This is a genomic window from Corallococcus sp. AB032C, from assembly GCF_003668935.1.
GTDB lineage: Bacteria > Myxococcota > Myxococcia > Myxococcales > Myxococcaceae > Corallococcus > Corallococcus exiguus.
In genome coordinates this window covers 1-57,671 of the sequence record NZ_RAWP01000005.1, presented here as the reverse complement: position 1 = coordinate 57,671, position 57,671 = coordinate 1, and the positions used below count along the sequence as shown (strand labels likewise).

At 69.5% G+C, this 57,671-nt stretch carries 6 protein-coding genes (1 of these 6 running past the window's edge); 1 reads left to right on the top strand and 5 read right to left on the bottom strand.

Annotated features, from left to right (window positions below):
- The 4 genes from D7X99_RS03195 to D7X99_RS03180 form a co-directional block, all read right to left on the bottom strand.
- Nucleotides 1–4,618, bottom strand: partial view of a non-ribosomal peptide synthetase gene (locus D7X99_RS03195; RefSeq protein WP_121776428.1) — the beginning only. Its footprint begins 24,740 nt before the window's first position; 4,618 of the gene's 29,358 nt are visible here — the first part of the coding sequence; it begins with the start codon at nucleotides 4,616–4,618; its stop codon lies beyond the left edge, outside the window.
- 424 nt (nucleotides 4,619–5,042) lie between these two features.
- Nucleotides 5,043–28,058 carry a non-ribosomal peptide synthetase gene (locus D7X99_RS03190; protein ID WP_121776427.1) on the bottom strand — a complete coding sequence of 7,672 codons (23,016 nt, stop codon included), beginning with the start codon at nucleotides 28,056–28,058 and terminating at the stop codon, nucleotides 5,043–5,045.
- Nucleotides 28,059–28,393: 335 nt separating this feature from the next.
- Nucleotides 28,394–54,595 carry a non-ribosomal peptide synthetase gene (locus D7X99_RS03185; protein ID WP_121776426.1) on the bottom strand — a complete coding sequence of 8,734 codons (26,202 nt, stop codon included), beginning with the start codon at nucleotides 54,593–54,595 and terminating at the stop codon, nucleotides 28,394–28,396.
- Nucleotides 54,596–54,958: 363 nt separating this feature from the next.
- Nucleotides 54,959–55,792 carry a mechanosensitive ion channel family protein gene (locus tag D7X99_RS03180; protein WP_121776425.1) on the bottom strand — a complete coding sequence of 278 codons (834 nt, stop codon included), beginning with the start codon at nucleotides 55,790–55,792 and terminating at the stop codon, nucleotides 54,959–54,961.
- Nucleotides 55,793–55,991: 199 nt separating this feature from the next.
- On the opposite strand from D7X99_RS03180, the gene D7X99_RS03175 reads away from it, so the two are divergent.
- The gene (locus D7X99_RS03175; protein WP_121776424.1) at nucleotides 55,992–57,155 is read left to right on the top strand and encodes an alpha/beta fold hydrolase; all 1,164 of its coding nucleotides are present in this window, start codon (nucleotides 55,992–55,994) and stop codon (nucleotides 57,153–57,155) included.
- A gap of 12 nt (nucleotides 57,156–57,167) precedes the next feature.
- Here D7X99_RS03175 and D7X99_RS03170 read toward each other — a convergent pair.
- Nucleotides 57,168–57,671, bottom strand: a 504-nt coding sequence (locus tag D7X99_RS03170; RefSeq protein ID WP_233613064.1) for a hypothetical protein, incomplete at its 5' end; no start/stop codon positions are given.

The window sequence follows — 57,671 nt, the reverse complement described above, 5'->3', positions numbered from 1 at the left end:
ACTCAACGAGGAACTGCTTCCGCTCCTCCGCCGTCATCACCTCCAGCGTGGACACGCGAGCGTCGGGCTGGGCGGCGAGAGAGGAGAGAAGGACGCCGAAGTGGCCCATGAGGCGTTGGGCGGTGGAGGCGTCGAAGAGGTCGGAGCTGTACTCGAGGAAACCGGTGAGGCCCTGAGGCACCTCGAAGAGGGTGAGGGCCAAATCGAAGCGGGAGGAGTTGCCCTCCAGGGGAATGGGCTGGAAGGCCATGCCCGGCACGCGCAGGGCTTCTGCGGGTGCGTTCTGCAAGACGAGCATGACTTGGAAGAGAGGGCTGCGGCTCAAGTCACGCGAGGGCTGGAGGACCTCCACCAGCTTCTCGAAGGGGACGTGCTGGTGCTCGTAGGCCCCGAGCGTTGTGGCCTTCACCTGGGCCAGCAACTGGCGGAAGGAGTCCTCCGGGCGCACGTGGGCGCGCAACACCAGCGTGTTGACGAAGAATCCGATGAGGCCCTCGGCCTCGGAGTGGGTGCGGCCCGCGATGGGGGAGCCGACGCTGATGTCGTCCTGGCCTGAGTAGCGCGACAGCAGCAGTTGGAATGCGGAGAGCAGCAACATGAAGGGCGTGGCGCCCTCCCGCTGAGCCATGCTGCGAAGGGAGTCCGTCAGCTGCGACGGGAAGTGCACGGGCACCGTGGCACCGCGCCGTGACTGCACGGCCGGACGCGGCCGGTCCGTGGGCAGCTCCAGCGCGGCGGGAGCACCGGACAGCTGCTGCTTCCAGTATCCGAGCTGCGACTCCAGCGTCTCGCCCTGGAGCCACTGGCGCTGCCAGAGGGCGAAGTCCGCGTACCGCACGGGCAGCGGTGGCAGGGAGGGAGCCCGGCCGCCACTGAAGGACTCATAGAGGCTCGCCAGTTCACGGACGAGGACGCCCATGGACCAGCCGTCGGAGACGATGTGGTGCATCGTCGCGAGGAGGACGTGGGAATCCTCTGAAAGCTTGAGGAGGGCTGTGCGCAGCAAAGGCCCGTGGACGAGGTGGAAGGGCTGCCGGGCCTCACGGGTGGCAAGCCGCAACGTCTCCGCCTCGCGTGCGGACTCCTCCAGGGAAGAGAGGTCTTCCACCGGGAGCGCCCATGCGGCCGGGGCATGGATGCGCTGGAAGGGCTGGCCCTCCTCTTCGAAGAAGGTGGTGCGCAGCGCTTCATGGCGCGCCACGAGCGCCTCGAAGGCACGGCGAAGGGCCTCCACATCCAGGCGCCCCAGGAGGCGCAGCGCGACGGGCAGATTGTAGGAGGCGTCGTCCGGGGTCAGTTGGTCGAGGAACCAGAGGCGCTGCTGAGCGAAGGAGAGAGGCAGGTGTCCTTCGGTGCGCGTGCGCGTCAGGGAGGGCAGACGCGTGCCGGTCGTGGCGCGCTGGAGGCGTTCAGCCAGGGCGGCGATGGTGGGGGCCTCGAAGAGGGCGCGGAGGGGCAGCTCCACGTCGAGCGCCGCGCGCACGCGGGCCACCAACTGCGTGGCGAGCAGGGAGTGGCCACCCAGCTCGAAGAAATTGTCCGTGCGGCCCACGGTGGGCACACGAAGCACTTCGCTCCACAGGGCCGCGAGCTTCTCCTCCAGCGGCGTCGCTGGGGCCTCGTAGGCGTGCGAAGCCCGAAGCGCGCTCACGTCCGGAGCAGGGAGTGCCTTGCGGTCCACCTTGCCGTTGGAAGTCAGCGGCAGCACGTCCAGAGGGACGAAGGCGGCGGGCACCATGTACTCAGGCAGGTGCTGCTTGAGGTGCGCGCGGAGGGCCGTGACATCAAGGGCGTCGCCGACGACATAGGCCACCAGTCGCCTGTCACCCGGAGAGTCCTCACGGGCGAGCACGACGGCGTCCTTCACGGCAGGGGCTGCGCGCAGGGCGTTCTCGACTTCACCCAACTCGATGCGGAAGCCGCGCACCTTCACCTGCGCGTCGATGCGACCGACGAAGTCCAATTGGCCGTCCGTCCGCCAGCGCACCACGTCGCCCGTGCGGTAGAGACGGGCGCCGGGAGTGGAGGAGAACGCGTCCGGAATGAAGCGCTCGGCGGTGAGGCCGGGCCGTCCCGCATAGCCTCGCGCCACGCCGACGCCACCGATGTGCAACTCACCGCGCACGCCCACGGGCACCGGCTGCCCATGCGGGTCCAGCACATAGACGCGTACGTTCGCCAGCGGCTTGCCGATGGACGGCACGTTCCCATCCGCTACCACCTCACCGAAGGTGGCGATGACGGTGGCTTCGGTAGGACCGTAGGTATTGAGCAGGCGCCGTCCCGGGGCCCAACGCGCGACGACGTCCGCGGGCAGGGCTTCGCCGCCGGAGATGACGGTGCGCACCTTGGGGAGTCCCTCGGAGGACGTTGCTGCCAGTGCCGCGGGGGTGAGGCTGACGACGCTCAACTCCTGCTCACGCAGCAGCACGGGCAGCGGCGCGCCCGGCATCAGCTTCTCCAGCGGCGCGAGCACCAGCGTGGCGCCGTTGCAGAGCGTGGTGAAAATCTCCTCCACGGAGAGGTCGAAGCTGAGGCTGGCGAACTGCAACACTCGGCTGCCGGGCCCAATGCCGTAGGCCACCGCCTCGTGGGTGACGAGGTTGGCGACGCTGCGGTGCTCCACCGCCGTGCCCTTGGGCGTGCCAGTGCTGCCCGAGGTGTAGAGGAGGTACGCCATGTTCGCGGGCGTCACTCCCGTTACGGGCGCATCCGTCGGCTCCGCGGCGAGAGCACCGCGCTCCGTATCCAGGCAGAGCGCGCGCGCATGCAGCGCTTCGGGGAAGCGGTCCACGAGTGGCTGCTGGGTGACGAGCACCTGGGCCGCGCTGTCCTCCAGCATGAAGGCAAGACGCTCACGAGGCAGGAGCGGATCCACGGGCACCCAGGCACCACCGGCCTTCAGGATGCCAAGCAGACCGATGGCGATATCGAGGGAGCGCTCGACACTGAGTGCAACGCGGACCTCGGGTCCCACGCCACGACGGCGAAGGGCATGGGCGAGCTGATTGGCGCGCGCATCCAGTTGCGCGTACGTCAGCTGCGTCCCCTCGAACACAGCAGCCAGTGCCTCTGGAGCGCGCCGCACCTGCGCCTCGAAGAGCGAATGCATGCACGCTTCGGGGAAGGGCGCGCGCGTCGCATTCCACTCCACCAGCATCTGCTGGCGCTCTGCTCCCGCGAGCAGCTGCAGCGACGACACGCGGTGATCCGGATGCGCGACGGCCTCCTGAAGGAGCACACGCAGGTGCTCAGCCATGCGTGCGGCGGTGGAGGCGGTGAAGATGTCGGTGGTGTACTCGAGGTAGCCCTTGAGGCCTGCGTCGGTCTCCAGCACCTGGAGGGTGAGATCAAACTTGGCGGAGAAGGTGTCGAGCTCCAGTGCCTCCAGCTTGACGCCCTCGACGGAGGCGGAGCCGCGGAAGGAGGCCTGGTAGGTGAGCATCACCTGGAAGAAGGGAGTACGGCCCGGGATGCGCTCGGGCTTCAACTCCTCCACGAGGCGCTCGATGGGCAACTCCTGGTGCTCCTGCGCCCCCAGCACCGTCTCCCGCACCTGACGCAGCAGTGTGCGGAAGGACGCCGTGTCCGTCACCCGAGTGCGAAGCACCTGGGCGTTGACGAAGAGGCCGATGAGGCTCTCCACCTCACCGCGAGTGCGGCCGGCCATGGGAGAACCGACGGTGACGTCCTCCTGTCCGGAGTAGCGGGCCATCAGCATCTGCCAGCCCGTCAGCAGCGCCATGTAGAGGGAGGCACCTTCCTGCTGCGCGAGTGCTTTCAGCGCGTCCGTCAACTCGCGCGGCAGCAGCACGTCATGCCGGGCGCCTCGTCCGTCGCGGGTGGCGGGGCGGGGAAAGTCGGTGGGCAACTCCAGCGCGGAGGGCACTCCGGCCAGCTGCCGCTTCCAGTAATCGAGTTGCTTCTCCAGCCGAGGCCCCTGCATCCACTCGCGCTGCCAGACGCCGAAGTCCGCGTACTGGATGCCCAGCGGCGGCAGAGGCGCCGTCTGTCCTCGCGCGAGCGCGCCGTAGAGCAGCGCCACCTCGCGCACCAGCAGCGTCATGGACCAACCGTCGGAGACGATGTGGTGGACCACCACGACGAGCAGGTGCTCTCCCGGTGCCGACGTCAGCAGGAGCGCGCGCAGCAGCGGCCCCTTCGCGAGGTCGAAGGGCTGGGCCGCGGCTTCACGCGCCAGTCGCCACGCCTCTTCCGGCGGCGAGCCCGTGAGGTCCTTGCGCTCCAGGGTGAGCATCGGCTCCGGCGACACCACCTGCACGGGGCCGGAGACGTCCTCGCGGAAGGTGGTGCGCAGCACCTCATGACGGCGCACGACTTCTTGCAGCGCGCGCTCCAGCACGGCCACGTCGAGCGCACCCTCCAGACGCACCGCCATGGGCACGTTGAAGAGGGAGGTGCCGGGTTGCAGCTGATCAATGAACCAGAGGCGCTGCTGCGCGAAGGACAGCGGCAGCGGGTGCGTGCGGTCCTGCACCGGGATGAGACCTTGGACGGAGTTGCCCGCGATGGCCTTCTGCGCGGCCATCTTCTTCAGCAACTCGGCGCGCTTTTCCGGTGAGAGGTTGGCGATCCGCTTCGACAGATCCTGGCTCATCTCGTGTACTCCGCACTGGGGGATGCCATTGCGCACGAGGACCACCCGGGACGGTGGCCCTCGTGAGATCTCAGACTGCTGCTGTTGCTGGATTGCCGTCCTGAACCGCGCTCACGGGGGAAGCGCGGCAGTGGGCAAATTCGCGGTGGTTACATTATTCGGTAACGACATGGCGTGTCATGAGGCCGGCCCTGCGCTCCTGAGGCACAACCCGGGGATGAATAAATCCCTGTGTTTACAGCCCCCACCATAGGAGCCGGCTCTGACGTCGGCGCGACCGCTCGACCGCAAAAGCCGGATCTCAGGTTCGGGGCCCCGCGAATTCGGGACACCAACGAACCCGGCGGAGTGATCCGTGCGGAGCGCCAGGTTTCCTGGAGCTGAAGCCCCGCGCCTGAACAGGCTGGCGCGGGGCGGACGGACTTCAACTTCCCGTGGGTGCGCGCGACTCGCTGCCCGACTCACGGGCGAGGATCAGCCGCAGTCGCTCCACGATGGGCTCAAGGTGCGTGTCCTGCAGCAGCTCATGATGGCTGCCGGGGATGTCGTGCACCTCCAGTCCGCCGCGGACAAGAGGCTCCCAGCCGCGGTGACGTGGAAGCCCGGCCGCGGCCTCGCTGGCGCTCAGCAGCAGGGCGGTGCCGTCGTACGGACGGGGCACGTACTTCTCCTGCGCGAAGAGGTTGGCCTGGAAGACGCGGAAGAGGGCGCGCAGTTGGGCGGCCCCGGAGTGCGTGTCGAGGATGTTCGCCCGGACGCCTTCCTGGAGCAGGTGGTCCAGCATCGCGTCGTCGTCGCCTTGTGCCAGCGCTTCGGCCGAGACGGCGAGCTCCTGACCGAAAGCGGTGGCCGTGGTCTGGGCGAAGGCGATCCGCACACGGGCTTCGGAAGAGAAGTGGGGCTCTGTCTCGGAAGGCGACGTGATGCCGGGCACGTGGGCGTCGATGAGTGCGAGCAGATCCACGGCTTCACCCGCCTCGCGCAGGCGACGGGCCATCTCGTAGGCGATGACGCCGCCCAGGGACCAACCTCCCAACTGGTAGGGGCCCTGCGGCTGCACGGTGCGGATGGCTTCGATGTAGAGGGTGGCCATCTCCTCGATGGATTCGACGACGGGGCGTCCGTCGAGGCCGCGTGACTGGAGGCCGAAGACGGGCAGTGACGGCCCGAGCCTGCGCGCCAGCTCCGAGTAGGCCAGGACGTTGCCGCCACCGGGGTGGACGAGGAAGAGGGGCCGCTGTCCAGACTCTCCGCGCTCCAAAGGAACGAGGGGCGTCCAGGCCCGCGAGTCGTCGCGGAGCACCTGCGCGAGTTGCTCGACGGTGGGCTGTTGGAAGAGGACGGAGAGCGGAAGGTTGAGGCCGAGACGCTCACGGATGGACGCGAGCATGCGCACGGCGAGCAGGGAGTGGCCGCCCAACTCGAAGAAGCTGGAGCGGACGCCGACGGAGCGGACGCCGAGGACGTCCTCCCAGATGCGAGCGAGCTGCATTTCGAGCGCATCGCGGGGAGCGACGAAGTCCCGGGCCTCGATGGCGTGGGCATCGGGTTCGGGCAGGGCCTTGCGGTCGACCTTGCCGTTGGAGTTGAGGGGCAGGGCGTCCATCACCACGAAGGTGGCAGGCACCATGTACTCAGGGAGGCCCTGGCGCAGGTGGGCCTTCAGGGCTTCCACCTCCAGCGAGGTGTCCGCCTTGGGCGTGACGTAGGCGACGAGGCGCTTGTCGGCGGCCTCTCCCTTGGCGACGACGACGGCGTCCTTGAGTCCTGGAGCGCGACGGAGCGCGGCTTCGATTTCTCCCAGCTCGATGCGGAAGCCGCGCACCTTCACCTGGAAGTCGATGCGGCCCAGGTACTCCAGGCGCCCGTCGAGGCGGTAACGGACGCGGTCGCCCGTGCGGTACATGCGGCCGCCGGGAGGACCGTAGGGTTCCGGAACGAAGCGCTCCGCGGTGAGCTCCGGGCGCAGCAGGTAGCCGCGCGCCTGGCCTTCACCCGCGAGGTACAGCTCACCTGCGACACCCACGGGCACCGGTTGCAGGGAAGCGTCCAGCACGTAGGCACGCGTCGCGGGTAGCGGCCTGCCGATGAGAGGCACCTCGTCACGACCGACGAGGGAGGCGGTGGAGTAGGTGGTGTCCTCGGAAGGGCCGTAAAGGTTGAAGAGCTTCCCAACCGTGGGGACGGCGTAGACCTGCTTCGCCAGCGTCTCCGGCAGGGCTTCACCGGCGAGATTGATGACGCGCACGCTCGGAGGCACCGCGCCAAGACGCAGCAGCTGCGCCATGGCGGAGGGCACGGTGTTGACGAGGGTGACGTGGCCCGCAGTGGACAGTTCCGCCAGGTGCAGGGCGTTGCGTGCCACGACCACCGCACCGCCACTGCTCAACGGAGCGAAGAGTTCGAAGACGGAGAGGTCGAAGTTGAGGCTCGTCGCGGCGAGCGTTCCCTTCAACTCCTCCGGCGAGAAGGTCTCCAGGGCCCAGTGGAGGAAGGAGACGGCGTTGCCATGGGAGATGGCGACGCCCTTGGGACGGCCGGTGCTACCGGAGGTGTAGATGAGGTAGGCGAGGTGGCCCGGGTGGATGTCCACCACCGGAGCCGTCGTCGGCTGCTTCGCCAGCTCCACGTCCGAGTCGAGGCACACCGGCGTGGCGTTGTTTTCGGGCAGCGCCGATAGCAGATGGGAGTGCGCGACGAGGGCAGGGCCCTGGGCGTCCTCCAGCAGCCAACCCAAACGCTCACGCGGGTAGCTGGGGTCCAGCGGCACGTAGGCGCCACCGGCCTTGAGGATACCAAGGGTGCCAATGAGAAGATCCTCGGTGCGATCTACGCAGAGGCCGACGCGGACTTCGGGCCCGACACCCAGACCACGCAGGCGGTGCGCGAGTTGGTTCGCCTTCTTGTCCAGCTCCCGGTACGTCAGCTGCCGCTCGGGCGTGATGATGGCCAGCGCATCCGGCGTGCGACGCACCTGTGCCTCCACCATCGCGGGGATGCTGAGTTCGCGCGGCACCTGCGAGGCAGGCGGATTCCACTCGACGAGGAGCTGCTGGCGCTCGGGGGCGGTGAGCAGCGGCAGGTCCGCGAGTCGTGACTCAGGCTTCGTCGCGATGGCCTCCAGCAACACACCGAAGTGTCCGGCCATGCGCTGGATGGTCGCCGCGTCGAACAGGTCCGTTGCGTACTCCAGCGAACCGACCAGTTCCCCCTGGACCTCTTGCAGGGCGAGGGAGAGATCGAACTTGGCGAAGTGTGCTTCCAGCGGCAGGGCCTGGAAGGACAGGCCCGGCAGGCGCAGCGCCTCGGTGGGCGTGTTCTGCAGGACGAACATGGCCTGGAACAGCGGACTGCGGCTCAGGTCACGCGTGGGCTGCACGGCTTCGACGAGCTTCTCAAAGGGCAGGTGCTGGTGCTCGAAGGCCGCGAAGGTCGTGCCTCGAACCTGGGCCAACAGCTCGCGGAACGTCGCGCGCGGGCTCAAGTGGGCGCGCAGGACGAGCGTGTTGACGAAGAAGCCGATGAGGCCTTCGGTCTCCGCCTGGGTGCGGCCCGCGATGGGTGAACCCACGCTGATGTCTTCCTGCGCGGAGTAGCGCGACAGCAGCACCTGGAACGCAGCGAGCAGCACCATGAAGGGTGTGGCGCCCTCGCGTCCCGCGAGCGCCTTGATCGCACGGGCGACGTCCCCGGGGATGCGAACCTCCATCGTGGCGCCCCGGTGGGACTGCACGGGCGGTCGCGGACGGTCCGTGGGCAGCTCCAGCGCGGCGGGAGCTCCGGAGAGCTGCTGCTTCCAGTAGTGGATCTGCGCGTCCAGTGCCTCGCCCTGGAGCCAGTTCCGCTGCCAGGCCGCGAAGTCCGCGTACTGCACGGGCAGCGGCGTGAGGCCGGGCTCCTTGCCGTCATGGAACGCGGCGTACAGCGAGATGAGTTCGCGGACGAGCACGCCCATGGACCAGCCGTCGGAGACGATGTGATGCATCGTCACCAGCAACAGGTGCGAATCCTCGCGCAGCCGCACCAGCGCACTGCGCAGCAGGGGGCCCGTGGCGAGGCGGAAGGGACGTAGGGCCTCCGCGTCGGCCAGCTTCCGGGCCTCCTTCTCCCGCTCATCCTCGGGCAACGAAGAGAGGTCCATGAGCGGCAGCGTCCATGCCGCGGGAGCCTGGATCCGCTGCGTGGGCTGTCCCTGATGCTCGTGGAAGGTGGTGCGCAGAGCTTCGTGACGGGCGACGAGTGCCTCGAAGGCACGGCGCAGGGCTTCCACGTCCAGGTGGCCCGAAAGCTGGAGCGCGACCGGGAGATTGTAGGACGCATCCTCGGGCTGGAGCTGATCCAGCAACCACAGCCGCTGCTGCGCGAAGGACAGCGGCAGCGGGCCGTCGTGCGGGGTTCGGGTGAGCTTCGGCGCATGGGTGCTCGCGCTCCCGTGCAGCCGCGCGGCCAGGGCTTCCACCGTGGGGGACTCGAAGAGGGTGCGGAGGGGCAGCTCCACGCCCAGGTCCGCACGCACGCGCGAGACCACCTGCGTGGCCAGCAGCGAGTGCCCGCCCAGCTCGAAGAAGGAGTCTTTCACGCCCACCTGGGGCAGACGCAGGACTTCGGCCCAGATGGAGGCCAGCTTCGCTTCGGCTTCCGTGCGAGGCGCTTCGTAGGTGTTGCCGGACTGGGGCGCCTCCGGCTCCGGCAGTGCCTTGCGGTCCACCTTGCCGTTGGAGTTGAGGGGCAAGGCGTCCATCACCACGAAGGTGGTGGGCACCATGTACTCAGGGAGGCCCTGGCGCAGATGGGCCTTGAGGGCCTCCACTTCCAGGGAGGTCTCAGCCTTGGGCGTAACGTATGCGACGAGGCGCTTGTCGGCGGCCTCACCCTTCGCGACGACGACGGCGTCCTTGAGGCCCGGGGCGCGACGAAGAGCGGCTTCGATTTCGCCCAGCTCGATGCGGAAGCCACGCACCTTCACCTGGAAGTCGATGCGGCCCAGGTACTCCAGGCGCCCGTCGAGGCGGTAACGGACGCGGTCGCCCGTGCGGTACATGCGGCCGCCGGGAGGACCGAAGGGCTCGGGGACGAAGCGCTCGGCGGTGAGTTCCGGGCGCAGCAGGTAGCCGCGCGCCTGGCCTTCGCCCGCGAGGTACAGCTCGCCTGCGACACCGACGGGCACCGGTTGCAGCGAAGCGTCCAGCACGTAGGCTCGCGTCGCGGGTAGCGGGCGGCCGATGAGGGGCACTTCGTCACGGCCGACGAGGGAGGCGGTGGAGTAGGTGGTGTCCTCGGAAGGCCCGTAGAGGTTGAAGAGCTTCTGCACCGTCGGGACGGCGTACACCTGCTTCGCCAGCGTCTCCGGGAGGGCTTCACCGGCGAGGTTGATGACACGTACGGAAGGCGGCACCGCGCCCAGACGCAGCAGCTGCGCCATGGCGGAGGGAACGGTGTTGACGAGGGTGACGTGGGCAGCGGTGCTCAGTTCCGCCAGGTGCAGGGCGTTGCGAGCCACCACCACCGCACCACCACTGCTCAACGGAGCGAATAGCTCGAAGACGGAGAGGTCGAAGTTGAGACTCGTCGCGGCGAGGGTGCCCTTCAGCTCCTCCGGGGAGAAGGTCTCCAGGGCCCATTGGAGGAAGGAGACGGCGTTGCCATGGGAGATGGCGACACCCTTGGGGCGTCCGGTGCTGCCGGAGGTGTAGATGAGGTAGGCGAGATGGCCCGGGTGGATGTCCACTGAGGGTGCCGTCGTCGGTTGCTTCGCCAGCTCCGCATCCGAGTCGAGGCACACCGGCGTGGCGGATGTCTCGGGCAGCGCTGAGAGCAGATGGGAGTGCGCGACGAGGGCAGGGCCCTGGGCGTCCTCCAGCAGCCAGCCCAGGCGCTCACGCGGGTAGCTGGGGTCCAGCGGCACGTAGGCACCACCGGCCTTGAGAATGCCGAGGGCACCAATGACGAGGTCTTCGGTGCGCTCGACACAGAGGCCGACGCGGACTTCAGGCCCGACACCCAGGCCGCGCAGGCGGTGCGCGAGTTGATTGGCCTTCGCGTCCAGCTCCCGGTACGTCAGCTGCCGCTCGGGCGTGATGATGGCCAGGGCATCCGGAGTGCGATGCACCTGCGCCTCCACCATCGCGGGGATGCTGAGTTCGCGCGGTACCTGCGAGGCAGGCGGATTCCACTCGACGAGGAGTTGCTGGCGCTCAGCATCCGTGAGCAGAGGCAGGTCAACCAATCGGGTGTCCGGCTTCTTCGCGATGGCCTCCAGCAACACGCCGAAGTGTCCGGCCATGCGCTGGATGGTCTCGGCATCGAACAGGTCCGTTGCGAAGTCGAATGAACCGACGAATCCGTCCCGGCCTTCACGCAGACCCAAGGAGAGGTCGAACTTGGCGAAGTGTGCTTCCAGCGGCAGGGCCTGGAAGGACAAGCCCGGCAGACGCAGCGCCTCGGTGGGCGTGTTCTGCAGGACGAACATGGCCTGGAACAGAGGACTGCGGCTCAGGTCACGCGTGGGCTGCACGGCTTCGACGAGCTTCTCGAAGGGCAGGTGCTGGTGCTCGAAGGCCGCGAAGGTCGTGCCTCGCACCTGGGCTAGCAGCTCACGGAACGTCGCGCGCGGGTTCAGCTGGGCTCGCAGGACGAGCGTGTTGACGAAGAAGCCGATGAGTCCTTCGGTCTCCGCCTGGGTGCGGCCGGCGATGGGTGAACCCACGCTGACGTCGTCCTGACCTGCGTAGCGTGACAAGAGGACCTGGAACGCCGCCAGCAACGTCATGAACGGCGTGGCACCTTCCCTCTGTGCCAGGACCTTGAGCGCGTGAGAGACCTCCGAGGGGATGCGCACGTCCACCGTTGCGCCTCGGTGTGACTGCACGGGCGGCCGCGGGCGGTCCGTGGGGAGCTCCAATGCCGCGGGGGCTCCGGAGAGCTGCTGCTTCCAGAAGTGGAGCTGCGCGTCCAGCGCCTCGCCCTGGAGCCAGTTCCGCTGCCAGGCCGCGAAGTCCGCGTACTGCACGGGCAGCGGCGCAAGGCCGGGCCCCTTGCCGTCATGGAACGCGGAGTACAGCGAGATGAGTTCGCGGACGAGCACGCCCATGGACCAGCCGTCGGAAACGATGTGGTGCATCGTCACCAGCAACAGGTGTGAGTCCTCGGCCAGCCGTACCAACGTGCTGCGCAGCAGCGGTCCCCTGGCGAGGTCGAACGGCTTCCGTGCTTCCTCGTTGGCCAGCCTGCGCGCCTCGTCTTCCCGCAGCGTCTCAGGCCGGGTTGAGAGGTCCACGAGCGGCAGCGTCCAACCGCTGGGCGCGCGGACGGTCTGGATGGGCTGGTCCTGATGCTCGTGGAAGGTGGTGCGCAGTGCGTCGTGACGGGCGACGAGTGCCTCGAAGGCGCGGCGCAGGGCCTCGACGTCCAAGTGCCCCGAGAGCTGGAGCGCGGTGGGGATGTTGTACGAAGCGTCCCCGGGCTGGAGCTGATCCAACAGCCACAGTCGCTGCTGCGCGAAGGACAGCGGCAGCGGACCGTCATGCGAGACGCGGGTGAGCTTCGGAGCCTGGGAGGTGGCGCTCCCGTGCAGCCGCCCGGCGAGCGCCTCCACGGTGGGGGACTCGAAGAGCGCGCGCAGGGGCAACTCCACGCTGAACTCCGCGCGCACGCGAGAGACCACCTGGGTGGCCAGCAGCGAGTGCCCGCCCAGCTCGAAGAAGGAGTCCTTCACGCCCACCTGGGGCATGCGAAGGACTTCCGCCCAGATGGAGGCCAGCTTCGCTTCGAGTTCGGTGCGAGGCGCTTCGTAGGTGTTGCCGGACTGAGGTGCCTCCGGCTCCGGCAGTGCCTTGCGGTCCACCTTGCCGTTGGAGTTGAGGGGCAGGGCGTCCATCACCACGAAGGTGGAGGGCACCATGTACTCGGGGAGGCCCTGACGCAGATGGGCCTTGAGGGCCTCCACTTCCAGGGAGGTCTCAGCCTTGGGCGTGACGTAGGCGACGAGGCGCTTGTCGGCGGCCTCACCCTTCGCGACGACGACGGCGTCCTTGAGACCTGGAGTGCGACGGAGAGCGGCCTCGATTTCGCCCAGCTCAATGCGGAAGCCACGCACCTTCACCTGGAAGTCGATGCGGCCGAGGTACTCCAGGCGCCCGTCGAGGCGATAACGGACACGGTCGCCCGTGCGGTACATGCGGCCGCCGGGAGGACCAAAGGGCTCGGGGACGAAACGTTCCGCGGTGAGTTCCGGGCGCAGCAGGTAGCCACGCGCCTGTCCTTCACCGGCGAGGTACAGCTCACCTGCGACACCCACGGGCACCGGCTGCAATGAGGCGTCCAGCACGTAGGCGCGCGTCGCGGGCAGCGGCCGGCCGATGAGGGGCACTTCGTCACGGCCGACGAGAGAGGCGGTGGAGTAGGTGGTGTCCTCGGAAGGCCCGTAGAGGTTGAAGAGCTTCTGCACCGTCGGGACGGCGTAGACCTGCTTCGCCAGCGTCTCCGGGAGGGCTTCACCGGCGAGGTTGATGACACGCACGGAAGGCGGCACCGCGCCCAGACGCAGCAGTTGCGCCATGGCGGAGGGCACGGTGTTGACGAGGGTGACGTGGGACGCGGTGGGCAGCTCCGCCAGGTGGAGTGCGTTGCGTGCCACGACCACCGCACCACCACTGGAGAGCGGCGCGAAGAGTTCGAAGACGGAGAGGTCGAAGTTGAGGCTCGTCGCGGCGAGAGTGCCCTTCAACTCCTCCGGCGAGAAGGTCTCCAAGGCCCACTGGAGGAACGTCACTGCGTTGCCATGGGAGATGGCGACGCCCTTGGGACGGCCGGTGCTGCCGGAGGTGTAGATGAGGTAAGCGAGGTGTCCGGCGTGGATGTCCACCACCGGAGCCGTCGTCGGCTGTTTCGCCAGCTCCACGTCCGAGTCGAGGCACACCGGCGTGGCGGATGTCTCCGGCAGCGCCGAGAGCAGATGGGAATGCGCCACGAGGGCAGGACCCTGAGCGTCCTCCAGCAGCCAGCCCAGGCGCTCACGCGGGTAGCTGGGGTCCAGCGGCACGTAGGCGCCGCCAGCCTTGAGGATGCCGAGTGCTCCGATGACAAGGTCCTCGGTGCGCTCGACACAGAGGCCGACGCGGACTTCAGGCCCGACGCCAAGTCCGCGCAGTCGATGCGCGAGCTGGTTCGCCTTCGTGTCCAGCTCCCGGTACGTCAACTGCCGCTCGGGAGTGATGACGGCCAGCGCATCCGGCGTGCGACGCACCTGGGCCTCCACCATCGCGGGGATGCTGGACTCCGGTGGCACCTGCGAGGCAGGCGGATTCCACTCGACGAGGAGCTGCTGGCGCTCCGTGTCGGTGAGCAGGGGCAGGTCGCCAAGCCTCGTGTTCGGCTCTGATGCGATGGCCTCCAGCAGTACGCCGAAGTGTCCGGCCATGCGTTGGATGGTCGCCGCGTCGAACAGGTCCGTCGCGTACTCCAGCGTGCCCGTGATGCCCGTGGGGGCCTCCCTCAGTCCCAGGGAGAGATCGAACTTCGCGGAGCGGGTCTCCAGCGGCAGCGTCCGCATGGACAGCCCCGGCACGCGCAGCACCTCGCCCGGCATGTTCTGCAGGACGAACATGGCCTGGAACAACGGATTGCGGCTCAGGTCGCGCGTGGGCTGCACGGCCTCCACGAGCTTCTCGAAGGGCAGGTGCTGGTGCTCGAAGGCGGCGAGCGTGGTGTCGCGCACCTGGACCAGCAGCGCCCGGAACGTCTTGCGCGGATCCACGTGGGCGCGCAGGACGAGCGTGTTGACGAAGAAGCCGATGAGGCCCTCGGTCTCCGCCTGGGTGCGGCCCGCGATGGGGGAACCCACGCTGATGTCATCCTGCGCGGAGTAGCGCGACAGGAGCACCTGGTAGGCCGCCAGCAGCACCATGAAGGGCGTGGCGCCTTCCTGCTGGGCCAGGGCCTTGAGGGCCTCCACGAGAGGGGCGGGAATCCGCACCTCCACCGTGGCACCCCGGTGCGTCTGCACGGGCGGACGGGGACGGTCCGTGGGCAGCTCCAGCGCCGCCGGCGCACCCGCCAACCGCCGCTTCCAGTGAGCCAGCTGCGCGTCCAGGACCTCTCCCTGGAGCCAGTCGCGCTGCCACGTCGCGAAGTCCGCGTACTGCACCGGCAGCGGCGGGAGGGCCGGCGTGCTGCCCGTGCTGAAGGCCTCGTAGAAGGCGGCCATCTCGCGCACGAGGACGCCCATGGACCAGCCGTCGGAGATGACGTGGTGCATGGTCACCAGCAGCACGTGCTCCTCCGCTCCCAGGCGCACCAGCAGCCCGCGCAGCAGCGGTCCCGTGGCGAGCTGGAACGGACGGCGGGCCTCCTCGGCCACGATGCGCCAGGCTTCTTCCTCGCGCTGCTCCTGGGGCAGCGCGCTCAGGTCGACGACGGGCAGCTCCCACGCCGCGGAGGTGTGGACTCGCTGCGACGGCGCCTCGTGGGACGCGGCGAGCGTGGTGCGCAGGGACTCGTGGCGGGCGATGAGCGCCTCGAAGGCGCCTCGCAGTGCCGCCACGTCCACCCGGCCCGACAGCCGCAGCGCGGTGGGGACGTTGTATGACGAATCGCCCGGCTGGAGCTGATCCAACAGCCACAGGCGCTGCTGGGCGAAGGAGAGCGGCAGGGTCCCCTCGCGGGACACGGGCCTCAGCGGCGGAGCACGAAGCGCGGAGGACGGGGCCTCGTCGAGCTTCGGCGCGAGGGCTTCGACGGTGGGCGCTCCGAACAGGGCTCGCAGCGGCAGCTCCACGCCGAACGCGGCGCGCACGCGCGAGACGAGCTGGGTGGCCAGCAGCGAGTGGCCACCTAGGGCGAAGAAGTCGTCGTGGAGGCCCACGCGCTCCACGCGCAGCACCTCCGCGAAGAGGGCCGCGAGCTGCTCTTCGGTGGCGGTGCGCGGCGCGACGAAGGAGGCCGCGCGCGGTGCGTCCCCCGGTTCGGGCAGGGCCTCGCGGTCCACCTTGCCGTTGGCGTTGAGGGGCAGGGCCTCCAGGACCAGGAGCGAGGCAGGCACCATGTACTCCGGCAGCCGCTGCCGCAGGTGGGCCCGCAGCGCCTCCACGTCCAAGGTGTGGCCTTCGTGCGCAGTGAGATAGCCGATGAGGCGCTTGTCCGCGTCCGAGCCCCGGGCCATGACGACGGCCTCGTTGACGCCCGGGAAGGCGCGCAGGGCGGCTTCGATTTCACCCAGCTCGATGCGGAAGCCGCGCACCTTCACCTGGAAGTCGACGCGGCCCAGGAAGTCAAGCGTGCCGTCCTCCCGCCAGCGGGCCTTGTCGCCCGTGCGGTAGAGACGCTCTCCCGGAATGGAAGCGAAGGGATGGGGGACGAAGCGCTCCGCGGTCAGGTCGGGGCGGTGCAGGTAGCCCCAGGCGAGGCCCGGGCCACCGACGTACACCTCGCCCGCGACGCCCACGGGCACTGGATGGAGGTTCGCATCGAACACATAGGCGGTGGAGTTCGGGATGGGACGGCCAATGGAGACGGGACCCTCCACGCGCGTGTGGCGGTGCAACGGCAGCGTGGTGGAGAAGGTCGTGTTCTCCGTCGGGCCGTAGGCGTGCACCAGCGTCGCCCCTTCGGCGAGGCGGGGGAGATGAGCGCGCAGGCGCGACCAGGGCATCACGTCTCCGCCCGTGAGGACCTGGCGCACCTCCGCCAAGGCTTCGCCCTGGTGAAGGGCCATCTGCTCGAAGAGGGCGGTGGTGAGCCACAGCGACGTCACCCGGTGGCGGCGCAGTTGCTCAGCCAGTTCTTCCAGCGACAGGGCATGCGGCGGAGCCAGGACGAGCTTCGCGCCGTGCAGCAGCGCACCCCAGATTTCGAGCGTTGAGGCGTCGAAGGCCACCGGGGCAGCCTGGAGCCAGACTTCATCCGGCCCGAAGCGCATGAAGGTGCTGCCGAGCACCAGTCGGGTGATGCCCCGGTGCGGCACGCTGACGCCCTTGGGACGCCCCGTGGAGCCCGAGGTGAACATGACGTAGGCGAGGGACTCGCCCTCCACGGCGACGTCGGGCGCGTGCGTGGGCAGTGCGGCCAGGACGTCCTGCTGCGCGTCCAGCCAGACGCGGGTGCCGGAAGCGGGCAGCTTGGAGGCGAAGGGCTGATGGGTGAGGACGACGCCAACGTCCGCGTCCTCCAGCAGCATCGCGATGCGCTCCACCGGCGCATTGCGGTCCACGGGCACGAAGGCGGCGCCAGCCTTGAGGATGGCGAGGAGCGCCGTCACCAGCTCGAACGAGCGCTCGATGGCGAGGCCCACGCGCGCGCCGGGCACGATGCCGAGGCCGCGCAGATGCCAGGCCAGTTGGTTGGCGCGGGCTTCGAGCTGGGCGTACGTCAGCGTCGCCTCCCCCAGCACGAGGGCCACCGCGTCGGGCGTGCTGAGGACCTGCCGCGCGAAGTGGACGTGGACCGGGACGTCCAGGGGGCTGGCGACGGTGGTGTCGTTCCAGTCCACGAGGATGCGCTGTCGCTCCTCACGGGAGAGCAGCGACAGCCCGGCCACGGACTGCTCGGGCCTTGAGGCCACGGCCTCCAGCAGGGTGCGCAGGTGGCGGGCCATCCGCTCCATCGTGCTTCGTTCGAAGAGGGCGGTGCTGTACTCCAGCCAGCCCACGAAGCCCTGCGCCGAGTCCTGCAACGTCAGGGTGAGGTCGAACTTGGCGGAGCGTGCTTCGGCGGCCACCTGCTGGAAGGTGAGGCCCGGGATTCGCAGGTCCCCGGTGGGCGCGTTCTGCAGCGCGAACATCACCTGGAACAGCGGGCTGCGGCTCGCGTCCCGCACGGACTGCACGGCTTCGACGAGCTTCTCGAAGGGCAGGTGCTGATGCTCGAACGCCGCGAGCGTGGTTCCGCGCACCTGCGCGAGCAGCTCGCGGAAGGTCGCGCGTGGATTCACCTGGGCGCGCAGGACGAGCGTGTTGACGAAGAAGCCGATGAGGCCCTCGGTCTCCGCCTGGGTGCGGCCCGCGATGGGCGTGCCTACGCTGACGTCGTCCTGGCCTGCGTAGCGTGACAACAGGAGCTGGAAGCCCGCGAGCAGCACCATGAAGGGGGTGGCCCCCTCGCGCCGGGCCAGCGCCTTGAGGGCCTGGGTGGTTTCGGGCGGAAGCTGGACGGTGAGGGCCGCGCCCGCGTGGGACTGGATGGACGGACGCGGATGATCCGTCAGCAGCTCCAGCGCGGCGGGCGCGCCCGCGAGCTGCTGCTTCCAGTAGCGCAGCTGCGCGTCGAGCGTTTCGCCCTGGAGCCACTGACGCTGCCACGCCGCGAAGTCCGCGTACTGCACCGGCAGGGGGCTGAGGGCTGGCGCCGTGCCCTGGGTGAATGCCGCGTAGAACGTCACGAGCTCGCGCACGAGCACGCCCATGGACCAGCCGTCGGAGACGATGTGGTGCATCGTCACCAGCAGCAGGTGCTCGTCTTCGCCCAGCCGGACGAGCGCCGTGCGCAGGAGCGGTCCGTGTTCCAGGCGGAACGGCTGACGGGCATCCTCCGCGACCCGGCGCCGGGCCTCGGCTTCGCGCTGCGCTTCCGGCAGGCTGGACACGTCCATGAGCGGCAGGGCCCATGCTCCGGGGGCGTGGATGTGCTGGGTGGCCTGGCCCTGATGCTCCTGGAAGGTGGTGCGCAGGGAGTCGTGGCGGGCGACCAGCGCTTCGAAGGCGCGGCGCAGGGACTCCACGTCCACGCGGCCCGTCAGCCGCAGCGCCGTGGGGATGTTGTACGACGCATCGCCCGGGGTGAGCTGATCCAGGAACCAGAGCCGCTGCTGCGCGAACGAGAGCGGCACGGCACCTTCATGCGCGACGGGCCGCAGCGGCGGCAGGTAATGCCCGGAGCCATGGGCGCTGTCGAACTTCGCCGCGAGCGCCTCCACCGTGGGCGCTTCGAAGAACCCGCGGAGCGGCAACTCCACTCCGAACGCGGCGCGTACGCGCGAGACGAGCTGCGTGGCCAGCAGGGAGTGGCCCCCCAGCGCGAAGAAGTCATCCTGGATGCCCACCCGCTCCACGCGGAGGACTTCGGCGAAGAGGGCCGCGAGCTGCTCTTCGGTTGCATTGCGCGGCGCGACGAACCCGACAGAGCGCGACGTGTCTTCCGGTTCGGGCAGGGCCTTGCGGTCCACCTTGCCGTTGACGTTGAGGGGCAGGGCCTCCAGGACCACGAAGGCCGACGGGACCATGTACTCGGGCAGGTGCTGGCGCAGGTGGGCCTTGAGGTCTTCCACCTCCAGGGCGTGCCCTTCGTGCGCGGTGACGTAGCCGACGAGCCGCTTGTCCGTGTCGACACCTCTGACGACGACCACCGCTTCGTTGACGCCTGGCGCCGCGTGCAGGGCGGTCTCGATTTCGCCTGGCTCGATGCGGAAGCCACGCACCTTCACCTGGAAGTCGACGCGGCCCAGGAAGTCGAGCGTGCCGTCCTCCAGCCAGCGGGCCTTGTCGCCCGTGCGGTAGAGCCGCTCGCCGGGAGTGGAATCGAAGGGATGGGGGACGAAGCGCTCCGCGGTCAGGTCGGGGCGGTGCAGGTAGCCCCAGGCGAGGCCCGGGCCACCAACGTACACCTCGCCCGCGACGCCCACGGGCACCGGGTGCAGGTAGGCATCCAGGACGTAGGCGGTGGAGTTGGGAATGGGCCGCCCGATGGACACCGGACCTTCCACCACCGCCCCCCGACGCAACGGCAGCGTGGTGGAGAAGGTCGTGTTCTCCGTCGGGCCGTAGGCGTGCACCAGCGTCGCGCCTTCGGGGAGCCGCGCCAGGTGGTCGCGCAGACGCGCCCAGGGCATCAGCTCACCGCCGGTGAGCAGCTGACTCACGCCCGCGAGCGCTTCGCCCTGGTGAAGGGCCATCTGCTCGAAGAGGGCGGTGGTGAGCCACAGCACCGACACCCGGTGGCGGCGAAGCTGCGTGGCCAGTTCCTCCAGGGAGAGCGCATGGGGCGGAGCGAGCACGAGCTTCCCGCCATGCAGCAGCGCGCCCCACATCTCCAGCGTGGAGGCGTCGAAGGCAACGGGCGCGAACTGGAGCCAGACTTCATCCGGCCCGAAGCGCATGAAGGTGCTGCCGAGGACCAGGCGGGTGATGCCTCGGTGGGGCACGCAGACGCCCTTGGGACGCCCCGTGGAGCCCGAGGTGAACATGACGTAGGCGAGAGACTCTCCCTCCACGGAGATGTCGAGCGCATGCGTGGGACGTGCGGCGATGACGTCCTGCTGCCCGTCCAGCCAGACGCGAGTGCCGGAAGCGGGCAGCTTGGAGGCGAAGGGCTGATGGGTGAGGACGACGCCAACGTCCGCGTCCTCCAGCAGCATCGCGATGCGCTCCACCGGCGCATTGCGGTCCACGGGCACGAAGGCGGCGCCAGCCTTGAGGATGGCGAGGAGCGCCGTCACCAGCTCGAACGAGCGCTCGATGGCGAGGCCCACGCGCGCGCCGGGCACGATGCCGAGGCCGCGCAGATGCCAGGCCAGTTGGTTGGCGCGGGCTTCGAGCTGGGCGTACGTCAGCGTCGCCTCCCCCAGCACGAGGGCCACCGCGTCGGGCGTGCTGAGGGCCTGCCGCGCGAAGTGGACGTGGACCGGGACGTCCAGGGGGCTGGCGACGGTGGTGTCGTTCCAGTCCACGAGGATGCGCTGGCGTTCCTCGCGGGAGAGCAGCGACAGCCCGGCCACGGACTGCTCGGGCCTTGAGGCCACGGCCTCCAGCAGGGTGCGCAGGTGGCGGGCCATCCGCTCCACCGTGCCCTGCTTGAACAACGCGGTGCTGTACTCCAGCCACCCGACGAACCCCTGCGCCGAGTCCTGCAACGTCAGGGTGAGGTCGAACTTGGCGGAGCGCGATTCCGCGGCCACCTGCCGGAAGGTGAGGCCCGGGATGCGCAGGTCTTCCAGGGGCGCGTTCTGCAGCGCGAACATCACCTGGAACAGCGGGCTGCGACTCGCGTCGCGCACGGGCTGCACGGCTTCGACGAGCTTCTCGAAGGGCAGGTGCTGATGCTCGAACGCCGCGAGCGTGGTTCCGCGCACCTGCGCGAGCAGCTCGCGGAAGGTCGCGCGTGGATTCACCTGGGCGCGCAGGACGAGCGTGTTGACGAAGAAGCCGATGAGGCCCTCGGTCTCCGCCTGGGTGCGGCCCGCGATGGGCGTGCCCACGCTGACGTCGTCCTGGCCGGCGTAGCGCGCCAGGAGCAGCTGCCAGGCCGCGAGCAGCACCATGAAGGGGGTCGCCCCCTCTCGCCCGGCCAGCGCCTTGAGGGCTTCGGACGTCTCCCGTGGAATGCGGACTGCGAGGGACGTGCCCGCGTGTGACTGGATGGACGGGCGCGGATGATCCGTGGGCAGCGCCAGGGTGGCGGGAGCCCCCGCGAGCTGCTGCTTCCAGTAGGCGAGCTGGGTCTCCAGCGTTTCGCCCTGGAGCCACTGGCGCTGCCGCTCCGCGAAGTCCGCGTACTGCACGGGCAGCGGGGCGAGCGCGGGCGTCTGGCCGGCGCTGAACGCTTCATAGAAGGCGACCAGGTCGCGCACGAGCACGCCCATGGACCAGCCGTCGGAGATGATGTGGTGCATCGTCACGAGCAACAGGTGCTCTTCGGCCGCCAGCCGCACGAGCGCGGTGCGCAGCAGCGGGCCCGTTTCCAGATGGAACGGCTGGTGCGCCTCCTCCTCGAGCTTGCGCCAGGCTTCGGCTTCACGCTGCGCGTCGGGCAGCGCGGACAGGTCCATGAGCGGCAAGGTCCAGGTGGCCGGAGCGTGGACGTGCTGGGTGGCCTGTCCCTGGACTTCGTGCACGGTGGTGCGCAGGGCGTCGTGACGGGTGACGAGCGCTTCGAAGGCGCGGCGCAATGACTCCACGTCCACCGGGCCCGTCAGCCGCAGCGCCGTGGGGAGGTTGTACGACGCGTCTCCCGGCGTGAGCTGATCCAGGAACCAGAGGCGCTGCTGGGCAAAGGACAGCGGTCGCGGGCTGTCCGCCGAAGCCCGGATGAGTGGAGGCAGGTGGTGGCCGGGTGTCCGTGTCCGGAGGCCTTCGGCGAGCGCGGCCACCGTGGGGGCCTCGAAGAGGGCCCGGAGCGGTAACTCCACGCGGAAGGTGGCGCGCACGCGGGAGACGAACTGGGTGGCCAGCAGCGAGTGTCCGCCCAGGGCGAAGAAGTCGTCGTGGATGCCCACGCGCTCCACGCGCAGCACCTGCGCGAAGAGGGCCGCGAGCTGCTCTTCCGTGGGAGTGCGCGGCGCGACATAGGTGGACGCCTGCGCGGTGCCCTGGGGCGCGGGCAGGGACTTGCGGTCCACCTTGCCGTTGGCGTTGAGCGGCAGGGCCTCCAGCACCAGGAAGGTGGAGGGCCGCATGTGCTCCGGCAGGAGCTGCTTGAGCCAGTCCTTGAGGACGTCCGTCGTCGGCGCGGAGTCCGTGCCTTCCGTGGGCACCACGTAGGCGACGAGCCGCTTGTCGCCGGGGATGTCCTCGCGCGCCAGCACCACGGCGGCGTGCACCTGGGGATGCTTGAGGAGCGCGGCTTCGACTTCACCCAGCTCGATGCGGAAGCCACGCACCTTCACCTGGAAGTCGGCGCGGCCCAGGTAGTCGAGCATCCCGTCCGCGCGCCAGCGCGCCACGTCGCCCGTGCGGTAGAGGCGCGCGCCCGGGATGGCGGAGAAGGCGTCGGGGATGAAGCGCTCCGCCGTCAGGTCGGGGCGGTTGAGGTAGCCGCGCGCCACGCCTTCACCGCCGAGGAAGAGCTCACCCGCGACGCCCACGGGCACCGGGCGCAGGGACTTGTCCAACACGTACGCACGGACGTTGGGCAGGGGCCGGCCGATGGTGGGCGTGGGGGAGGCGTCGAAGGCGCAGGCGGTGGCGTCGACGGTGCATTCAGTGGGGCCGTAGACGTTGAAGGCGCGCAGACGCGTGTGCTGGGCCAGGCGGCTCCATGTGCCGGGATCCACCGCCTCGCCGCCCACCAGCGCGCGCTGGGGGAGGGTGTCTTTCTCCAACAGGCCCTCATCCACCAGCAGGCGCAGGTGCGCGGGAGAGCAGTCGAGGACGTCCAGCGCGTCGTGACCGATGCGCTTCACCAGCTCACCGGCGTCGGCGCGGGCCTCGTCGGGGACGATGCAGAGGGTGTGGCCGTCGAGCACCTGCACGAGCTGTTGGACGGAGGCGTCGAAGGACAGCGGGGCGTTGACGCTGACCCGCTCCGCCGCGCCCCGGCCCTGGTGCACGGTGGTGGCCAGTCCCTGCCGCAGGTTCATCACGGAGCGGTGCTGGATCATCACGCCCTTGGGGCGGCCGGTGCTGCCAGAGGTGTAGATGATGTACGCCAGGTGCTCGGAGGACACGGCCACGCCGGGCGCTTCGCGGGACTCGGCCGCGAGCTCCTCCGCATCCGGATCGAGGAGGACGACGTGGGCGGTGTGCTGGGGAAGCACGTCGCGCAGGCGCTGCTGGGTGAGCACCACGGGCGCGCCGGTATCCGTGAGGACGTGGGCGAGCCACTCGCCCGGGTAGCGGAAGTCGAGGGGCACATAGGCGCCGCCGGCTTTGTGGATGCCCAGGATGCCGACGAGGGCCTCCACGGAGCGCTCCACGCACAGCACCACGCGCACGTCGGGCCCGACGCCCAGCTTCACCAGCCGGTGCGCCAGTTGGTTGGAGCGCGCGTCCAGCTCCTGGAAGGTGAGCTGCTGGTCGCGGCAGACGACGGCCAGGGCTTCAGGCGTGCGAAGGGCCTGGGCCGTGAAGGCCTCGTGGAAGCAGGTGTCGCGAGGGAACTCCGCGTCCGTCCTGGTCCAGTCCACGAGGAGCTGCCGGCGCTCTGGAGCCGTGAGCAAGGGCAGGCCCGCGAGCGTCGAGTCCGGCTGCTCGGCGATGGCCTCCAGCAGGACGTCCAGGTGGCCCACCATGCGCTGGACGGTGGCGGCGTCGAAGAGGTCGCTGCTGTATTCCAGCACGCCCATGAAGCCCTGAGGCGAGTCCTGAAGCGTCAGGGACAGGTCGAACTTCGCGGAGTTCGATTCGAGCGGGAGCTGTTCGAACGACAGGCCCGGCACGCGAAGCGCATCCATGGGCGCGTTCTGCAGGGTGAACATCGCCTGGAAGAGCGCGCTGCGACTCAGGTCGCGCACGGGCTGGAGGACCTCCACCAGCTTCTCGAAGGGCAGGTGCTGGTGCTCATAGGCCGCGAGCGTCGTGCCGCGCACCTGCGCCAGCAGCTCCCGGAAGGTCGCGCGTGGATCCACGTGGGCGCGCAGCACCAGCGTGTTGACGAAGAAGCCGATGAGGCCTTCGGTCTCGGCCTGGGTGCGGCCGGCGATGGGAGAACCCACGCTGATGTCGTCCTGGCCGGAGTAGCGCGACAGGAGCACCTGGAAGGCGGAGAGCAGCAGCATGAAAGGCGTGGCGCCTTCTTGCCGGGCCAGGGTCTTGAGGGCCTCGGTCAGCGGCAAGGCGAGCCGCACGGGAACCGTCGCGCCCCGGTGCGACTGCACGGGCGGACGCGGACGGTCCGTGAGCAGCTCCAGCGTGGCGGGAGCCCCCGCGAGCTTCTCCTTCCAATAGGCGAGCTGGGTCTCCAGCGTTTCGCCCTGGAGCCATCCCTGCTGCCACACGGCGAAATCCGAGTACTGCACGGGCAGCAGTGCGAGCGTGGGCGCCTGCTCCGCGTGGAGCGCCGCGTACAGGGCGGTGAGCTCGCGGACGAGGACGCCCATGGACCAGCCGTCCGAGACGATGTGGTGCATCGTCACCAGCAGCAGGTGCTCCGCGTCGCCCAGGCGCACCAGGGAGGTGCGAAGGAGCGGACCCGCTTCCAGGTCGAAGGGACGGTGGGCGTCGAGGTTCGCGAGGCGACGCGCTTCTTCCTGCCGTTGAGGCTCGGGCAGCGAGGACACATCGAGCAGGGAGAGCGTCCACGTCGAAGGCGCGTGGATGCACTGCGCGGGCTGGCCCTGGTGCTCGACAAAGGTGGTGCGCAGCGTTTCATGCCGGGCGACGAGGGTCTCGAAGGCGCGGCGAAGGGACTCGACGTCCACGTGGCCCTTCAGCCGGAGGGCGGCGGGGATGTTGTATGCGGCGTTGCCAGGCTGGAGCTGATCCAACAGCCACAGGCGCTGCTGGGCGAAGGACAGCGGGGGCGGGCCTTCGTGCGCGATGCGGGTGAGGGGCGGCAGTCGCGTGCCGGTCGCCGTGAGCTGGAGGCGCTGCGCGAGGGCCTCGATGGTGGGGGCTTCGAAGAGGGCGCGGAGGGGAAGTTCCACGTCGAGCGCCGCGCGCACGCGGGCCACCAACTGCGTGGCGAGCAGGGAGTGGCCACCCAGCTCGAAGAAATTGTCCGTGCGGCCCACGGTGGGCACACGAAGCACCTCGCTCCAGAGGGCCGCGAGCTTCTCCTCCAGCGGCGTCGCTGGGGCCTCGTAGGCGTGCGAAGCCCGAAGCGCGCTCACGTCCGGAGCAGGGAGTGCCTTGCGGTCCACCTTGCCGTTGGAAGTCAGCGGCAGCACGTCCAGAGGGACGAAGGCGGCGGGCACCATGTATTCGGGCAGGTGCTGCTTGAGGTGCGCGCGGAGGGCCGTGACATCAAGGGCGTCGCCGACGACATAGGCCACCAACCGCTTGTCACCCGGAGAGTCCTCACGGGCGAGCACGACGGCGTCCTTCACGGCAGGGGCTGCGCGCAGGGCGTTCTCGACTTCACCCAACTCGATGCGGAAGCCGCGCACCTTCACCTGCGCGTCGATGCGGCCGACGAAATCCAGTTGGCCGTCAGCACGCCAGCGCACCACGTCGCCCGTGCGGTAGAGACGGGCGCCTGGAGTGGAGGAGAACGCGTCCGGAATGAAGCGCTCGGCGGTGAGGCCCGAGCGTCCCGCATAGCCTCGCGCCACGCCGACGCCACCGATGTGCAACTCACCGCGCACGCCCACAGGCACCGGCTGGCCGTGCGGGTCCAACACATAGACGTGCACGTTCGCCAGCGGCTTGCCGATGGACGGCACTTCTCCATCCGCAACCACCTCACCGAAGGTGGCGATGACGGTGGCTTCGGTGGGGCCGTAGGTGTTGAGCAAGCGCCGTCCCGGGGCCCAACGCGCGACGACATCCGCGGGCAGGGCTTCGCCGCCGGAGATGACGGTGCGTACCTTGGGCAGCCCCTCGGACGACGTGGCCGCCAGGGCCGCGGGGGTGAGGCTGACGACGCTTAACTCCTGCTCACGCAGCAGCATGGGCAGCGGCGCGCCCGGCATCAGCTTCTCCAGCGGGGCGAGCACCAGCGTGGCGCCGTTGCAGAGCGTGGTGAAAATCTCCTCCACGGAGAGGTCGAAGCTGAGGCTGGCGAACTGCAACACGCGGCTGCCGGGGCCAATGCCGTAGGCCACCGCCTCGTGGGTGACGAGGTTGGCGACGCTGCGGTGCTCCACCGCTGTGCCCTTGGGCGTACCGGTGCTGCCCGAGGTGTAGAGGAGGTACGCCATGTTCGCGGGCGTCACTCCCGTTACGGGCGCATCCGTCGGTTCAGTGGCGAGAGCGCCGCGCTCGGTGTCCAAGCAGAGCGCGCGGGCGTGCAACGCCTCCGGGAAGCGGTCCACGAGCGGCTGCTGAGTGACGAGCACCTGGGCCGCGCTGTCCTCCAGCATGAAGGCCAGACGCTCACGAGGTAGGCGCGGATCCACCGGCACCCAGGCACCGCCGGCCTTCAGGATGCCCAGCAGACCGATGACGACATCGAGGGAGCGCTCGACACTGAGCGCGACGCGGACCTCGGGGCCCACGCCACGACGGCGAAGGGCATGGGCGAGCTGATTGGCACGCGCATCCAGCTGCGCGTACGTCAGTTGCGTCCCCTCGAACACAGCGGCCACCGCGTTCGGAGCGAGGCGCACCTGCTCCTCGAAGAGCGAGTGCATGCACGCTTCGGGGAAGGGTGCCCGCGTCGCATTCCACTCCACCAGCATCTGCTGGCGCTCTGCTCCCGCGAGCAGTTGCAGCGACGACACGCGGTGATCCGGATGCGCGACGGCCTCCTGAAGGAGCACGCGCAGGTGCTCGGCCATGCGTGCGGCGGTGGAGGCGGTGAAGATGTCGGTGGTGTACTCGAGGTAGCCCTTGAGCCCGGCGTCGGTCTCCAGCACCTGGAGGGTGAGGTCGAACTTGGCGGAGAAGGTGTCGAGCTCCAGTGCCTCCAGCTTGACGCCCTCGACGGAGGCGGAGCCGCGGAAGGAGGCCTGGTAGGTGAGCATCACCTGGAAGAAGGGAGTACGGCCCGGGATGCGCTCGGGCTTCAACTCCTCCACGAGGCGCTCGATGGGCAACTCCTGGTGCTCCTGCGCACCGAGCACCGTCTCTCGCACCTGACGCAGCAGTGTGCGGAAGGAGGCCGTGTCCGTCACCCGCGTGCGAAGCACCTGGGCGTTGACGAAGAGGCCGATGAGGCTCTCCACCTCGCCGCGCGTGCGGCCGGCCATGGGAGAGCCGACGGTGACGTCCTCCTGGCCAGAGTAGCGGGCCATCAGCATCTGCCAGCCCGTCAGAAGCGCCATGTAGAGGGAGGCACCTTCCTGCTGGGCCAGGGCCTTGAGCGCGTCCGTCAACTCGCGCGGCAGCAGCACGTCATGCCGGGCGCCTCGGCCGTCGCGGGTGGCGGGGCGGGGGAAGTCGGTGGGCAACTCCAGCGCGGAGGGCACTCCGGCCAACTGCCGCTTCCAGAAATCGAGCTGCTTCTCCAGCCGAGGCCCCTGCATCCACTCGCGCTGCCAGACGCCGAAGTCGGCGTACTGGATGCCCAGCGGCGGGAGGGGCGCTGCCTGTCCTCGCGCGAGCGCGCCGTAGAGCAGCGCCACTTCGCGCACCAGCAGCGTCATGGACCAGCCGTCGGAGACGATGTGGTGGACCACCACGACGAGCAGGTGCTCTCCCGGTGCCGACGTCAGCAGCAACGCACGCAGCAGCGGGCCCTTCGCGAGGTCGAAGGGCTGGGCCGCGGCTTCACGCGCCATGCGCCATGCTTCTTCCGGCGGTGAGCCCGTGAGGTCCTTGTGCTCCAGGGTGAGCATCGGCTCCGGGGACACCACCTGCACGGGGCCGGAGACGTCCTCACGGAAGGTGGTGCGCAGCACCTCATGACGGCGCACGACTTCTCGCAGCGCGCGCTCCAGCACGGCCACGTCGAGCGCACCCTCCAGACGCACCGCCATGGGCACGTTGAAGAGGGAGGTGCCGGGTTGCAGCTGATCAATGAACCAGAGGCGCTGCTGCGCGAAGGACAGCGGCAGCGGGCGCGTGCGGTCCTGCACCGGGATGAGGCCCTGCGCGGAGTTACCCGCGATGGCCTTCTGCGCGGCCACCTTCTTGAGCAACTCGGCGCGCTTTTCCGGTGAGAGGTTGGCGATCCGCTTCGACAGCTCGTGGCTCATCTCGTGTACTCCGCACTGGGGGCCGCCACTGCGTACGAGCACCACTGGAGGCCGAGGCGCTCGCGGAACTCGGGCGTGTTGCTGGTGCCGGATTGACTCCCTGCGCCGCTCTTCCCAAAGAAGCGCGAGGGTGGGTCAAATTCATATGGGTGATATTATTCCGCCTAAGACGCCCCTGTCATGAGGGCGGATAAGCACCCACTCGAATGAATTCGAGTATTTACGGGATTGTTCTGGTTCCCCGAAGCCAGGGAGGCAAGGACGTCAGATGTCCTCCGGAGTGAGACCTGCTCCCAGCGTCTCCTCCCTGGCTCGCTTCACTCCAACCCCCGGGGTCAGCTCCCCGTGGACTGCCGGGGCGCGGTGCCGGAGACCCGCGCGAGCACCTCACGCAGGCGCTCGACGACGGCTCCGAGGTTCGGGTCCTGCATCAGGGCGTGGTGGCCACCGGGGACGTCGTGTACCTCCAGCCCGCCACGCACCAGGGGCTCCCACCCGCGGTGACGCGGGACATCGGCCGCGGCTTCGCTGGCGCTCAGGAGCAGGGCGGTGCCGTCGTACGGCTGGGGCACGTACTTCTCGTGGGCGAAGAGGTTGGCCCGGAAGACGTTGAAGAGGGCACGCAGCTGGGCCGGGCCGGACTGCGCGTCGAGGATGCGCGCCCGGAGTCCTTCCTGCAGCAGGTGGTCCAGCATCACGTCGTCGCCCTGTGCCAGGGCTTCGTCCGGGACGGAGAGCTCCTGACCGAAGGCGGTGGCGGTGGCATGGGCGAAGGCGAGCCTTGCGCGCGTCTCGGAGTCGAGCTGCGTCTCCGCCTGCGCGTGCTTCGTCAGGCCGTGGACGTGGGCGTCGATGAGGGCGAGCAGGTCCACGGCTTCACCGGCCTCGCGCAGGCGACGGGCCATCTCGTAGGCGATGACGCCGCCGAGCGACCAGCCTCCCAGTTGGTAGGGGCCGTGAGGCTGCACGGTGCGGATGGCTTCGATGTAGAGGGTGGCCATCTCCTCGATGGACTCGGCGACGGGCCGTCCGTCGAGGCCACGCGACTGGAGGCCGAAGACGGGAAGTGACGGCCCCAGACGGCGCGCCAGCTCCGAGTACGCGAGGACGTTGCCGCCACCGGGGTGGACGAGGAAAAGAGGTCGCTGGTTGGGCTCTCCGCGCTCCAGCGGGACGAGAGGCGTCCAGTCCTGTGAGTCATCGCGGAGCACCTGGGCGAGCTGCTCGATGGTGGGCTGCTGGAAGAGGACGGAGAGGGGAATCGACTGGCCGAGACGCTCGCGCACGGCGGCGACCATGCGCACGGCGAGCAGGGAGTGGCCGCCCAACTCAAAGAAGCTGGAGCGGACGCCGACGGAGCGGACGCAGAGGAGGTCCTCCCAGATGCGAGCGAGCTGCATTTCAAGCGCGTCGCGAGGCGCGACGAAGTCCCGGGCCTCGATGGCGTGGGCGTCGGGCTCGGGCAGGGCCTTGCGGTCCACCTTGCCGTTGGCATTGAGGGGCAGGGCGTCCAGCACCACGACGGCCGACGGCACCATGTACTCGGGCAGCCGCTGCTTGAGGCCTGCCTTGAGTGAGTCCGCGTCCAGCGGGTGGCCTTCGCTCGCGGTGACGTAGCCGATGAGGCGCTTGTCCGCGTCCGCGCCCCGAGCCACGACGATGGCCTCGTTGACGCCGGTGGAGGAGCGCAGGGCGGCTTCGACTTCGCCCAACTCGATGCGGAAGCCACGCACCTTCACCTGGAAGTCGACGCGGCCCAGGAAGTCGATGGTGCCGTCCTCCCTCCAACGGGCCTGGTCGCCCGTGCGGTAGAGGCGCTCACCCTGAGTGGACGCGAAGGGATGGGGCACGAAGCGCTCCGCGGTCAGCTCGGGGCGATTCAGGTAGCCCCAGGCGAGGCCCTGGCCGCCGACGAACACCTCACCCGCGACGCCCACGGGCACCGGGTGCAGGTGCGAGTCGAGCACGTAGACGGTGGAGTTGGAGAGCGGCCGGCCAATGGGGATGGCGCCTTCCAAGCGCGTGCCGTGCTGCATGGCGAAGGTGGTGGAGAAGGTGGTGTTCTCCGTGGGGCCGTAGCCGTTGATGAAGGTGGTGCCTTCCGAAAGACGCGCGAGGTGCTCGCGAACGCGGGAGGCGGGCAGCACATCTCCACCGGCGAGGACCTGACGCACGCCTGCGAGCGCTTCACCCTGGTGCAGGGCCATCTGCTCGAAGAGAGCGGCGGTGAGCCACAGGGACGTCACGCGGTGGCGGCGCAGCTGGGCGGCCAGTTCCTCCAACGACAGGGAATGCGGTGGCGCGAGGACGAGCTTCGCGCCGTGCAGCAGTGCGCCCCAGATTTCGAGCGTGGAGGCATCGAAGGCAACGGGTGCGAACTGGAGCCAGACTTCGTCGGGCCCGAAGCGCATGAAGGTGCTGCCGAGTACGAGGCGCGTGATGCCCCGGTGAGGCACGCAGACGCCCTTGGGACGGCCCGTGGAGCCCGAGGTGAACATGACGTAGGCCAGGGCTTCGCTGTCCACGCGAACATCAAGCGCATGCGTGGGCTTCGAGGCGATCTCCGCGGACTGGGCGTCCATCCAGACGCGAGTGCCCGTGGCAGGGAGCAACGAAGCGAAGGGCTGGTGCGTGACCACCACTCCGACGTCCGCGTCCTCCAGCAGCATCGCGATGCGTTCCACGGGGGCATTGCGGTCCACGGGGACGAAGGCCGCGCCCACCTTGAGGATGGCGAGGAGCGCCGTCACCAGTTCGAAGGAGCGCTCGACGGCGAGACCCACGCGCGCCCCCGGGGCGATGCCCAGGGCGCGCAGGTGATGAGCCAGTTGGTTCGCGCGCACGTCCAGTTGCCCATACGTCAGCGTCGCGTCGCCCAGCACCAGGGCCACCGCGTCGGGCGTGCTCTGGGCCTGCCGGGCGAAGTGGACGTGGACGGGAACCTCCGTCGGGCTGGTGACGCCCGTGTCGTTCCACTCCACGAGGAGGCGCTGGCGCTCGTCGTTGGAGAGGAGCGGCAGGTGGGCCATGGGCTGCTCGGGCTTCGCGGCCACGGCCTCCAGGAGCGTGCGCAGGTGGCGGGCCATCCGCTCCACGGTGCTCTGCTTGAAGAGGGCGGTGCTGTACTCCAGCGTGCCTCGCAGCCCTTCGGACGTCTCCGTGAAGAAGACGCTCACGTCGAACTTCGACGTCGAGTGGGTGGCCTCCAGCCTTCGCAGCCGGAGGTCCGGCAGATGCACGTCCTCCGTGGGCACGTTCTGGAGCGCGAGCAGCGTCTGGAACAGGGGCGTGTGGCTGAGGCTGCGCGTCGGCTGCAGGACCTCCACCAGCTTTTCGAACGGCACCTCCTGGTGCTCGTAGGCCTCCAGCACCGTGGCGCGCACCTGCTGGAGCAGCGCCTGGAAGGACTGGCCTTCGTCCACCTTCGCGCGCAGGACGAGGGTGTTGACGAAGAAGCCGATGAGGCCCTCCGTCTCCGCGCGCGTGCGGCCCGCGATGGGCGAGCCCACGCTGAGGTCCTGCTGGCCCGTGTAGCGCGACAGCAGGCCCTGCCAGGCCGCGAGCAGCACCATGAAGAGCGAGCCGCCTTCACGGTGGCCCAGGCTCCGCAGGGCTTCCGTCAACTCACGCGACAGGGTGAAGCCGAGGGTCGCACCCGCGGTGCTCCGGACGGCCGGGCGGGGGAAATCGGTGGGCAACTCCAGCACGGCTGGCGCACCGGAGAGCTTCCCCTCCCAGTAGGCCATCTCCTGACGCAGCGTCTCACCCGAAAGCGTGCGGCGCTGCCAGTCCGCGTAGTCCGCGTACTGCACGGAGAGCGCAGGCAGGGGCGACGGCTGTCTCGCGGAGAAGGCCGCGTAGAGGGCAGTGACTTCACGTACGAGCACACCCAGCGACCAGCCGTCAGAGACGATGTGATGCATCGTGACGACGAGGACGTGCTCACGCTCGGAAAGTTTGAAGAGCAGCGTGCGGATGAGCGGACCGGTGCGCAGGTCGAAGGGCCGGCGCATCTCCGCATCCACTCGGTCCCGCATCTCGGGCTCGCGCTGCGCCTCTGGCACGGCCGTGAAGTCCACGAGCCCCAGGGGCACGGGACTGTCGGGGTGGATGCGCTGGACCGGTTCGCCGTTCACCTGGGTGAAGGTGGTGCGCAGGGCGTCGTGTCGGCGCACGACTTCCTGCAGCGCGCGCTCGAGCATGTCCGCGCGCAGGTGGCCCTCCAGCCGGACGGCGACGGGCATGTTGTAGAGAGGGCTGCCCGGCTCGAGCTGATCAATGAGCCACATCCGCTGCTGGGCGAAGGACAGCGGCAGCGGACCGTCATGCGAGACGAGGGTGAGCGGCGAGGTGTTCGTGCGGGTGAGTCCCGAGAGGCGAACCGCGAGCGCTTCCACAGTGGGGGACTCGAAGAGGGCCCGCAGTGGGAGCTCCACGTTGAACCCGGCGCGCACGCGCGACACCACCTGGGTGGCCAGCAGTGAGTGACCGCCCAGTTCGAAGAAGGAATCCGTCACGCCCACCTGGGGCAGGCGCAGGACTCCTGCCCAGATGGTCGCGAGCTGCTCCTCGGTGGGAGTGCGCGGGGCGACGTAGCTGGAGGCGAGTGCGCCGCTCTGGGGCGCGGGCAGGGCCTTGCGGTCCACCTTGCCGTTGGTGTTGAGCGGCAGTGCTTCCAGCACGAGGAGCGCGGAGGGGCGCATGTGCTCGGGCAGGAGCTGCTTGAGCCAGTCCTTGAGGACCTCAGGCGTGGGCGCGGACTCCGTGCCTTCCGGAGGCACCACGTAGGCAACGAGCCGCTTGTCGCTGGGCACATCCTCGCGAGCCAGCACTACTGCGGCGTGCACCTGGGGATGCTTGAGGAGCGCGGCTTCGACTTCACCCAGCTCGATGCGGAAGCCGCGGACCTTCACCTGGAAGTCAGCGCGGCCCAGGTAGTCGAGCATCCCGTCCGCGCGCCAGCGCACCACGTCGCCCGTGCGGTAGAGGCGTGCACCGGGCGTGGAGGAGAATGCATCCGGGATGAAGCGGTCCGCCGTCAGCTCCGGCCGGTTGAGGTAGCCGCGCGCGACGCCCTCACCGCCGATGAAGAGTTCGCCCGCGACGCCCACGGGCACGGGGCGCAACGTGCGGTCGAGCACGTAGACGCGGACGTTGGGCAGGGGCCGCCCAATGGTGGGAGTCGGAGACGCATCGAAGGCGCAGGCAGTGGCGTCGACGGTGCACTCAGTGGGGCCGTAGACGTTGAAGACGCGCGGGCGCGGGGCCTGGGCCAGGTGACGCCAGGTGGCGGGGTCCACGGCTTCACCACCCACGAGGACGCGGTGGGGGATGGCCTTGCGCTCCAGCAGGCCTTCATCCACCAGCAGGCGCAGGTGCGCGGGAGAGCAGTCGAGGACGTCCAGCGCGTCCTGGGCAATCCGGTTGACGAGTTCGCCGACGTCGGCGCGCGCCTCGTCAGGGACGATGCAGAGGGTGTGGCCGTCGAGCACCTGGATGAGCTGCTTGACGGAGGCGTCGAAGGAGAGCGGCGCGTTGACGCTGACGCGCTCCCCGGGCCGGGCGTCCGCGTGCACGGTGGCGGCGAGAGCGACGCGAAGATTGAGCACGGAGCGGTGCTGAATCATCACGCCCTTGGGGCGGCCGGTGCTGCCGGAGGTGTAGATGATGTACGCCAGATGCTCTGGCGTGACCGACGTCACCGGAGCGTCCTGGGACTCAAGAGCGAAATCCGCGGAGTCGGAGTCCAAGCAGAGGGTGTGCGCGGAGTGGGGAGGCAGTGAGTCGCGCAGGCGTTGCTGGGTGAGGACGACGGGAGCGCCGGTGTCCTGGAGGACGTGGGCGAGCCAGTCGCGCGGGTAGCTGGGGTCGATGGGGACGTAGGCGCCACCGGCCTTGAGGGTGCCGAGGATGCCGATGAGGGCCTCCACGGAGCGCTCCACGCAGAGCACGACGCGCACGTCGGGACCAACGCCCAGCTTCACCAGCCGGTGCGCAAGCTGATTGGCGCGGGTGTCCAACTCGCGGAAGGTGAGCTGCTCCTCGCGGCAGATGACGGCCAGCGCGTCAGGCGTGCGGAGTGCCTGGGCGCTGAAGGCGTCATGAATGCAGAGGTCGCGAGGGAACTCAGCGCTGGGGCCGTTCCAATCCACGAGGAGCTGCCGCTGCTCCGGAGCGGTGAGCAGCGGCAGGCTCGCGAGTGTCGCGTCCGGCTGGGCGGCGATGGCCTCCATCAGCACGCCCAGGTGGCCCGCCATGCGCTGCACGGTGGACGCATCGAAGAGGTCCGTGGCGTACGTCAATGTTCCGCCGAAGCCCTGGGGCGACTCCTGCAACGTCAACGTGAGGTCGAACTTGGAGGACCGCGTGTCCACCGGGACGGTCTGGAAGGAGAGTCCAGGGAGTCGGAGCGTCTCCATGGGCGTGTTCTGCAGGGAGAACATCGCTTGGAAGAGCGCGCTGCGGCTCAGGTCTCGCGCGGGCTGGAGGACCTCCACCAGCTTCTCGAAGGGGACGTGCTGGTGCTCGTAGGCCGCGAGCGTCGTGCCGCGCACCTGGGAGAGCAGCTGGCGGAACGAGTCCTGCGGCTCGACGTGGGCGCGCAGGACGAGCGTGTTGACGAAGAAGCCGATGAGGCCCTCGGTCTCCGCCTGGGTGCGGCCTGCGATGGGCGTACCGACGCTGATGTCGTCCTGCGTGGAGTAGCGCGACAGGAGCAGCTGCCAGGCCGCGAGCAACAGCATGAAGGGCGTGGCGCCTTCATCCCGGGCCAGGGCCTTCAGGGACTGGGAGACCTCCAACGGAATGCGCACGTCCACCGTGGCACCGCGGCGGGACTGCACGGGCGGACGCGGGTGGTCCGTGGGCAGGTCCAGCGCGGACGGAGCCTCCGCGAGCTGCTGCTTCCAATAACCCAGCTGCGCGTCCAGGGACTCACCCTGGAGCCAGCCCCGCTGCCACATGGCGAAGTCCGCGTACTGCACGGGCAGTGGCGGGAGGACGGGAGCGCGGCCGGTGCTGAAGGCTTCGTACAAGGCCGCCACTTCCCGGACGAGGACACCCAAGGACCAGCCGTCGGAGACGATGTGGTGCATCGTCACCAGCAACAGGTGCGAGTCCCGTCCCAGCCGCACCAGCGTGCTGCGCAGCAACGGGCCCGTGGAGAGGTCGAAGGCACGCCGGGCTTCCGTGGCCGCCGCGCGCTGGGCCTCCTCCTCACGCAGCGACTCAGGCAGGGACGTCAGGTCGATGACGGGCAGCTCCCAACCGGAGGGAGGCTGGATGCATTGCGACGGCTCTTCGTGCTCGGCGGAGAGCGTGGTGCGCAGCGATTCGTGGCGCTCCACCAGCGCTTCGAAGGCGCGGCGCAACGACTCCAGGTCCACCTGTCCCGTCAGCCGCAGGGCGGTGGGGATGTTGTACGAGATGTCTCCCGGCTGGAGCTGATCCAACAGCCAGAGTCGCTGCTGCGCGAAGGACAGCGGAATGGCGCCTTCGCGCGGCGAGGGCAAAAGCGGAGGTGCACGGAGCGCGGCGGACCGGGCGCCCGCGAGCTTCGGTGCGAGCGCTTCCACGGTGGGGGCTTCAAAGAGGGCCCGCAGTGGCAGCTCTACCTCGAACGTAGTCCGCACTCGCGAGACGAGCTGGGTGGCCAGCAGCGAGTGGCCTCCCATGGCGAAGAAGTCGTCCCGCACACCGACTCGCTCCATGCGGAGGACTTCGGCGAAGAGGGCCGTGAGCCGCTCCTCGGTGAGCGTGCGCGGTGCTTCGTAGGTGCTGCCTGCCTGCTGCGCCTCCGGCTCCGGCAGTGCCTTGCGGTCCACCTTGCCGTTGACGTTGAGGGGCAGGGCGAGAAGGACGACGAAGGCGGCGGGTACCATGTACTCGGGGAGGCCCTGGCGCAGGTGGGCCTTGAGGGCTTCCACCTCCAGCGAGGCCTCGGCCTTGGGCGTGACGTATGCGACGAGGCGCTTGTCGGCGGCCTCACCCTTCGCGACGACGACAACGTCCTTGAGGCCCGGGACGCGGCGGAGCGCGGCTTCGATTTCGCCCAGCTCGATGCGGAAGCCGCGCACCTTCACCTGGAAGTCGATGCGGCCCAGGTACTCCAGGCGCCCGTCGAGGCGGTAACGGACACGGTCGCCCGTGCGGTACATGCGGCCGCCGGGAGGACCGTAGGGTTCCGGAACGAAGCGCTCCGCGGTGAGCTCCGGGCGCAGCAGGTAGCCGCGCGCCTGGCCTTCACCGGCGAGGTACAGCTCGCCTGCGACACCGACGGGCACCGGCTGCAGCGACGCATCCAGCACGTAGGCGCGCGTCGCGGGCAGGGGCCTGCCGATGAGAGGCACTTCGTCACGGCCGACGAGGGACGCGGTGGAGTAGGTGGTGTCCTCGGACGGGCCGTAGAGGTTGAAGAGCTTCTGCACCGTGGGGACGGCGTAGACCTGCTTCGCCAGCGTCTCCGGCAGGGCTTCACCGGCGAGGTTGATGACACGCACGGAAGGAGGCACTGCGCCCAGGCGCAGCAGTTGCGCCATGGCGGAGGGCACGGTGTTGACGAGGGTGACGTGGCCCGCGGTGGACAGCTCCGCCAGGTGCAAGGCGTTGCGAGCCACCACCACCGCACCGCCACTGCTCAACGGAGCGAAGAGTTCGAAGACGGAGAGGTCGAAGTTGAGGCTCGTCGCGGCGAGCGTCCCCTTCAGTTCCTCCGGGGAGAAGGTCTCCAAGGCCCAGTGGAGGAAGGAGACAGCGTTGCCGTGGGAGATGGCGACGCCCTTGGGACGGCCGGTGCTGCCGGAGGTGTAGATGAGGTAGGCGAGGTGGCCAGCGTGGATGTCCACAAGCGGAGACGTCGTCGGCTGCGTGGACAGCTCCGCGTCCGAGTCGAGGCACACCGGCGTGGCGGTGGTCTCCGGCAGCGCCGAGAGCAGATGGGAGTGCGCGACGAGAGCTGGGCCCTGGGCGTCCTCCAGCAGCCAGCCCAAGCGCTCACGCGGGTAGCTGGGATCCAGCGGCACGTAGGCGCCGCCAGCCTTGAGAATGCCGAGGGTGCCAATGAGAAGATCCTCGGTGCGATCAACGCAGAGACCGACACGGACTTCGGGCCCGACGCCCAGTCCGCGCAGACGGTGCGCGAGCTGGTTCGCCTTCGCGTCCAGCTCCCGGTACGTCAGCTGCAGTTCCGGCGTGATGACGGCCAGTGCATCTGGAGTGCGACGCACCTGTGCTTCCACCATCGCAGGGATGCTGGACGCCTGCGGCACCTGCGAGGCAGGTGGGTTCCAATCGATGAGGAGTCGCTGGCGCTCATCATCCGTGAGCAGCGGCAAGTCGCCCAGTCGCGTGTCCGGCTGCTTCGCGATGGCCTCCAGCAACACACCGAAGTGTCCGGCCATGCGCTGGAGGGTCGCGGCATCGAACAGGTCTGTTGCGTAATCCAGCGTGCCGGCGAATCCGTCCCGGTTTTCACGCAGACCGAGGGAGAGATCGAACTTCGCGAAGTGGGCCTCCAGCGGGAGGGTCTGGAAGGACAATCCCGGCAGACGCAGCGCTTCGGTGGGCGTGTTCTGCAGGACGAACATGGCCTGGAACAGCGGGCTGCGGCTCAGGTCGCGCGTGGGCTGCACGGCTTCGACGAGCTTCTCGAAGGGAAGGTGCTGATGGTCGTAGGCCGCGAGCGTCGTGCCTCGCACCTGGGCCAGCAGCTCGCGGAACGTCGCGCGCGGATCCATCTGGGCGCGCAGGACCAGCGTGTTGACGAAGAAGCCGATGAGGCCTTCGGTCTCCGCCTGGGTCCGGCCCGCGATGGGCGAACCCACGCTGATGTCGTCCTGCGCCGAGTAGCGCGACAGGAGCACCTGGAAGGCTGCGAGCAGCAGCATGAAGGGCGTGGCGCGCTCGCGTTGGGCCAGGGCCTTGAGGTCCTCCGAAAGCTGGGTAGGGATGCGCACGTCCACCGTGGCTCCGCGGTGCGACTGCACGGGCGGACGCGGGCGATCCGTGGGCAGCTCCAGCGCGGCGGGTGCCCCGGAGAGCTGCTGCTTCCAGTAACCCAGCTGTGCGTCCAGCGCTTCACCCTGGAGCCACTGGCGCTGCCACATCGCGAAGTCCGCGTACTGCACCGGCAGCGGCGCGAGTGAAGGCGCCTTCCCCTCGCTGAAGGCTTCGTAGAAGGCTGCCAGCTCGCGGACGAGGACACCCATGGACCAGCCGTCGGAGACGATGTGATGCATCGTCACCAGCAGCAGGTGCTCCGCTTCATCCAGCCGCACCAACGTGCTGCGCAGCAGCGGGCCCGTGGCGAGCTGGAAGGAACGATGTGCCTCCGTGGCCGCCGCGCGCCGGGCCTCCTCCTCACGCTGCGATTCAGGGAGGGACGTCAGGTCGATGACGGGCAACTCCCAGCCAGAGGGCGGCTGGATGCATTGCGACGGCTCTTCGTGCGCAGCGGAGAGCGTGGTGCGCAGGGACTCGTGGCGGGCGACGAGTGCCTCGAAGGCCCGGCGCAACGACTCCACGTCCACCTGGCCCGTCAGCCGCAGGGCGGTGGGGATGTTGTACGACGCATCCTCCGGCTGGAGCTGATCCAACAGCCAGAGGCGCTGCTGGGCGAAGGAGAGCGGAATGGCTCCTTCACGCGCGACGGGGCGCAGCGGCGGCGCGCGGAGCGTCGAGGACCGGGCTCCGTCCAGCTTCGGTGCGAGGCCCTCGACAGTCGGTGCTTCGAAGAGGGCTCGCAGGGGCAACTCCACCGCGAAGGTGGCCCGCACGCGTGAGACGAGCTGCGTGGCCAGCAGGGAGTGGCCTCCCAGGGCGAAGAAGTCATCCTGGATGCCCACCCGCTCCACGCGGAGGACTTCGGCGAAGAGGGCCGCGAGCTGCTCTTCGGTTGCATTGCGCGGCGCGACGAAGCCGGCCGAGCGCGACGTGTCTTCCGGCTCGGGCAGGGCCTTGCGGTCCACCTTGCCGTTGACGTTGAGGGGCAGGGCCTCCAGGACCACGAGGGCCGACGGCACCATGTACTCGGGCAGGTGCTGGCGCAGGTGGGCCTTGAGGTCTTCCACCTCCAGGGCGTGCCCTTCGTGCGCGGTGACGTAGCCGACGAGCCGCTTGTCCGTGTCGACACCTCTGACGACGACCACCGCTTCGTTGACGCCTGGCGCCGCGTGCAGGGCGGTCTCGATTTCGCCTGGCTCGATGCGGAAGCCACGCACCTTCACCTGGAAGTCGACGCGGCCCAGGAAGTCGAGCGTGCCGTCCTCCCGCCAGCGGGCCTTGTCGCCCGTGCGGTAGAGCCGCTCGCCGGGAGTGGAATCGAAGGGATGGGGGACGAAGCGCTCCGCGGTCAGGTCGGGGCGGTGCAGGTAGCCCCAGGCGAGGCCCGGGCCACCAACGTACACCTCGCCCGCGACGCCCACGGGCACCGGGTGCAGGTAGGCATCCAGGACGTAGGCGGTGGAGTTGGGAATGGGCCGCCCGATGGACACCGGACCTTCCACCACCGCCCCCCGATGCAACGGCAGCGTGGTGGAGAAGGTCGTGTTCTCCGTCGGGCCGTAGGCGTGCATCAGCGTCGCGTCATCGGGGAGCCGCGCCAGGTGGTCGCGCAAGCGAGCCCAGGGCATCAGCTCACCGCCAGTGAGCAGTTGACTCACGCCCGCGAGCGCTTCGCCCTGGTGCAGGGCCATCTGTTCGAACAACGCGGTCGTGAGGAACAACGCCGACACCCGGTGGCGGCGAAGCTGCGTGGCCAGTTCCTCCAGGGAGAGCGCATGGGGCGGAGCGAGCACGAGCTTCGCGCCATGCAACAGCGCGCCCCACATCTCCAGCGTGGAGGCGTCGAAGGCGACGGGCGCGAACTGGAGCCAGACTTCATCCGGCCCGAAGCGCATGAAGGTGCTGCCGAGCACCAGGCGGGTGATGCCTCGGTGGGGCACGCAGACGCCCTTGGGACGCCCCGTGGAGCCCGAGGTGAACATGACGTAGGCGAGAGACTCTCCCTCCACGGAGACGTCGAGCGCATGCGTGGGGCGTGCGGCGATGACGTCCTGCTGCGCGTCCAGCCAGACGCGAGTGCCGGAAGCGGGCAGCTTGGAGGCGAAGGGCTGGTGGGTGAGGACGACGCCGACGTCCGCGTCCTCCAGCAAGGTGGCGATGCGCTCCACGGGCGCATTGCGATCCACGGGCACGAAGGCGGCGCCAGCCTTGAGGATGGCGAGGATCGCCGTTACCAGCTCGAACGAGCGCTCGATGGCGACGCCGACGCGCGCACCCGGGACGATGCCCAGCGCGCGCAGGTGATGGGCGAGCTGGTTGGCACGGACTTCGAGCTGCGCGTACGTCAGCGTGGCGTCCCCTTGCTCGAGGGCCACGGCGTCAGGAGTGCGCTGGACCTGTCGGGCGAAGTGGATGTGGACGGGCACGTCCGTGGGACTGGCGACGGTGGTGTCGTTCCAGTCCACGAGGATGCGCTGGCGTTCCTCGCGGGAGAGCAGCGTCAGCTCGGCCACGGACTGCTCGGGCCTTGAGGCCACGGCCTCCAGCAGCGTGCGCAGGTGGCTGGACATCCGCTCCACCGTGTCCTGCTTGAACAACGCGGTGCTGTACTCCAGCCACCCGACGAACCCCTGCGCCGAATCCTGCAACGTCAGGGTGAGGTCGAACTTGGCGGAGCGTGCCTCGGCGGCCACCTGCCGGAAGGCGAGGCCCGGGACGCGCAGTTCCTCCGTGGGCGCGTTCTGCAGCGCGAACATCACCTGGAACAGCGGGCTGCGGCTCGCGTCGCGCACGGGCTGCACGGCTTCGACGAGCTTCTCGAAGGGCAGGTGCTGGTGCTCGTAGGCGGCGAGCGTGGTGCCGCGCACCTGGGCCAGCAGCTCGCGGAAGGTCGCCTTCGGCTCCACGCGTGCGCGCAGGACGAGCGTGTTGACGAAGAAGCCGATGAGGCCCTCGGTCTCCGCCTGGGTGCGGCCCGCGATCGGTGAGCCCACGCTGATGTCATCCTGGCCGGCGTAGCGCGACAGGAGGACCTGGTACGCCGCGAGCAGCACCATGAAGGGCGTGGCGCCTTCGCGTCCGGCCAGTGCCTTGAGGGCTTCGGACGTCTCCCTCGGAATCTGGATGGAGAGGGCCGCGCCTTCGTGCGACTGGATGGACGGGCGCGGATGATCCGTCAGCAATTCCAGCGCGGAGGGCGCCCCCGAGAGCTGCTGCTTCCAGTATGCGAGCTGGGTCTCCAGCGTTTCGCCCTGGAGCCACTGGCGCTGCCACGCCGCGAAGTCCGCGTACTGCACGGGCAGCGGTGACAGGTCCGGCGCGATGCCCTGGGTGAAGGCCTCGTAGAACGTCACCAGTTCCCGGACGAGCACGCCCATGGACCAGCCGTCGGAGACGATGTGATGCATCGTCACCAGGAGCAGGTGCTCCTCGGCCGCCAGCCGCACGAGGGCGGTGCGCAGCAGCGGACCCGCTTCCAGATGGAAGGGTTGGTGCGCATCCGCTTCGACCTTGCGCCAGGCTTCGGCTTCACGCTGGGCCTCGGGCAGCGCGGACAGGTCCACGAGCGGCAAGCTCCACGTGGCGGGTGCATGGACGTGCTGGACGGTCTGTCCCTGGTGCTCGCGGAAGGTGGTGCGCAGGGAGTCGTGACGGGTGACCAGCGCTTCGAAGGCGCGGCGCAATGACTCCACGTCCACCTGGCCCGTCAGCCGGAGCGCCGTCGGGAGGTTGTACGACGCATCTCCTGGCGTGAGCTGATCCAGGAACCAGAGGCGCTGCTGGGCGAAGGACAGCGGCCGCGGACCCTCTTCGGCAGTCCGGGTGAGCGGGGGCAGGCGGAGACTCGGCGTCTGGACCTGGAGGCGCTGGGCGAGCGCGGCCACGGTGGGGGCCTCGAAGAGGGCCCGCAGCGGCAGTTCCGTGCGGAAGGCGGCGCGCACGCGGGAGACGAGCTGGGTGGCCAGCAGGGAGTGGCCTCCGAGCGCGAAGAAGTCGTCGTGGATGCCCACGCGCTCCACGCGCAGCACCTGCGTGAAGAGGGCCGCGAGCTGCTCCTCGGCGGCGGTGCGCGGCGCGACGTAGGTGGAGGCGAGCGCGGTGCCCTGGGGCGCGGGAAGGGCTTTGCGGTCCACCTTGCCGTTGGTGTTGAGCGGCAGGGCCTCCAGCACCAGGAAGGTGGAGGGCCGCATGTGCTCCGGCAGGAACTGCTTGAGCCAGTCCTTGAGGACGTCCGCCGTCAGTGCGGAGTCCGTGCCTTCTGTGGGCACCACGTAGGCCACGAGCCGCTTGTCGCCGGGGATGTCCTCGCGCGCCAGCACCACGGCGGCATGCACCTGGGGATGCTTGAGGAGCGTGGACTCGATTTCGCCCAGCTCGATGCGGAAGCCGCGGACCTTCACCTGGAAGTCGGCGCGGCCCAGGTAGTCGAGCATCCCGTTCTCGCGCCAGCGCACCACGTCGCCCGTGCGGTAGAGGCGTGCACCGGGCGTGGAGGTGAAGGCATCCGGAATGAAGCGGTCCGCGGTCAGGTCGGGGCGGTTGAGGTAGCCGCGCGCCACGCCTTCACCGCCGAGGAAGAGCTCCCCCGCGACGCCCACGGGCACCGGGCGCAGGGACTTGTCCAACACGTACGCACGGACGTTGGGCAGGGGCCGGCCAATGGTGGGCGAGGGGGAAGCGTCGAAGGCGCACGCGGTGGCGTCGACGGTGCATTCGGTGGGGCCGTAGACGTTGAAGGCGCGCAGACGCGGGTGCTGGGCCAGGCGGCTCCAGGTGCCGGGATCCACCGCCTCGCCTCCCACCAACGCGCGCTGGGGGAGGGTGTCCTTCTCCAACAGGCCTTCGTCGACCAGCAGGCGCAGGTGCGCGGGAGAGCAGTCGAGGACGTCCAGCGCGTCGTGACCGATGCGCTTCACCAGCTCACCGGCGTCGGCGCGGGCCTCGTCGGGTACGATGCAGAGGGTGTGGCCGTCGAGCACCTGTACGAGCTGCTGGACGGAGGCGTCGAAGGACAGCGGTGCGTTGACGCTGACCCGCTCCGCCGCGCCCCGGCCCTGGTGCACGGTGGTGGACAGCCCCTGCCGCAGGTTCATCACGGAGCGGTGCTGGATCATCACGCCCTTGGGGCGGCCGGTGCTGCCAGAGGTGTAGATGATGTACGCCAGGTGCTCGGAGGACACGGCCACGCCGGGCGCTTCGCGGGACTCGGCCGCGAGCTCCTCCGCATCCGGATCGAGGAGGACGACGTGGGCGGTGTGCTGGGGAAGCACGTCGCGCAGGCGCTGCTGGGTGAGCACCACGGGCGCGCCGGTATCCGTGAGGACGTGGGCGAGCCACTCGCCCGGGTAGCGGAAGTCGAGGGGCACATAGGCGCCGCCGGCTTTGTGGATGCCCAGGATGCCGACGAGGGCCTCCACGGAGCGCTCGACGCACAGCACCACGCGCACGTCGGGCCCGACGCCCAGCTTCACCAGCCGGTGCGCCAGTTGGTTGGAGCGCGCGTCCAGCTCCTGGAAGGTGAGCTGCTGGTCGCGGCAGACGACGGCCAGGGCTTCAGGCGTGCGAAGGGCCTGGGCCGTGAAGGCCTCGTGGAAGCAGGTGTCGCGAGGGAACTCCGCGTCCGTCCTGGTCCAATCGACGAGCAGTTGCTGTCGCTCCGGAGCGGTGAGCAGCGGCAGGCGAGAGAGTGTCGAGCCCGGCTGAGCGGCGATGGCCTCCAGCAGGACGCCGAAGTGGCCCACCATGCGCTGCGCGGTCGATGCGTCGAAGAGATCGCTGCTGTACTCCAGGACGCCCATGAAGCCCTGGGGCGACTCCTGCAGCGTCAGCGTCAGGTCGAACTTCGCCGATGCTGATTCGAGCGGGAGCTGTTCGAACGACAGGCCCGGCACGCTCAGGGCTTCGGTGGGCGCGTTCTGCAAGACGAACATCGCCTGGAAGAGCGCGCTGCGGCTCAGGTCGCGCACGGGCTGCACGGCTTCGACGAGCTTCTCGAAGGGCAGGTGCTGGTGCTCGTAGGCGGCGAGCGTCGTGCCTCGCACCTGGGCCAGCAGCTCGCGGAAGGTGGATTCCGGCTGGACGCGGGCGCGCAACACCAGCGTGTTGATGAAGAAGCCGATGAGGCCTTCGGTCTCCGCCTGCGTGCGGCCGGCGATGGGCGTGCCCACGCTGATGTCGTCCTGTCCGGAGTAGCGCGACAGGAGCACCTGGAAGGCGGCCAGCAGCAGCATGAAGGGGGTAGCGCCTTCACGCTGGGCCAGGACCTTGAGCGCATCGGACACGGGCCGCGCGAGCCGCAAGGGGACCGTTGAACCCCGATGCGACTGCACGGGCGGACGCGGACGGTCCGTGGGCAGCTCCAGCGCGGCGGGAGCACCCGCGAGCTTCTCCTTCCAGTAGGCGAGCTGGGCCTCCAGTGTTTCGCCCTGGAGCCATGCCTGCTGCCAGACGGCGAAGTCCGCGTACTGCACGGGCAACGGCGCGAGGACTGGCACTTGATCCGCGTGGAACGCCGCATAGAGCGCCGTGAGCTCACGAACGAGGACGCCCATGGACCAGCCGTCCGAGACGATGTGGTGCATCGTCACGAGGAGCAGGTGCTCCGCCTCGCCCAGGCGCACCAGGGACGTGCGCAGCAGCGGACCGGCTTCCAGGTCGAAGGGGCGCAGGGCCTCCACGTTCGCGAGGCGCCGCGCCTCTTCTTCCCGCTGGGGCTCGGGCAGTGAGGACACGTCGAGCAGAGGCAGTGTCCACGCCGCGGGCGCGTGGATGTGCTGTGCGGGCTGGCCCTGATGCTGGACGAGCGTGGTGCGCAGCGATTCGTGCCGGGCAACGAGGGCCTCGAACGCACGGCGCAGGGATTCGATGTCCACCTGTCCCTTCAGCCGAAGGGCCGCGGGGATGTTGTACGCGGCGCTGCCGGGCTGGAGTTGATCCAACAGCCACAGGCGCTGCTGGGCGAAGGACAGTGGAGGAGGGCCGTCGTGGGTGGTGCGGGTGAGCGGTGGCAGGCGCGAGCCGGACGTGGCGGTACGCAGGCGCTCAGCGAGTGCGGCGACGGTGGGGGCTTCGAAGAGGGAGCGCAGAGGCAGCTCCGCATCAAAGGTTGCGCGGATGCGAGAGACGAGCTGGGTGGCCAGCAGGGAGTGGCCTCCCAGCGCGAAGAAGTCGTCGTGGATGCCCACGCGCTCCACGCGCAGGACGTGGGCGAAGACGTCCGCGAGCTGCTCCTCGGTGGGATTGCGCGGGGCGACGAAGTCCGCGAGCGGCGAAGCGTCCGGGACGGGGAGGGCCTTGCGATCCACCTTGCCGTTGGCGTTGAGAGGCAACGCCTCCAGGGGGACGAAGGCGGTGGGCACCATGTACTCAGGCAGGTGCTGCTTGAGGTGGGCGCGGAGGACGGAGACCTCGAGGGCCTCGCCCACGACGTAGGCGACGAGGCGCTTGTCACCGGGGACGTCCTCACGAGCGAGGACGACGGCTTCGCGCACGGAAGCGTGAGTGAGGAGGGAGGCTTCGATTTCGCCCAGCTCGATGCGGAAGCCGCGGACCTTCACCTGGAAGTCGAGCCGCTGGAGGTAGTCCAGTTGGCCATCGGCACGCCAGCGCACGACGTCGCCCGTGCGGTAGAGGCGGGCACCCGGCGTGGAGGAGAAGGGGTGCGGGATGAAGCGCTCAGCACTGAGGGCCGGCTGGCCCAGATAGCCCCAGGCAAGGCCTTCACTGGCGAGGAAGAGCTCACCGGGGACACCCAAGGGCACCGGCTGCAAGTGGGCGTCGAGGACGTAGGTGCGGGTGTTGGCGATGGGCCGGCCGATGGGAGGCCGCGTGCCGTCGTCGCGCATGACGGGGGTGAAGGTGGCGACGACGGTGCTCTCGGTGGGCCCGTAGTGGTTGAAGAGGGCGGCGGGCACCGAAGGAGGTGGCCCGTGGTGCAGGGCATCGCCGCCGGTCAGCAGAGCGCGCAGGGCGATAGGGCGGGGCCACTCCTCGCGCAGCACGGCCTCGGCCAGGGGCGTCGGCATGAAGCAGGTGGTGATGGCTTCGCGGGCCAGCCATTGCAACAGTTGGGACGGCTCCGCACGCACGGCGTCGGGCGGGACGACGAGGCTGGCGCCAGAGGCGAGGGAAGGCCACACCTCCCAGGTGGAAGCGTCGAAGGCGACGCCCGCGGTGAGTGCGGTGGAGTCCTGGGGAGACAGCGAATAGGTGCGCTGGTGCCAGGAGACGAGGTTCATCAACGCGCGGTGGTGGACGGCGACGCCCTTGGGCCGTCCGGTGCTGCCGGAGGTGTAGATGACGTAGGCCAAATCCTCCGGGCCCACGGGCGCCACCGGCAGCGGTTGCTGGTAGGCCGACGTCTCCGCTTCAAGCGCGAGGACGCGAGCAGAGAGGGAGGGCAGCGAGTCGCGCAGGTGCTGCTGGGTGAGGAGGACAGATGCACCGCAGTCCTCCAGCATGAAGGCCAGACGCTCCGGCGGGACACCGGGAGAGACGGGGACGTAGGCGGCGCCCACCTTGAGGGCGGCCAGCAAGCCCGCCACCAACTCCAGAGAGCGCTCGGCGAGGACGGCGACGCGGCTGCCACGGGAGACACCGGCCGCGTGCAGTTGGACGGCAAGGCCATGGGCCCAGGCGTCGAGGCCCGCGTAGCTGATGCTTCGCTCCCCCATGCGCACGGCGACAGCCTCAGGCGTACGTCGAGCGTGCTCCGCGACGACGTGGTGGATGCAGGTGTCGCGCGGGAAGGCGACGTCCGTCTCGTTCCATTCAACGAGGAGATGCTTCCGTTCCTCCGCCGTCATCACCTCCAGCGTGGACACGCGAGTGTCGGGCTGGGCGGCGAGAGAGGAGAGAAGGACGCCGAAGTGGCCCATGAGGCGTTGGGCGGTGGAGGCGTCGAAGAGGTCGGAGCTGTACTCGAGGAAGCCGGTGAGGCCCTGAGGCACCTCGAAGAGGGTGAGGGCCAAATCGAAGCGGGAGGAGTTGCCCTCCAGGGGGATGGGCTGGAAGGCCATGCCCGGCACGCGCAGGGCTTCTGCGGGTGCGTTCTGCAGGACGAGCATGACTTGGAAGAGCGGGCTGCGGCTCAAGTCACGAGAGGGCTGGAGGACCTCCACCAGCTTCTCGAAGGGGACGTGCTGGTGCTCGTAGGCCCCGAGCGTGGTGGCCTTCACCTGGGCCAGCAACTGGCGGAAGGTCGATTGAGGCTGGACCTGCGTGCGCAGGACGAGGGTGTTGACGAAGAATCCGATGAGGCTTTCGGCCTCGGAGTGGGTACGGCCGGCGATGGGGGAGCCGACGCTGATGTCGTCCTGGCCGGAGTAGCGCGACAGCAGCAGCTGGAAGGCGGAGAGCAGCAGCATGAAGGGTGTGGCGCCTTCACGCTGGGCGAGGCTGCGCAGCGAGTCCGTCAGCTGCGAAGGGAAGTGCACGGGCACCGTGGCGCCGCGACGTGACTGCACGGCCGGACGAGGCCGGTCCGTGGGCAGCTCCAGTGCGGCGGGGGCACCCGTCAGCTGGCGCTTCCAGTATCCGAGCTGTGACTCCAGCGTCTCGCCCTGGAGCCACTGGCGCTGCCAGAGGGCGAAGTCCGCGTATTGCACGGGCATCGGTGCGAGCGACGGCTCACGGCCCGCGGAGAATGCGGCGTAGCTCGTGGCCAACTCCTTCACGAGGACGCCCATGGACCAGCCGTCGGAGACGATGTGGTGCATCGTCACGAGGAGGACGTGCGTCTCTTCAGCCAATCGCAGGAGGGCGGTGCGCAGCAGCGGTCCATGGACGAGATGGAAGGGCTGCCGGGCTTCCAGAGTGGCAAGCCGCAGCGTCTCCGCTTCGCGAGCGGGCTCCTCGAGGGACGAGAGGTCCTGCACGGGGAGCGCCCAGGCGGCTGGGGCATGGATGCGCTGGAGGGGCTGGCCCTCTTCTTCAAAGAAGGTGGTGCGCAGCGCTTCGTGCCGCGCCACGAGCGCCTCGAGGGCGCGGCGCAGGGCCTCGACGTCCAGGCGGCCCAGGAGGCGCAGCGCGACGGGGAGGTTGTAGGAGGCGTCATCCGGCGCCAGTTGGTCGAGGAACCAGAGACGCTGCTGCGCGAAGGAGAGAGGCTGGGGACCTTCGGTGCGAACACGCGTGAGTGGAGGCAGGCGCGTACCGGTAGAGACGCGCTGCAACTTCTCCGCGAGTGTCGCGATGGTGGGGGCTTCGAAGAGGGCTCGGAGGGGCAGCTCCACGTCGAACGCGGCACGCACTCGGGCCACCAACTGCGTGGCGAGCAGGGAGTGGCCACCCAGCTCGAAGAAGTTGTCCGTGCGGCCGACAGTGGGCACGCGAAGCACTTCGCTCCACAGGGCCGCGAGCTTCTCCTCCAGCGGTGTCGCCGGGGCCTCGTAGGCGTGCGAAGCCCGGAGCACGCTCGCATCCGGAGCAGGGAGCGCCTTGCGGTCCACCTTGCCGTTGGACGTCAGGGGCAGCGTCTCCAGGGAGACGAAGGCCGCGGGCACCATGTACTCAGGCAGGTGCTGCTTGAGGTGCGCGCGGAGGGCCGTGACGTCGAGCGCCTCACCCACGACGTAGGCGACAAGTCGCTTGTCACCCGGAGCATCCTCGCGCGCGAGGACGACGGCGTCCTTCACGGAGGGGGCTGCGCGTAGGGCGTTCTCGACTTCGCCCAGCTCGATGCGGAAGCCGCGCACCTTCACCTGCGCGTCGATGCGGCCGACGAAGTCCAGCTGTCCGTCAGCGCGCCAGCGCACCACGTCGCCCGTGCGGTAGAGGCGAGCCCCTTCCTCACCGGAGAATGCGTCCGGCACGAAGCGCTCGGCGGTGAGTCCCGGGCGTCCCGCATAGCCTCGCGCCACGCCGACGCCACCGATGTGCAACTCACCGCGCACGCCCACGGGCACCGGCTGGCCGTGCGGGTCCAGCACGTAGACGCGTACGTTCGCCAGCGGCTTGCCGATGGACGGCACGTTTCCATCCGCCACCACCTCACCGAAGGTGGCGATGACGGTGGCTTCGGTGGGGCCGTAGGTGTTGAGCAGTCGCCGTCCCGGGGCCCAACGCGCGACGACATCCGCCGGCAAGGCCTCACCGCCAGAGATGACGGTGCGCACCTTGGGCAGTCCCTCGGAGGAGGTGGCTGCCAGTGCCGCGGGAGTGAGGCTGACGACACTCAACTCCTGCTCACGCAGCAGCACGGGCAGCGGCGCGCCCGGCATCAGCTTCTCCAGCGGCGCGAGCACCAGCGTGGCGCCGTTGCAGAGCGTGGTGAAAATCTCCTCCACGGAGAGGTCGAAGCTGAGGCTGGCGAACTGCAACACGCGGCTGCCGGGGCCGATGCCGTAGGCGACCGCCTCGTGGGTGACGAGGTTGGCGACGCTGCGGTGCTCCACTGCCGTGCCCTTGGGCGTACCCGTGCTGCCTGAGGTGTAGAGCAGGTACGCCATGTTCGCGGGCGTCACGCCCGTTACGGGCGCATCCGTCGGTTCAGCGGCGAGAGCACCGCGCTCCGTATCCAGGCAGAGCGCGCGCGCATGCAGCGCTTCGGGGAAGCGGCCCACCAGTGGCTGCTGGGTGACGAGCACCTGCGCCGCGCTGTCCTCCAGCATGAAGGCCAATCGCTCACGAGGCAGGAGCGGATCCACGGGCACCCAGGCACCACCGGCCTTCAGGATGCCCAGCAGACCGATGGCGATATCGAGGGAGCGTTCGACACTGAGTGCAACGCGGACCTCGGGGCCCACGCCACGACGGCGAAGGGCATGGGCGAGCTGATTGGCGCGCGCATCCAACTGCGCGTACGTCAGCTGCGTCCCCTCGAACACAGCAGCCAGTGCCTCCTGCGCGCGTCGCACCTGCTCCTCGAAGAGCGAATGCATGCACGCTTCGGGGAACGGCGCCCGCGTCGCATTCCACTCCACCAGCACCTGCTGGCGCTCCTCTCCCGCGAGCAACTGCACCGACGACAGGCGGCGGTCCGGATGCGCGACGAAGCCCTCCATGAGCAGCCGCAGGTGCCGCATCATCCGCACGACGGTCGACCTGTCGAAGAGGTCGGTGTCGTATTCCAACTCTCCCGTGAAACCCTTCTCGGTCCTCGACAGGGAGAGCGTGAGGTCGAACTTCGCGGAGGCGCCCATGCGCTCCTCGACCTGCACCTTCACGCCCGCGAGCGAGAGGTCCACCTCCGGGATGTTCTGCATGAGGAACAGCACGTTGAACAACGGCGACCCGCGCAGGTCGCGCATCGGCTGGAGCTGTTCGAACGGCAGGTTCTGGTTCGCGAGCACCCCCAGCGTGGTGGTGCGCACCCGGCTCAGCAGCTCCCGCACCGTGGGCTCGCCGCCCATCCGGGTGCGGAGCACGAGCGTGTTGATGAAGTACCCGAGCAGCCCTTCCAGTTCCGCGTCGTTGCGGCCCGCCACGGAGGACCCCACGCTCACGTCGTCCTGGCCGGAGTAGCGGCCAATCAGCACCTGGAGCGCGGCGAGCAGGAACATGAAGGGCGTGAGGCCCTCGCGCGTGCAGAGCGCCTCCACGGCGCGCGACAACTCCAGGGGGAAGGCGACCGGCAACAGGGCGCCAGGATGCGCCCCTCGTGGACCGCGGGGACGATCCGTGGGCAGCTCCAGCACGGACGGCATTCCGTCAATCTCGCGGCGCCACCAGGCGATCTGCCTTTCCAGCTCCGCGCCCGACAGCCACTGGCGCTGCCACACCGCGAAGTCCGCGTACTGGAAGGGCAGCACCGGCAGCACCGGCTTCGCACCCGCGACGAAGGCACGGTAGGCCTCCGACAGCTCCCGCATGAGGACGCTCATGGACCAGCCGTCGAACACGGCGTGGTGGATGGTCAGCAGCACCAGGTGCTCGTGCACATCCAGCACCAGCACCGACGCGCGCAGCAGCGGCCCCAACTCCAGATTGAAGGGGTGGCGCACCTCGGCTTCCGTGTGGCGCAGCACCTCCGCCTCGCGCTGCTCCGGAGACAGGGCTCGCAGGTCCACCACCGGCAGCGCCAGCGGCTCGGGCGGCGCGATGACCTGCACGGGCACGTCCTCGGTCGGCTGGAAGGTGGTGCGCAGCGCTTCGTGCCGGTGCACCACCAGCTCCAGCGCCAGGCGCAGGGCCTCCAGGTTCAGCGCCCCGGTCAGCCGCAGCGAGAACGGCATGTTGTACGCGGCCGAGCCCGGGTCGAACTGCTCCATCACCCAGATGCGCTGCTGCGCGAAGGACGTGGGCAGGTTTTGCGTGCGCGGCACCGGCACCACCGGAGGCGGACCGGCGAAGCGCGCATCCTTCGCCGAGGCCGCGATGCGCACCGCCAGCTCCGCCACGGAGGGGGATTCGAACAGCGCCTGCAGGGGCAGGTCCACCTGGTACGCCGTGCGCAACCGCGATGTCAGCCGCGTGGCCAGCAGCGAGTGTCCTCCCAGCTCGAAGAAGCTGTCGGTGGCGCCCACCCGTGGCACCTGGAGGAGCGACGCGTAGAGTTCCGCGACCTGGGCCTCCATCGGCGTGCGCGGCGCGACGAACTCGCGTGCTGCTTCCGTGGACACGTCCGGCGCGGGCAGCGCCTTGCGGTCCACCTTTCCGTTGGGCGTCAGGGGCATCGCGTCCAGCACGACCAGCGCGGACGGCACCATGTACTCAGGCAGCCGCTCCTTCATGAGCGCGCGCAGCGCCTGGGATTCCAGCGTCTGTCCGGGCCGCGCCACCACGTAGCCCACGAGGCGCGCGTCGGCGCCGTTGCCTCGCACCACCACGGCGGCGTCGCGTACGCCCGGGGCCTGGCTCAGCACCGCTTCAATCTCTCCCAGCTCGATGCGGTAGCCGCGCAGCTTCACCTGGTTGTCGACGCGGTTGAGGTACTCCAGCACGCCGTGGGCGGCCCACCGCACTCGGTCTCCCGTGCGGTACACGCGCAGGCCCGGCACTCCGCCGTACGCGTCCGGGATGAAGCGCTCCGCCGTTTGGTCCGGCCGGTGGAGGTAGCCCCGGGTGACGCCCTCGCCGCCGATGAACAGCTCGCCCGGCACGCCGCGCGGCACCGGGTTCAACCCGCTGTCCAGCACGTACACCTGCGTGCCGGAGATGGGCCGGCCAATCGGCACGCTGCCCGTGCCTGACGCCACTGCGTGCGCGGTGGACCACACCGTCGTCTCCGTGGGGCCGTACACGTTCCACAGCACGCGGCAGCGCTGGAGCAGCGACTCGGCCAGCTCTCGCGGCAGGGCCTCGCCGCCGGTGAGGGCCGTCAGCTCCGGGCCTCGCCAGTCCGTCTCCAGGAGCAGCCGCCAGGTGCTGGGCGTGGCCTGAAGCACCGTCGCCCCGCACTGCCGCAGCAGCCCCGCCAGCCGAGAACCGTCCACGGCGATGTCCCGCGACGCGATGACGACCTGCCCGCCCACCGACAACGGCAGGAACAGCTCCAGCACCGCGATGTCGAACGACAGCGTGGTGACGGCCACCAGCACGTCCTTCGAGGACATGCCCGTCGCCTCCCGCAATGCCGCCAGGAAGCGCGCCACCGTGCAGTGAGGCACCTGCACGCCCTTGGGACGCCCGGTGCTTCCGGAGGTGAAGAGGACGTACGACACGGCCTCCGGTGGCACCGCGTCGCGCAGCGGTGCGCCGTCCTCCGCCGCGATGGCCTCCGCGTCCCCGTCCAACGACACCACGCGCGCCGAATGCGGCGGCAGGATGGACGCCAGCGAGCGCTGCGACACCAGCACCGGCATCCCGCTCGTCTCCACCATGTACGCCAGGCGGTCCGGGGGGAACGCTGGATCCAGCGGCACGTAGGTGCCCCCGGCCTTCAGCACGGCGAGCACCGCCACCAGCATGTCGAGCGAGCGCTCCACGCACAGGCCCACCCGCACCTCCGTGCCCACGCCCAGCCGGCGCAGGTGGCGCGCCAGCCGCGAGGCCCGTGCCTCCAGCTGCGCGTACGTGAGCGACTGGTCCCCGAACGTGGCGGCGACCGCGTCCGGAGTGAGGTCCGCCTGCGCTTCGAAGGCGCCGTGCTGCGTGCTCCACGGCAGCGGGGCAGGGCGGGGCGGCTGCCAGGCGAGGAGCACCTCGTGGCGCTCGGCGTCGGTGAGCAGCGGCAGGCGGGAGACGGCCTCGTGGGGGCGGCGGACGGCGCCCTCCAGCAGCACGCGCAGGTGCTCCGCCATGCGCGCCAGGGTGGGCGCGGTGAAGAGGTCGGTGTCGTATTCGAGGAAGCCCTTGAGGCCCGCTTCCGTCTCCAGCACCTGGAGCATCAGGTCGAACTTCGACGTGAGCGTGTCCAGCTCCATCGCCTCCAGCCTCACGCCCTCCACGGACGCCGCGCCGCGGAAGGAGGCCTGGAGCGTGAGCATCACCTGGAAGAACGGCGTGCGCCCCTGCGTGCGCTCCGGACGCAGCTCCTCCACCAGCCGCTCGAAGGGGAACTCCTGGTGCTCATGGGCCGCGAGGACCGTCTCCCGCACCTGGTGCAGCAGCGCGCGGAAGGACGCGGAGGGCTCCACCTGCGTGCGCATCACCACCGTGTTGACGAACAGGCCGATGAGGCCCTCCACCTCGCCGCGCGTGCGGCCCGCCACCGGCGAGCCCACCGTCACGTCCTCCTGCCCCGCGTAGCGCGACAGCAGCACCTGCCAGCCCGTCAGCAGCACCATGAAGAGCGAGGCGCCCTCCTGCTGCGCCAGCGCCCGCAGCGCCTCCGTCAGCTCGCGCGACAGCAGGAGCTCATGCCGTGCACCCCGGCCACTGCGGGCCGCGGGGCGGGGCAGGTCCGTGGGGAGCTCCAGCGCGGAGGGCACTCCGGCCAGCTGCCGCTTCCAGTAGTCGAGTTGCTTCTCCAGCCGGGGGCCCTGCATCCACTCGCGCTGCCAGACGCCGAAGTCCGCGTACTGCACACCCAGCGGAGGCAGGGGCACGGCCTGTCCTCGCGCGAAGGCTCCGTAGTGGAGCGCCACCTCGCGCACCAGCAGCGTCATGGACCAACCGTCGGAGACGATGTGGTGCACCACCACCACGAGCAGGTGCTCCCTGGGCGCGGACGTCAGCAGCAGCGCGCGCAGCAGCGGGCCCTTCGCGAGGTCGAAGGGCCGGGCCGCGGCTTCACGCGCCAGGCGCCACGCTGCTTCCGGTGGCGAGCCGGTGAAGTCGTGATGCTCCAGCGCGAGCGCCGGCTCCGGAGACACCACCTGCACGGGGCCGGACTCGTCCTCGCGGAAGGTCGTGCGCAGCACTTCGTGTCGGCGCACCACTTCGCGCAGCGCGCGCTCCAGCGCGGCCACGTCGAGCGCGCCCTCCAGGCGCACCGCCATGGGCACGTTGTAGAGGGACGTGCCGGGCTGCAGCTGATCAATGAACCACAGTCGTTGCTGAGCGAAGGACAGGGGCAGCGGGCGCGTGCGGTCCTGTGCCGGGATGAGGCCTTGGACGGAGTTGCCGGCGACGGCCTTCTGCGCGGCCATCTTCCTGAGCAGCTCTGCGCGCTTCTCCGGTGAGAGGTTCGCGATCCGCTTCGACAGATCCTGGCTCATCTCATGTACTCCGCGCTCGGGGACGCCATCGCGGGCGCCACCCGGGGCGGTGGCGTTCGCGAGAAGTAAGGCCTGCTGCTGATTCCGGGATGACGCCCTGCGCCGTTCTCTCGCGAGAAGCGGAAGGTGGGTCAAATCCGCACTGGCCACACTATTCCGTGGGCAACCGAGCTGTCATGGGGGCGCCCAGCCGGAAGTACGAATGAATTCGCGTATTTATAGGAAGAGGCGGGATCCCCGAACTCATCACCGGAAGGACTCACGGTGTCGCTCAGAGGGGAACCTGCTCGCGGGGTCGTCCTCCCGCCAGGAGGGGGAGCAGGCCGGACGCCGGCCTGCTCGCCACCCGTCACCGACTGCGTTTCAGCCCGCCTTCGCCAGCGGCGGCGGCGGCGCGGTCAGCAGGGCCGCCGTGGGCACGGAGTAGTTCGCGGCCAGGAGGATCTCCGCGATGGCCTCGCCCACGTTGGCCTGCGTGTCGTTGTACTCGGTGGGCTTGCAGAAGATGCACACCGCCAGGATGGGGCCCTGGAACGTGAACTCCGCGACCTCCACCTGCGGCACGGGCTTCTCCTGGACGCCCTTCACCGTGACCATGCGATCCACCAGGGCCTGCTGAAGCACCCGCACGTCCACGCCGTGCATCAGCGGCACCTTCACCGTCATCTTGCGGTACGGGTGGTGGCTGTAGTTGATGATGTTGTCGCTGAACATCTGGTTGTTGCCCACGGCGATCCGCACGTTGTCCGACGTGTCGAGCGTGGTGACGAACAGGCCGATCTCCTGGACGATGCCCACGACGCCGCCCGCTTCAATCTCTTCGCCCACGCGGAAGGGGCGCAGCACCAGCAGGAAGATGCCCGCGGCGAAGTTGGCCAGCAGCCCGGACCAGGCCGCGCCGATGGCGATACCCGCGGCGGCGATCAACGCGGCGAAGGACGTGGTCTCCACGCCCATCAGCCCCAGGATGCCGACGATCAGCATTATCGTGAGCGTGCCGGTGAACAGCGAACCGACGTAGCGGATCAGCGTGGCGTCCAGTTGCCGCCGCTGCAGGCCCATGTCCAGCACCTTGCGGAAGCCGGCGATGACCGTCCGCCCGATGAACCAGACGAACAGCGCCCCAATGACCTTGAGCAGCATCGGGAGCGCTTCGGTCAGGGCAAGTGACTTCAATTGAACGACGATTTCATCCATGGTTCGAACTCCCTTGACCCGGACCGGGTGTGCGACGTGCCTTTTGCACGGGACTGGCCGGGGCATGCAAGCCGGGTTGCCTTGAATCCACATTTGTCTGAGAGGGCCATCCTGACCCTCCCGGGGCAGGGCTGACGCGCCGGGGCCAGCGATGACATGGGCCTTGCGTGGCGGGGCCGTGAGGCGGACGTTGCGGCGCATGCGCCTCTTCCCGGTCGCGGTCTCGTTGTTGCTGAGCGCCTGCACGGCGTCCCGCGTCGCGCTGTCTCCTCCCACGGGCGAGGAGGTGACGGTCTTCATCCATGGGTACCGCGGGTCGTTCCTCGCGACGGCGGACGGCGAGCGTGAGCGGGCCTGGGTGTCCATGGGCGACCTGCTGACGCGCGGTGAGCGGTCGCTGGCGCTGCCGTTTCCCGGGCAGCGGGCGACGCCGGGCTTCGGGCCTCTTGAGTCGGACGGACCGATGACGCGCTTCACGGTGCTGCCGTGGGTGGCGCGCTACGACATCTACAAGGGCTTCCTGGAGTTCGCGCGCGAGCGGCTGCCGGGCTTCGTGGTCTTCGACTACGACTGGCGGCAGGACAACCGCGTGACGGCGAAGCGGCTGTGCGCGCTGCTGGATTCGCTCGCGGAGGCGCGGGGTGGCCGGGTGAAGGTGAACCTGGTGGCGCACAGCATGGGCGGGCTCGTCACGCTGCACTGCCTGCGCTACGGCACCGGGGACGACACGGGCGAGCCCACGTGGGCGGGCGCCCGGCACGTGAAGCGCGTGGTGTTCCTGGGCACTCCGTTCCGGGGCGCGCCCGGCATGTTCGACGACTTCACCCTGGGCACGCCGGTGGGGCGCAACCGGGCGCTCCTGTCACCGGAGGCGCTCTTCACCTTCGCGTCCGCGTTCCAGCTGTTGCCCGCGGAGAGCGACTTCTTCGTGGACGCGAGCGGCCAGCCGGTGACGTTCGATGCCTACCGCCCGGACGCGTGGGTCGACGGCGGGTGGGGCGTGTTCCAGGACCCGGCGGTGCGGGGACTGCCCGCGTATCGCCAGTGGCTGGAGCGCATGCTCAAGGCGCGCTCGGAGCTGGCGCGCTCACTCTCGGAGCATGATGAACCGCCGCCGCCCTTCCGCACGCTGGCGGTGGTGGGCGTGGGGAATCCGGTGATCAAGTCGTTCCGGATCATCGACGGGAAGCCCACGTTCGAGGATCCGGTGCTCGCGGACGGAGATGGTTCGGTCCTGACGGCGAGGGCCATGCCGCCCGCGCCGCTCCACGTGGACCGGCTGGAGACGCAGGCGGACCACGTCGGGATGATGGGCGACGAGCAGGTCCAGGAGGCCGTCGCGCGCTTCATCACCGGCGACTGACTTGGGGGCGGCTCAGTCGCCCTGGATGGCGGCCTGCCAGTCGCCGTCCGACGAGATGCCCACGCGCATGCCGATGTAGCTCTTCTCCTTGCGCATGTCGTCGATCATCGAGTCCGGATAGATGCCCTTGAGCAGGGCGAAGTCCGCGTCGGTGGCGCCTTCACGGAAGGCGGTGGGCCACCAGTAGAGGTTGCCCTCCTGGTAGAAGGGGAGGTTGAGGACGTGGACCAGCCGCGCGAGCACCGGCTGCGGGCTGTCCTTCCACTCCTCCTGGATGCGCCAGGTGGTGGCCATGTCCTGGTCGGGGTCGTAGGAGAAGCGCACGCTCTTGCCCTTCTCGTCGCCCAGCTTCTGGAGGCCCGCGTAGTCGCACGCCACGGCGGCCTTGATGATGCGCTCGCGCATGGAGGCCACGGCCGGTGGCAGGGGCGTGGCGGTGGGCTTGGGGATAGGGCTCAGCCGGCTCGCCGAGCACGCCGCCGCGGCCGGGGTGCTCGGCTTGGAGGCAGGCGGGGC

Coding starts and splice junctions, on each gene's coding strand:
- D7X99_RS03180 (WP_121776425.1), bottom strand. CDS start 55,792: ATGGATGAAATCGTCGTTCAATTGAAGTCACTTGCCCTGACCGAAGCG.
- D7X99_RS03190 (WP_121776427.1), bottom strand. CDS start 28,058: ATGAGCCACGAGCTGTCGAAGCGGATCGCCAACCTCTCACCGGAAAAG.
- D7X99_RS03185 (WP_121776426.1), bottom strand. CDS start 54,595: ATGAGCCAGGATCTGTCGAAGCGGATCGCGAACCTCTCACCGGAGAAG.
- D7X99_RS03175 (WP_121776424.1), top strand. CDS start 55,992: ATGCGCCTCTTCCCGGTCGCGGTCTCGTTGTTGCTGAGCGCCTGCACG.